At 66.3% G+C, this 54,847-nt stretch carries 55 protein-coding genes (2 of these 55 only partly in view); 33 read left to right on the forward strand and 22 right to left on the reverse strand.

Annotated features, from left to right (window positions below):
* The 8 genes from AC3WLC_RS23355 to AC3WLC_RS23390 all read left to right on the forward strand — a co-directional run.
* Positions 1–651 carry the 3' end of an ABC transporter substrate-binding protein gene (locus AC3WLC_RS23355; protein WP_493686306.1) on the forward strand. 954 nt of this gene lie to the left of the window's left edge, so 651 of the gene's 1,605 nt are visible here — the last part of the coding sequence; the start codon falls outside the window, past its left edge; its stop codon occupies positions 649–651.
* A gap of 152 nt (positions 652–803) precedes the next feature.
* Positions 804–1,751, forward strand: coding sequence for an isoaspartyl peptidase/L-asparaginase family protein (locus AC3WLC_RS23360; RefSeq protein WP_493686307.1), 948 nt, complete (start codon positions 804–806; stop codon positions 1,749–1,751).
* A complete protein-coding gene (locus AC3WLC_RS23365) occupies positions 1,748–2,788 on the forward strand; it encodes a ketopantoate reductase family protein (RefSeq protein WP_493686308.1) in 1,041 nt (346 codons plus the stop codon). Before AC3WLC_RS23360 ends, AC3WLC_RS23365 begins: the two co-directional genes overlap by 4 nt.
* Positions 2,761–3,516 (forward strand): SDR family NAD(P)-dependent oxidoreductase, encoded by a 756-nt coding sequence (locus tag AC3WLC_RS23370; protein WP_493686309.1) that lies wholly within the window; start codon positions 2,761–2,763, stop codon positions 3,514–3,516. Before AC3WLC_RS23365 ends, AC3WLC_RS23370 begins: the two co-directional genes overlap by 28 nt.
* Positions 3,517–3,730: 214 nt before the next feature.
* On the forward strand, positions 3,731–4,939 hold the full coding sequence (locus AC3WLC_RS23375; protein ID WP_493686310.1) for an ABC transporter substrate-binding protein: 1,209 nt from the start codon (positions 3,731–3,733) through the stop codon (positions 4,937–4,939).
* Between the two features lie 107 nt (positions 4,940–5,046).
* Positions 5,047–6,939 carry an ABC transporter permease gene (locus AC3WLC_RS23380; protein WP_493686311.1) on the forward strand — a complete coding sequence of 631 codons (1,893 nt, stop codon included), beginning with the start codon at positions 5,047–5,049 and terminating at the stop codon, positions 6,937–6,939.
* A complete protein-coding gene (locus AC3WLC_RS23385; protein WP_493686312.1) occupies positions 6,936–7,697 on the forward strand; it encodes an ABC transporter ATP-binding protein in 762 nt (253 codons plus the stop codon). The genes AC3WLC_RS23380 and AC3WLC_RS23385 overlap by 4 nt, the downstream gene beginning before the upstream one ends.
* Positions 7,694–8,398 carry an ABC transporter ATP-binding protein gene (locus AC3WLC_RS23390; RefSeq protein ID WP_493686647.1) on the forward strand — a complete coding sequence of 235 codons (705 nt, stop codon included), beginning with the start codon at positions 7,694–7,696 and terminating at the stop codon, positions 8,396–8,398. The genes AC3WLC_RS23385 and AC3WLC_RS23390 overlap by 4 nt, the downstream gene beginning before the upstream one ends.
* A gap of 313 nt (positions 8,399–8,711) precedes the next feature.
* Here the strand turns inward: AC3WLC_RS23390 and AC3WLC_RS23395 are convergent, their stop codons facing one another.
* The 6 genes from AC3WLC_RS23395 to AC3WLC_RS23420 are packed head-to-tail and all read right to left on the reverse strand — an operon-like array spanning position 8,712 to position 12,604.
* The gene (locus tag AC3WLC_RS23395; RefSeq protein WP_152016060.1) at positions 8,712–9,503 is read right to left on the reverse strand and encodes a MetQ/NlpA family ABC transporter substrate-binding protein; all 792 of its coding nucleotides are present in this window, start codon (positions 9,501–9,503) and stop codon (positions 8,712–8,714) included.
* A gap of 44 nt (positions 9,504–9,547) precedes the next feature.
* Positions 9,548–10,348 carry a MetQ/NlpA family ABC transporter substrate-binding protein gene (locus AC3WLC_RS23400; RefSeq protein WP_493686313.1) on the reverse strand — a complete coding sequence of 267 codons (801 nt, stop codon included), beginning with the start codon at positions 10,346–10,348 and terminating at the stop codon, positions 9,548–9,550.
* A gap of 38 nt (positions 10,349–10,386) precedes the next feature.
* Positions 10,387–11,052, reverse strand: coding sequence for a methionine ABC transporter permease (locus AC3WLC_RS23405; RefSeq protein ID WP_092158128.1), 666 nt, complete (start codon positions 11,050–11,052; stop codon positions 10,387–10,389).
* On the reverse strand, positions 11,042–12,151 hold the full coding sequence (locus tag AC3WLC_RS23410; protein WP_493686314.1) for a methionine ABC transporter ATP-binding protein: 1,110 nt from the start codon (positions 12,149–12,151) through the stop codon (positions 11,042–11,044). Before AC3WLC_RS23410 ends, AC3WLC_RS23405 begins: the two co-directional genes overlap by 11 nt.
* A 7-nt stretch (positions 12,152–12,158) precedes the next feature.
* Positions 12,159–12,353 (reverse strand): hypothetical protein, encoded by a 195-nt coding sequence (locus tag AC3WLC_RS23415; RefSeq protein ID WP_493686315.1) that lies wholly within the window; start codon positions 12,351–12,353, stop codon positions 12,159–12,161.
* An 11-nt stretch (positions 12,354–12,364) separates the two neighbouring features.
* Complete coding sequence (locus AC3WLC_RS23420; RefSeq protein WP_493686316.1) at positions 12,365–12,604, reverse strand: hypothetical protein; 240 nt, start codon at positions 12,602–12,604, stop codon at positions 12,365–12,367.
* Between the two features lie 468 nt (positions 12,605–13,072).
* Between AC3WLC_RS23420 and AC3WLC_RS23425 the strand changes: the two genes are divergently transcribed.
* Positions 13,073–13,789, forward strand: a complete 717-nt coding sequence (locus AC3WLC_RS23425) for a hypothetical protein (protein ID WP_493686317.1) — start codon at positions 13,073–13,075, stop codon at positions 13,787–13,789.
* A 3-nt stretch (positions 13,790–13,792) separates the two neighbouring features.
* On the opposite strand, the gene AC3WLC_RS23430 is transcribed toward AC3WLC_RS23425, so the two are convergent.
* Complete coding sequence (locus tag AC3WLC_RS23430; RefSeq protein ID WP_493686318.1) at positions 13,793–14,008, reverse strand: hypothetical protein; 216 nt, start codon at positions 14,006–14,008, stop codon at positions 13,793–13,795.
* Between the two features lie 121 nt (positions 14,009–14,129).
* On the opposite strand from AC3WLC_RS23430, the gene AC3WLC_RS23435 reads away from it, so the two are divergent.
* Positions 14,130–14,516: a SpoIIAA family protein gene (locus tag AC3WLC_RS23435; protein WP_493686319.1), complete on the forward strand. Its 387-nt coding sequence runs from the start codon at positions 14,130–14,132 to the stop codon at positions 14,514–14,516.
* A gap of 3 nt (positions 14,517–14,519) precedes the next feature.
* Here AC3WLC_RS23435 and AC3WLC_RS23440 read toward each other — a convergent pair whose 3' ends face one another.
* A complete protein-coding gene (locus tag AC3WLC_RS23440) occupies positions 14,520–14,942 on the reverse strand; it encodes a DUF2267 domain-containing protein (RefSeq protein WP_493686320.1) in 423 nt (140 codons plus the stop codon).
* A gap of 125 nt (positions 14,943–15,067) precedes the next feature.
* Here AC3WLC_RS23440 and AC3WLC_RS23445 point away from each other — a divergent pair, with 125 nt between their 5' ends.
* Together AC3WLC_RS23445 and AC3WLC_RS23450 are read left to right on the forward strand one after the other, a co-directional pair.
* Complete coding sequence (locus AC3WLC_RS23445) at positions 15,068–15,364, forward strand: hypothetical protein (protein WP_493686321.1); 297 nt, start codon at positions 15,068–15,070, stop codon at positions 15,362–15,364.
* 253 nt (positions 15,365–15,617) lie between these two features.
* Entirely contained in the window at positions 15,618–15,956 is a 339-nt protein-coding gene (locus tag AC3WLC_RS23450; protein ID WP_493686322.1) for an endonuclease domain-containing protein, read from the forward strand.
* A 1,240-nt stretch (positions 15,957–17,196) separates the two neighbouring features.
* Here the strand turns inward: AC3WLC_RS23450 and AC3WLC_RS23455 are convergent.
* From AC3WLC_RS23455 to uvrB, 3 genes are all read right to left on the reverse strand, one after another.
* Complete coding sequence (locus tag AC3WLC_RS23455) at positions 17,197–18,294, reverse strand: ATP-binding protein (RefSeq protein WP_493686323.1); 1,098 nt, start codon at positions 18,292–18,294, stop codon at positions 17,197–17,199.
* 90 nt (positions 18,295–18,384) lie between these two features.
* Entirely contained in the window at positions 18,385–18,579 is a 195-nt protein-coding gene (locus AC3WLC_RS23460) for an AlbA family DNA-binding domain-containing protein (protein WP_493686324.1), read from the reverse strand.
* Positions 18,580–18,657: 78 nt separating this feature from the next.
* Positions 18,658–21,333 (reverse strand): excinuclease ABC subunit UvrB, encoded by a 2,676-nt coding sequence (gene uvrB / locus AC3WLC_RS23465; RefSeq protein ID WP_493686325.1) that lies wholly within the window; start codon positions 21,331–21,333, stop codon positions 18,658–18,660.
* Between the two features lie 140 nt (positions 21,334–21,473).
* Here uvrB and AC3WLC_RS23470 point away from each other — a divergent pair, with 140 nt between their 5' ends.
* Positions 21,474–24,914: a class I SAM-dependent DNA methyltransferase gene (locus tag AC3WLC_RS23470; RefSeq protein ID WP_493686326.1), complete on the forward strand. Its 3,441-nt coding sequence runs from the start codon at positions 21,474–21,476 to the stop codon at positions 24,912–24,914.
* Between the two features lie 80 nt (positions 24,915–24,994).
* On the opposite strand, the gene AC3WLC_RS23475 is transcribed toward AC3WLC_RS23470, so the two are convergent.
* Positions 24,995–25,216, reverse strand: coding sequence for a hypervirulence associated TUDOR domain-containing protein (locus AC3WLC_RS23475; protein WP_493686327.1), 222 nt, complete (start codon positions 25,214–25,216; stop codon positions 24,995–24,997).
* A 74-nt stretch (positions 25,217–25,290) separates the two neighbouring features.
* Here AC3WLC_RS23475 and AC3WLC_RS23480 point away from each other — a divergent pair, with 74 nt between their 5' ends.
* From AC3WLC_RS23480 to AC3WLC_RS23490, 3 genes are all read left to right on the forward strand, one after another.
* The gene (locus tag AC3WLC_RS23480) at positions 25,291–25,737 is read left to right on the forward strand and encodes a tetratricopeptide repeat protein (RefSeq protein ID WP_493686328.1); all 447 of its coding nucleotides are present in this window, start codon (positions 25,291–25,293) and stop codon (positions 25,735–25,737) included.
* A 94-nt stretch (positions 25,738–25,831) separates the two neighbouring features.
* Positions 25,832–27,190, forward strand: a complete 1,359-nt coding sequence (locus AC3WLC_RS23485; RefSeq protein ID WP_493686329.1) for an esterase-like activity of phytase family protein — start codon at positions 25,832–25,834, stop codon at positions 27,188–27,190.
* Between the two features lie 202 nt (positions 27,191–27,392).
* Positions 27,393–27,755 carry an SPW repeat protein gene (locus AC3WLC_RS23490; RefSeq protein ID WP_493686330.1) on the forward strand — a complete coding sequence of 121 codons (363 nt, stop codon included), beginning with the start codon at positions 27,393–27,395 and terminating at the stop codon, positions 27,753–27,755.
* A gap of 62 nt (positions 27,756–27,817) precedes the next feature.
* Here AC3WLC_RS23490 and AC3WLC_RS23495 read toward each other — a convergent pair whose 3' ends face one another.
* The 3 genes from AC3WLC_RS23495 to AC3WLC_RS23505 all read right to left on the reverse strand — a co-directional run bounded on the left by AC3WLC_RS23495 (position 27,818) and on the right by AC3WLC_RS23505 (position 33,276).
* The gene (locus AC3WLC_RS23495; protein ID WP_493686331.1) at positions 27,818–31,339 is read right to left on the reverse strand and encodes a molybdopterin cofactor-binding domain-containing protein; all 3,522 of its coding nucleotides are present in this window, start codon (positions 31,337–31,339) and stop codon (positions 27,818–27,820) included.
* Positions 31,336–31,827, reverse strand: a complete 492-nt coding sequence (locus AC3WLC_RS23500; protein WP_493686332.1) for a (2Fe-2S)-binding protein — start codon at positions 31,825–31,827, stop codon at positions 31,336–31,338. The genes AC3WLC_RS23495 and AC3WLC_RS23500 overlap by 4 nt, the downstream gene beginning before the upstream one ends.
* A gap of 252 nt (positions 31,828–32,079) precedes the next feature.
* Positions 32,080–33,276 carry an amidohydrolase family protein gene (locus AC3WLC_RS23505; RefSeq protein WP_493686333.1) on the reverse strand — a complete coding sequence of 399 codons (1,197 nt, stop codon included), beginning with the start codon at positions 33,274–33,276 and terminating at the stop codon, positions 32,080–32,082.
* A 151-nt stretch (positions 33,277–33,427) separates the two neighbouring features.
* Between AC3WLC_RS23505 and fdxA the strand changes: the two genes are divergently transcribed.
* The 3 genes from fdxA to AC3WLC_RS23520 all read left to right on the forward strand — a co-directional run bounded on the left by fdxA (position 33,428) and on the right by AC3WLC_RS23520 (position 34,975).
* Positions 33,428–33,757 carry a ferredoxin FdxA gene (fdxA, locus tag AC3WLC_RS23510; RefSeq protein WP_091835349.1) on the forward strand — a complete coding sequence of 110 codons (330 nt, stop codon included), beginning with the start codon at positions 33,428–33,430 and terminating at the stop codon, positions 33,755–33,757.
* A 60-nt stretch (positions 33,758–33,817) separates the two neighbouring features.
* Positions 33,818–34,591 carry a ferredoxin--NADP reductase gene (locus AC3WLC_RS23515; RefSeq protein ID WP_493686334.1) on the forward strand — a complete coding sequence of 258 codons (774 nt, stop codon included), beginning with the start codon at positions 33,818–33,820 and terminating at the stop codon, positions 34,589–34,591.
* A 141-nt stretch (positions 34,592–34,732) separates the two neighbouring features.
* Positions 34,733–34,975: a DUF3297 family protein gene (locus tag AC3WLC_RS23520; RefSeq protein WP_091836060.1), complete on the forward strand. Its 243-nt coding sequence runs from the start codon at positions 34,733–34,735 to the stop codon at positions 34,973–34,975.
* On the opposite strand, the gene AC3WLC_RS23525 is transcribed toward AC3WLC_RS23520, so the two are convergent.
* On the reverse strand, positions 34,954–35,457 hold the full coding sequence (locus AC3WLC_RS23525; RefSeq protein WP_493686335.1) for an anthrone oxygenase family protein: 504 nt from the start codon (positions 35,455–35,457) through the stop codon (positions 34,954–34,956). The genes AC3WLC_RS23520 and AC3WLC_RS23525 overlap by 22 nt on opposite strands.
* Positions 35,458–35,541: 84 nt before the next feature.
* On the opposite strand from AC3WLC_RS23525, the gene AC3WLC_RS23530 reads away from it, so the two are divergent.
* The gene (locus AC3WLC_RS23530) at positions 35,542–35,985 is read left to right on the forward strand and encodes a MarR family winged helix-turn-helix transcriptional regulator (protein WP_493686336.1); all 444 of its coding nucleotides are present in this window, start codon (positions 35,542–35,544) and stop codon (positions 35,983–35,985) included.
* On the opposite strand, the gene AC3WLC_RS23535 is transcribed toward AC3WLC_RS23530, so the two are convergent.
* The gene (locus AC3WLC_RS23535) at positions 35,982–36,515 is read right to left on the reverse strand and encodes a GNAT family N-acetyltransferase (protein WP_493686337.1); all 534 of its coding nucleotides are present in this window, start codon (positions 36,513–36,515) and stop codon (positions 35,982–35,984) included. The genes AC3WLC_RS23530 and AC3WLC_RS23535 overlap by 4 nt on opposite strands.
* 243 nt (positions 36,516–36,758) lie before the next feature.
* On the opposite strand from AC3WLC_RS23535, the gene AC3WLC_RS23540 reads away from it, so the two are divergent.
* The 3 genes from AC3WLC_RS23540 to AC3WLC_RS23550 all read left to right on the forward strand — a co-directional run bounded on the left by AC3WLC_RS23540 (position 36,759) and on the right by AC3WLC_RS23550 (position 39,811).
* The gene (locus tag AC3WLC_RS23540; protein WP_493686338.1) at positions 36,759–37,526 is read left to right on the forward strand and encodes a YiiX/YebB-like N1pC/P60 family cysteine hydrolase; all 768 of its coding nucleotides are present in this window, start codon (positions 36,759–36,761) and stop codon (positions 37,524–37,526) included.
* Positions 37,527–37,598: 72 nt separating this feature from the next.
* Positions 37,599–39,404: a translation elongation factor 4 gene (gene lepA, locus AC3WLC_RS23545; protein WP_493686339.1), complete on the forward strand. Its 1,806-nt coding sequence runs from the start codon at positions 37,599–37,601 to the stop codon at positions 39,402–39,404.
* A 95-nt stretch (positions 39,405–39,499) separates the two neighbouring features.
* Entirely contained in the window at positions 39,500–39,811 is a 312-nt protein-coding gene (locus tag AC3WLC_RS23550; protein WP_493686340.1) for a hypothetical protein, read from the forward strand.
* A 52-nt stretch (positions 39,812–39,863) separates the two neighbouring features.
* Here the strand turns inward: AC3WLC_RS23550 and AC3WLC_RS23555 are convergent, their stop codons facing one another.
* Positions 39,864–40,475: an HAD family hydrolase gene (locus tag AC3WLC_RS23555; protein WP_493686341.1), complete on the reverse strand. Its 612-nt coding sequence runs from the start codon at positions 40,473–40,475 to the stop codon at positions 39,864–39,866.
* A 226-nt stretch (positions 40,476–40,701) separates the two neighbouring features.
* Here AC3WLC_RS23555 and msrQ point away from each other — a divergent pair, with 226 nt between their 5' ends.
* Positions 40,702–41,589: a protein-methionine-sulfoxide reductase heme-binding subunit MsrQ gene (msrQ, locus tag AC3WLC_RS23560; RefSeq protein ID WP_493686342.1), complete on the forward strand. Its 888-nt coding sequence runs from the start codon at positions 40,702–40,704 to the stop codon at positions 41,587–41,589.
* A gap of 81 nt (positions 41,590–41,670) precedes the next feature.
* Here the strand turns inward: msrQ and AC3WLC_RS23565 are convergent, their stop codons facing one another.
* The 3 genes from AC3WLC_RS23565 to AC3WLC_RS23575 all read right to left on the reverse strand — a co-directional run bounded on the left by AC3WLC_RS23565 (position 41,671) and on the right by AC3WLC_RS23575 (position 45,296).
* Positions 41,671–42,930: an allantoate amidohydrolase gene (locus AC3WLC_RS23565; protein WP_493686343.1), complete on the reverse strand. Its 1,260-nt coding sequence runs from the start codon at positions 42,928–42,930 to the stop codon at positions 41,671–41,673.
* Positions 42,931–42,999: 69 nt separating this feature from the next.
* Positions 43,000–43,746: an SDR family NAD(P)-dependent oxidoreductase gene (locus tag AC3WLC_RS23570; RefSeq protein WP_493686344.1), complete on the reverse strand. Its 747-nt coding sequence runs from the start codon at positions 43,744–43,746 to the stop codon at positions 43,000–43,002.
* A 95-nt stretch (positions 43,747–43,841) separates the two neighbouring features.
* On the reverse strand, positions 43,842–45,296 hold the full coding sequence (locus AC3WLC_RS23575; RefSeq protein WP_493686345.1) for an undecaprenyl-phosphate glucose phosphotransferase: 1,455 nt from the start codon (positions 45,294–45,296) through the stop codon (positions 43,842–43,844).
* 356 nt (positions 45,297–45,652) lie between these two features.
* Between AC3WLC_RS23575 and AC3WLC_RS23580 the strand changes: the two genes are divergently transcribed.
* Complete coding sequence (locus tag AC3WLC_RS23580) at positions 45,653–46,453, forward strand: WecB/TagA/CpsF family glycosyltransferase (protein WP_493686346.1); 801 nt, start codon at positions 45,653–45,655, stop codon at positions 46,451–46,453.
* Positions 46,454–46,456: 3 nt separating this feature from the next.
* On the opposite strand, the gene AC3WLC_RS23585 is transcribed toward AC3WLC_RS23580, so the two are convergent.
* Positions 46,457–47,551: an AbrB family transcriptional regulator gene (locus AC3WLC_RS23585; protein WP_493686348.1), complete on the reverse strand. Its 1,095-nt coding sequence runs from the start codon at positions 47,549–47,551 to the stop codon at positions 46,457–46,459.
* Between the two features lie 257 nt (positions 47,552–47,808).
* Here AC3WLC_RS23585 and AC3WLC_RS23590 point away from each other — a divergent pair, with 257 nt between their 5' ends.
* From AC3WLC_RS23590 to AC3WLC_RS23625, 8 genes are all read left to right on the forward strand, one after another.
* Positions 47,809–48,903, forward strand: a complete 1,095-nt coding sequence (locus AC3WLC_RS23590; RefSeq protein ID WP_493686349.1) for a DMT family transporter — start codon at positions 47,809–47,811, stop codon at positions 48,901–48,903.
* A 20-nt stretch (positions 48,904–48,923) separates the two neighbouring features.
* Positions 48,924–49,859, forward strand: a complete 936-nt coding sequence (locus AC3WLC_RS23595; protein WP_493686350.1) for an acetamidase/formamidase family protein — start codon at positions 48,924–48,926, stop codon at positions 49,857–49,859.
* Positions 49,860–49,933: 74 nt separating this feature from the next.
* Positions 49,934–50,617, forward strand: coding sequence for a winged helix-turn-helix transcriptional regulator (locus tag AC3WLC_RS23600; RefSeq protein ID WP_493686351.1), 684 nt, complete (start codon positions 49,934–49,936; stop codon positions 50,615–50,617).
* Positions 50,614–51,000, forward strand: coding sequence for a DUF488 domain-containing protein (locus AC3WLC_RS23605; RefSeq protein WP_493686352.1), 387 nt, complete (start codon positions 50,614–50,616; stop codon positions 50,998–51,000). The genes AC3WLC_RS23600 and AC3WLC_RS23605 overlap by 4 nt, the downstream gene beginning before the upstream one ends.
* A gap of 82 nt (positions 51,001–51,082) precedes the next feature.
* Positions 51,083–52,024 carry a PLP-dependent cysteine synthase family protein gene (locus AC3WLC_RS23610; protein ID WP_493686353.1) on the forward strand — a complete coding sequence of 314 codons (942 nt, stop codon included), beginning with the start codon at positions 51,083–51,085 and terminating at the stop codon, positions 52,022–52,024.
* 47 nt (positions 52,025–52,071) lie between these two features.
* Positions 52,072–52,938, forward strand: a complete 867-nt coding sequence (gene trpA, locus AC3WLC_RS23615; protein ID WP_493686354.1) for a tryptophan synthase subunit alpha — start codon at positions 52,072–52,074, stop codon at positions 52,936–52,938.
* A gap of 128 nt (positions 52,939–53,066) precedes the next feature.
* Positions 53,067–53,963: an acetyl-CoA carboxylase, carboxyltransferase subunit beta gene (accD, locus tag AC3WLC_RS23620; protein WP_493686355.1), complete on the forward strand. Its 897-nt coding sequence runs from the start codon at positions 53,067–53,069 to the stop codon at positions 53,961–53,963.
* Between the two features lie 34 nt (positions 53,964–53,997).
* Positions 53,998–54,847, forward strand: partial view of a bifunctional folylpolyglutamate synthase/dihydrofolate synthase gene (locus tag AC3WLC_RS23625; protein WP_493686356.1) — the 5' portion only. The gene runs 473 nt beyond the window's last position; only the first 850 of its 1,323 coding nucleotides appear in the window; it begins with the start codon at positions 53,998–54,000; its stop codon lies off the right edge, out of view.

Below are 54,847 nucleotides of genomic sequence, written 5' to 3' on the forward strand. Positions count from 1 at the left end.
GCGCTGGCCGAGATCGCGATGGAGGGCCTGGGCGCCCCGGTCAACCAGCTGGTGACGCCGGATATCGCCGGCTACAACAAGAGCCTGCCGCCGCTGAAGCCGGATCTCGCCAAGGCGAAGAAGCTGATGGAGGAGGCCGGCTATCCCAACGGCTTCAAGGTCTCGTTCTCCTTCACCAATGACCGCCTGCCGGGCGACCGCCAAGTCGGCACCTCGATCGCGCAGATGCTGGCGCGCATCGGCATCGACGTGAATGCCAACGCCCAGCCCGGCGCCGTCTTCTTCCCGGCGCGCCTGCGCGGTGAGTTCTCGATGTCGATGTCGGGCTGGGGCACGCTGACGGGCGAGGCGAACTACACCCTCTCCTCGGTGGTGCATTCGAACGACCCGGCCAAGAAGTTAGGGGCCTTCAACGTGCTCAACTACAAGAACGCCGAGCTCGACAAGCTGATCGAGGATGCCGCCGTCGAGATGGACGAGGCCAAGCGAAACGACCTGCTCTCGCAGGCCAACGCTATCGTCGCCAAGGACCGCCCGCGCCTGCCGATCGTCGCCGTCGGCTCGGCCTGGGCCATGCAGAAGTCCAAGGTCACGATCCGCCCGCGCGTCGACGAGGATACGCTGGCGATGGACATCAAGCCGGCGAAGTGAGCCGATCTGAGGCCGTCATGCTCGCCCTTGTGGCGAGCATCCACGTCTTGAACATCGAACTGCCCAGACTAAGACGTGGATGGTCGGGACAAGCCCGACCATGACGGTGCAGCGCACGCTCGCGACAGCCCAATGAAGTCAGGATAACAGACATGACCATCGCCCTCGCCATCCATGGCGGCTGCGGCACCTTGCCCAAGGCCGAGATGACCGACGCCGAATGGGCCGAGGCCAAGGCCCATCTCGCCAAGTCGCTGCGTGCCGGCTGGGCGATCCTCGCCAAAGGCGGTAGCGCCGTCGACGCGGTCGAGGCCGCCGTGCTGGTGATGGAGGATTCCGTCCATTTCAACGCCGGCCATGGCGCCGCCTTTAATGCCGATGGCGAGCATGAGCTCGACGCCTCGATCATGGACGGCTCGACGCTGGCCGCCGGAGCGCTTTGCGCGGTCAAGCGCATCCGCAACCCCGTCAGCGCCGCCAAGGCGCTGATGCATCGCGGCGACCCGCTCTTGCTGACCGGCCCGGCCGGCGATGCCTTCGCCCAGACCGAAGGTCTCGACATGGTCGAGAACGAGTATTTCTCGACCGAAAGGCGGCGCAAGAACCTGGCCTCGATGAAGATCCGCGAGCTCGTCGGCACCGCCGGCGAAGCGAGCGAGGCCGAGAAACACGGCACGGTTGGCGCCGTCGCGCTCGATTCTTACGGCCACCTCGCCGCAGCGACCTCGACCGGCGGCTACACCAACAAGCCGCCGGGCCGCGTCGGCGATTCCCCGATCATCGGCGCCGGCACCTATGCCCGCGACGGCCGCTGCGCGGTGTCGGGCACCGGCAAGGGTGAGTTCTTCATCCGCTACTGCATCGGCCACGAGATCGCGTCGCTGATCGGCTATGCGGGCTTGCCCCTGAAGGAAGCCGCCGACCGTGCCATCGCCGAGCTCACCGCCCACAAGATCGGCGCCGGGCTCGTCGCCGTCGGCGCCGATGGCACGATCGTCGCACCCTATAATTCCGAGGGCATGTATCGCGGCTGGGTGACGCCGGACGGGCTCCTCCATGTCGGAACCCATGCCGATGTCGAGGTGATGGGCCAGGCATGAGCAGCGAACCCATCCTGATCTGGGGCGCCGGCGCGATCGGCGGCACGCTCGGCGCCTATTGGGCGCGTGCCGGGGTGCCGGTGCTGCTGGTCGATATCGTACCCGAGCATGTCGAAGCCTGCCGGACTTCGGGCCTATCGATCACCGGACCGGTCGAGGAGTTCCGGCAGGTCGTGCCGGCGGTGACGCCGCAGGAATTGACCGGCAGCTATTCGCGCATCGTCCTGGCCGTGAAGGCCGGCGCCACCGAGGCTGCGCTCACGGCGCTGAAGCCGCATCTCGCTGGCGACGGGTATGTGCTCTCGGCCCAGAACGGGCTCAACGAGATCACCATCGCCAAGGCGGTCGGCGAACAGCGGACCATGGGCTGCTTCGTCAATTTCGGCGCCGACTGGCATGGGCCGGGCGAGATCCTCTACGGCAACCGCGGCGCCGTTGTCGTCGGCGAGCTCGATGGGGCGATGACCGACCGGGTGCGCGAGATGCACCGACTGCTCGCTCTGTTCGAGCCGGATGCGATCCTGACCGACAACATCTACGGCTATCTCTGGGGCAAGCTCGCCTATGGCGCGATGCTGTTCGGTACCGCCCTGACCAATGATTCGATGTCGGCGAATTTCGCCGATCCGCAGCGGCTGCCGGTCTGGCTGGCGCTCGGGCGCGAGGTCGGTGCGGTCGCAGCGGCGCGCGGCGTCACCTCGCTCGGCTTCGGCGATTTCGACCCCAGCGTGTTCGCGCCGGGTGCGCCGGAAGGTCCGCAGATCGAGACGATCGCCTGGCTCGCCGACTACACTTCGAAGACGGCCAAGACCCATTCCGGCATCTGGCGCGATCTCGCCGTGCGCAAGCGCAAGACCGAGGGCCAGCCGCAGATCGGCATCATCTCGGAACTCGGCCGCGAGGTCGGCGTCGCCACGCCGGCGCTGGAGCTGCTGGTCTCCCTGATCCGGGACATCGAGGATGGCCGCCGCCCGATGTCGTTCGAGACGCTGAAGGTATTGATCGAGCAATGCAGATCCGCTTCGACGGCCGCGTAGCCCTCGTCACCGGCGCCGCCCAGGGCATCGGCCGCGCCATCGCGGCCGCGCTTGTCGAGGCCGGCGCGAAGGTCCACCTCGCCGATCTCGATACCGAAGGTGTCGCCGCCAGTGCAAAGGCGCTCGGCGCGACTGCTCATGTCGCCGATCTCGGCAGCCCGGAGGCTGCACAGGAGCTGGTCGGTACGATACTCAAAGCCGAGGGCCGGCTCGACCTCCTAGTCAACGCGGCCGGCGGCGTGCGCGGCCAGGTCGGCCGGCCGATCGAGGAGATCTCCGAGAGCGACTGGCGCGCCGTCTTCGCCGCCAATGTCGATGCCGCCTTCTTCCTGTCGCAAGCGGCCGCGCCGGCGATGAAGCAGGCGGGATACGGCCGCATCGTCAACATCTCATCCGGCGCCGGCCTGCGACCGAGCCTGACCGGCATCCAGGCCTATGCCAGCGCCAAGCATGCGCTGGTCGGGCTGACCAAGCAGCTCGCCTGGGAATTCGGCCCGCATGGCATCACCGTGAACTCGGTCGCGCCCGGCTTCGTCCGCTCCAACCCGGCGACCGAGCGGCAATGGGAGTCCTACGGTCCGGACGGCCAGAAGCGGCTGATCGAAGGCATCCACACCCGCCGGCTCGGCACGGCCGAGGATATCGCACATGCCAGCCTGTTCTTCCTTTCCGAGCAGGCGGGCTGGGTGACCGGCCAAATCCTCTCGGTCGATGGCGGGCGGTCGTAGGAGATCGAGAGCTCGCGAAGCCCTGCGCGGCACCCCAGCGACGGAGCCTGTTTTTCGACGATTGACAAACTGCGAAACGCAGTCGAAATTTCATACGCATACAAACGAATTTCCACCCTGGCTTGTTGCAGCGCACTGCACTGGCCTAGGGTAGGACATCGCGCAGCGAGGGGCTGTGGTGCGTAAGGCCAGCGATCAACGGGAGAGTCACCGAATGGACCGTCGCCAATTCGTCAGCGGAGCGGCGCTCGGCGCCGTCGCGCTGGCCACGCCGTCGCTGCTGCGCGCGCAAAGCGCGCCGATCAAGATCGGCGAGATCAACAGCTACACCTCGCAGCCAGCCTTCCTGAAGCCCTATCGCCAGGGCTGGGAGCTGGCGCTGGAGCAGGTCAACGCCGCCGGCGGCGTGCTCGGCCGCAAGGTCGAGACGCTGTTCCGCGACGATGCCGGCAAGCCGGAAGATTCAGTGCGCCTCGCCGGCGAGCTGATCAACGCCGAGAAGGTCGACCTGCTCTCGGGCGGCTTTCTCTCCAATGTCGGCCTCGCCATCGCCGACTACGCCCTGCAGAACAAGCGGCTCTATGTCGCCTCCGAGCCGCTCTCGGACGCGATCGTCTGGGCCAAGGGCAACCGCTACACCTTCCGCCTGCGCCCCTCGACCTACATGCAGGCGGCGATGCTGGTCGAGGAAGCGGCCAAGCTCCCGGCGAAGAAATGGGCGATCGTGGCGCCCAACTACGAATACGGCCAGTCGGCCGCCAAATGGTTCAAGGAGCTGTTGAAGAAGGCCAAGCCGGACGTCGAGTTCGTCGCCGAGCAGTTCCCGGCGCTCGGGCGCATCGACGCCGGCGCGACCGTGCAGGCAATCGAGGCGGCCAAGCCCGATGCGATCTTCAACGTCACTTTCGCCGCCGACCTCTCGAACTTCGTCCGCCAGGGCAATACCCGCGGCCTGTTCGAAGGCCGTACGGTCGTCTCGATGCTGACCGGCGAGCCGGAATATCTCGACCCGCTCGGCGCGGAGACGCCGGTCGGCTGGATCGTCACCGGCTATCCGCATGCCGACATCCAGACGCCGGACCACGTCAAGTTCCGCGATGCCTACAAGGCGAAGTACAACGACTATCCGCGCCTCGGCTCGGTGGTCGGCTTCGACACCATGAACGCCATCGCTGCCGGTATCGCCAAGGCGGGCACGACCGAGAACGAAAAGCTCATCGACGCCATGAAGGGGTTGAAGTTCACCTCGGCCTTCGGCCCGGTCGAGTTCCGCGCCTCCGACCACCAGGCGACGCTCGGCGCCTATGTCGGCAAGACCGCGGTCAAGGACGGCAAGGGCGTCATGGTCGACTGGCGCTATGCCGACGGCGCCAAATACCTGCCTTCGGATGCAGAGGTGAAGACGCTTCGCCCGGCGGGCTGAGCGCCAGGCTTCGACCTGATCTAGACTATGGCTGACCCGGCCGCGGCTCTGCGCTGCGGCCGCGGGAGAATTGCGCCCTTTTTTCGGTTGCTTCGACGGGACCTCGCATGATCGACCTGATCTTCGCGCAGACGCTCAACGGCCTGGCCTCGGCCTCGTCGCTCTTCCTCGTCGCCTGCGGGCTGTCGATCATTTTCGGCGTGACGCGGATCGTGAACTTCGCGCACGGCTCCTTCTACATGCTCGGCGCCTATCTCGCCTTCACACTGGTCTCCCGCTTCGGCCCGGCCGATGCGCTCGGCTTCTGGGGCGGCGTGCTGCTGGCGGCTGTTATCGTCGCGGCACTCGGCGCCATCGTCGAGATCGTGATCCTGCGCCGGATCTACCAGGCGCCGGAGCTGTTCCAGCTGCTCGCCACCTTCGGCCTCGTACTGATGGTGCAGGACATTGCGCTCGGCATCTGGGGACCGGAGGACAAGCTCGGCCCGCGCGCGCCCGGTTTCAAGAGCTTCGTCGTGCTGATGGGCAGCCGCTTCCCGAGCTACGAACTCTTCCTGATCGTGGTCGGGCCGATCATGCTCGGCCTGCTCTGGTTCCTGTTCCAGAAGACGCGCTGGGGCACGCTGGTGCGGGCTGCGACGCAGGATCGCGAGATGGTCGGTGCGCTCGGCGTCAACCAGCGCTTGCTCTTCACCTCGGTCTTCGCCTTCGGCGCCGGCCTTGCCGCACTCGGCGGCGCGCTGCAGCTCCCGCGCGAGGCGGTGAACCTGCACATGGACCTCTCGATGATCTCGGAGGCCTTCGTCGTCGTGGTCGTCGGTGGGCTCGGCAGCGTCACCGGCGCCTATCTCGCCGCGGTGTTGATCGGCATCATCCACGCCTTCGGCATCCTGATCTTCCCGAAGATCACGCTGGTGCTGGTCTTCCTGGTGATGGCCGTCGTGCTGGTGATCAAGCCCTACGGCCTGATGGGCAAGCGCCCGGTCGGCAGCGCCCATGCCCATGGCCCGGTCGAACCGCTGCTCCTGCCCGCCAGTGCCAACGTCAAGCTGATCGGCCTCGCGGCACTCGCGGTGCTGCTGCTCGCCCCCTTCATCGTCGCCGATCATTGGCTGCTGACGCTGACCGAGCTCTCGATCTTCGCGCTCTTCGCAGCGTCGCTGCACTTCATGATGGGCCCGGGCGGCATGGCCTCCTTCGGCCACGCCGCCTATTTCGGCCTCGGCGCCTATGGCGCGGCACTGGCGGTGAAATGGCTGGGCATGCCGATGGTGCCGGCGCTCGCCTTCGCGCCATTCCTCGCCGGCATCGCCGGGGTCGTCTTCGGCTGGTTCTGCGTCCGGCTCTCCGGCGTCTACCTGGCCATGCTGACGCTCGCCTTCGCCCAGATCGCCTGGGCGACGGCCTTCCAATGGGTCGACGTCACCGGCGGCGACAACGGCATTCTGGGTGTCTGGCCGGCGGCCTGGGCGAGCTCGAAGCTGGTCTATTACTACCTCGCCCTGGCGGTCTGCGTCGTCGCGATCCTGGCCCTGCGTGTCATCGTCTTCGCGCCCTTCGGCTATGCCTTGCGGGCCGGCCGCGACAGCCCGCTCCGGGCCGAGGCGATCGGCCTGCCGGTGATGCGGATCCAGTGGATCGCCTTCATCATCGCCGCGGTCGCGGCCGGCATCGCGGGCGCCCTGTTTGCCTTCTTCAAGGGCTCGGTCTTCCCGACCTATATGGCGATCCCGCGCTCGGTCGACGGGCTGCTGATGGTGCTGCTCGGCGGCGTCCAGACCGTCTCGGGCCCGATCGTCGGTGCCTTCGCCTTCATGGGCCTGCAGGAGCAGCTGATGAAGGCGACGATGTACTGGCGCTTCGTCATGGGCGCCTCGATCGTCCTGCTCGTCATCCTGTTCCCGCGCGGGCTCGTCGGCACGGCGCTCGCTTTGTCGGAACGACGCCGCGAGGCCGAACCCGCCACGCCCGTTGCCGCCACGCCGGAGCCTGCCCGATGAGCCCGGTCCTGGAAGTCCGCAATCTCGGCAAGTCATTCGGCGGCGTGCGCGCCGTCGACGATGTCAGCTTCGAGGTCGAGGCCGGCAAGCTGCTCGCGCTGATCGGTCCGAACGGCGCCGGCAAGACGACCTGCTTCAACATGCTGAACGGCCAGCTCCCGTCCGACCGCGGCGAGGTGATCTTCGACGGCAAGAAGATCACCGGCCTCAAGCCGCGCGAGGTCTGGCGGCTCGGGGTCGGTCGCACCTTTCAGATCACCGCGACCTTCGCCTCGATGAGCGTGCGCGAGAACGTGCAGATGGCGCTGATCTCGCATGCTGGCGAGACCTGGACACTGTTCGGCCGCGCCAAGGACCGCCATGTCGCCGAGGCGGACGCCTTGCTGAAGCAGGTCGGCATGCTCGACCAGGCGCAGCGCGCCTGCGGCGTCCTCGCCTATGGCGACCTGAAGCGGGTCGAGCTCGCGGTCGCGATCGCCAACAAGCCGAAGCTCTTGCTGATGGACGAGCCGACCGCCGGCATGGCGCCGCGCGAGCGCATCGCTCTGATGGCGCTGACCGCCGAGATCGCCAGGGAGCGCGGCATCGCCGTATTGTTCACCGAGCACGACATGGACGTGGTCTTCGCCCATTCCGACGCGATCCTGGTGCTCGACCGCGGCAAGCTGATCGCCAAGGGCCGGGCCGAGGAGGTCCGCAACGATCCGGCCGTGCGCGCGGTCTATCTCGGCTCCGGCGCGACCTCGGGAGGCCACTGATGCTCGAGATCGAAGGCCTCAACGCCTATTACGGCCGCGCCCACATCCTGCACGGCGTCGGCTTCTCGATGGGGCGCGGTGAGGTGCTGGCGCTGATGGGCCGCAACGGCGCCGGCAAGTCGACGACGATGAAGGCGGTGATGGGGCTGGTACCACCGCAAGCCGGCCGCATCACCTTCGAGGGACACACGATCGTCGGCCGCGAGCCGTTCGAGATCGCCCGCCTCGGCATCGGCTATGTGCCGGAGGAGCGCCGCGTCTTCTCAGAGCTCAGCGTGATGGAGAACCTCTCCGTCGCGCAGCGGCCGAAGCGCGAGGGTGCGCCGCACTGGACGCCGGAGCGGCTGTTCCAGCTCTTCCCCAATCTCGGGCGCATGCGCGACCGGCCGGGCGGGGCGATGTCGGGCGGCGAGCAGCAGATGCTGACCATCGCCCGCACGCTGATGGGCAATCCCAAGCTCGTCCTGCTCGACGAGCCCTCGGAAGGCCTCGCGCCGGTGATCGTCGAGGAGATGGCCAAGACCATCCTGGCGCTGAAGGGCGAAGGGCTCTCGGTGCTGATCTCCGAGCAGAACCTGCATTTTGCCGGCTCGGTCGCCGACCGCGCCACCATCATCGAGAAGGGCCTGATCCGCTTCACCGGCACGATGGACCAGCTCAAGGCCGACGAGGCGGTGCGAGCGCAGTACCTGTCGGTGTGACGACGAGCTGGCGGCGGCCGGCACTGGCTCCTCCCTTCCCCCTTGTGGGGAAGGGTTGGGGATGGGGGGTGGCGCCGCTTGGCGAGCGGCGGCAGGCAGCGAGCTGGCAGTAGCGACAGCGTTATCAGCTTCGACCGATCGCACCTGCTTTGCCACCCCCACCCCTGCCCCTCCCCACAAGGGGGAAGGGTTCTCGCGCCCATCAAGCCCTCGGCCTGCCCTCCGGAAAGACGGCGAGTTCGAACGAAAAACCCCGGAAGCTGTCGCTTCCGGGGCAGGTGCCCGGCTGTGACCACGGCCAGGGGGAGGAGCCTTACCAGCCGGCGAGGACCGAGCCCTTGAAGCGCTCGGCGACGAAGGCCTTGATCTCGGGGGTGTGGTACGAAGCCAGCAGCGCCTTGACCCAGGGCTTGTCCTTGTCGGCCTCGCGCACGGCGATCAGGTTGACATAGGGGCCCTTCGGGTCCTCGCGCAGGATCGCCGAGGTCGGCTCGATCTTGGCGTCGACGGCGTAGTTGGTGTTGATCGCCGCGGCCGCGACATCGGCGAGCGAACGCGGCGTCTGGGCAGCCTCAATCTCGATGATCTTCAGCTTCTTCGGGTTGCTGACGATATCGGCGACGGTCGGCTTGAAGCCGACGCCGTCCTTGAGCTTGATCGCGCCCTTGTCCTGGAGCAGCAGCAGCGAGCGGCCGCCATTGGTCGGGTCGTTCTGGATCGCGACGGTCGCGCCATCCGGCACCTCGGCCCAGCTCTTGTACTTCGAGGAGTAGATGCCGAGCGGGAAGTTCACGGTCAGGCCGACGCTGACCAGCTTGAAGCCGCGATCCTTCACCTGATTGTCGAGATAGGGCTGGTTCTGGAAGGAGTTCGCCTCGAGCTCGCCGGCGGCCAGCGCCTGGTTCGGCACGACATAGTCGGAGAACTCGATGATCTTGAGGTCGAGGCCGTTCTTGGCGGCGATCGGCTTCACCTTCTCGAGGATCTCGGCATGCGGGCCGGGCGAGGCGCCGATACGGACGACCTGGTTCTGCTGTGCGAGCGCCGGGGCGGTGAAGGCGACGGCGGCCAGCGCGGTCGCGAGGATGATCCTGCGGGTGGTCATAAGAGATGCTCCGTTACGAAGAGGGAATTCGGGAAAGCGGCGCTTCACCAGCTCGGAAGAATCGAGCCTTTGAAGCGCTCAGTGACGAAGGTCTTGATCTCGGGCGAGCGATAGCTCTCGACCAGCGCCTGGACGAAAAGCTTGTCCTTGTCGGCGGCGCGCACCGCGATCAGGTTGGTATAGGGGCCCTTCGGCTCTTCGCGCAGGATCGCCGAATTCGGGTCGATCTTGGCGTCGACGGCATAGCTGGTGTTGATCGCGGCGGCGGCGACATCGGCGAGCGAGCGGACGGTCTGCCCGGCCTCGATCTCGATGATCTTCAACTTCCTGGGGTTCTCGGTGATGTCGAGCACCGTCGGCTTGAAGCCGGTCCCCTGCTTCAGCTTGATCACGCCCTTGTCCTGCAACAGCAGGAGCGCGCGGCCACCATTGGTCGGGTCGTTCTGGATCGAGACGGTTGCACCATCAGGCAGCTCGGCCCAGCTTTTGTATTTCTGGGAGTAGATGCCCATCGGGAAGTTCACGGTCGTCGCGGCGCTGACGATCTTGAAGCCGCGATCCTTCACCTGGTTGTCGAGATAGGGCTGGTGCTGGAAGGCGTTGGCCTCGAGGTCGCCGGTGTCGAGCGCCTGGTTCGGGATGACGAAATCCGAGAACTCGAAGATCTTGAGATCGTAGCCCTTCTTCGCGAGGAGCGGCTTGATCTGCTCGGCGATCTCGGCATGCGGGCCCGGCGTGACGCCGATGCGGATCACCTGGTTCTGCTGGGCGAAGGCGCCACCAGCGGACAAGGAGAGGGCGGCAGCCGCAGCGAGCAGGCTGCGACGGGAGAGGAACTTAGGCATCTTCTGTTTCCAGTAATCGGTCGTGGGTAAGCGGTTGCTCAGGCGTGGCGCAGGCGCTTGTTGAGGCGGCGCGAAAGACGGTCGCCGACGCTCTGCACGGTCTGGACGAGGACGATCAGCACGGCGACAACGATCGCCATCACATCCGGCATGAAGCGCTGATAGCCGTAGCGGATGCCGAGATCGCCCAAGCCCCCGCCACCGACCGCGCCGACCATGGCCGAGAAGCCGAGCAGGCTGACCAGCGCCAGCGTCAGGCCGAGCACGATCGCCGGCAGCGCCTCGGGCACCAGCACCTTGCGGACGATCTGCAGCGGGGTTGCGCCCATCGAGCGGGCCGCCTCGACCAGGCCCTGGTCGACCTCGCGGATCGCGCCCTCGATCAGGCGGGCGATGAAGGGCGTCGCCGCCACGGTCAGCGGCACGGTCGCGGCGAAGGTGCCAATCGAGGTGCCGGCGATCAGCCGGGTGAAGGGGATGATCGCGACGACCAGGATGATGAAGGGCGTCGAGCGCGTCGCGTTGACCAGCGCGCCGAGCACAGCGTTGACCGCGGGCGCCGCGAAGAGCTCGCCCTTCTTGCTTGTGGCGAGGAAGACGCCGAGCGGCAGGCCGAGCGCGGTGCCGAGGCCGGCCGCGATCGCGACCATCAATAGCGTGTCGCCGGTCGCCTCGACAATCAGACGGATGAGTTCAGGAGACATGGCCGACCAGCTCCGCCTTGAGGTCGAGGGATTTCAGCGCGCCGAAGACGGCGGCGAGCTCGGGCTCGCTCGCCGGCACCGAAACCAGCAGGCTGCCGAAAGGCTTGTCGCCGATCGCGTCGATGCGGCCGGCGAGGATATTGACGTCGACGCCGATCACGGCGCTGAGGCGGCTGATCACCGGCGTCGTCGCGTTCTCGCCGGTGAAGGCGATACGCAGCACGGCGCTGTCGCCGGCCAGAGCCTGCTCATGGATGCGGCCAGCGAGATAGTCGGGCACCTCGACGCCGGTCACCGCCTCGACGAAGCTCGCCGTGGTCGGGTGGCGCGGCCGGGTCATCACCTCGAAGGTCTCGCCCTCCTCGACGATATGGCCGCCTTCGATCACCGCGACCCGGTCGCAGATCTCCTTGATCACCGGAATCTCGTGGGTGATCAAAAGGATGGTGATGCCGAGCTCGCGATTGACCTGCTTGAGCAGCGCCAGGATGGCGCGGGTCGTCTCGGGATCGAGCGCCGAGGTCGCCTCGTCGCAGAGCAGCACCTTCGGCTCGGTCGCCAGCGCCCGGGCAATGCCGACGCGCTGCTTCTGGCCGCCGGAGAGCTCGGCCGGATAGCGCTCGCGCTTATCGGCGAGCCCGACCAGATCGAGCAGGCGGCTGACCTGGGTCTCGATCTTCGCCTTGGGCACGCCGGCGATCTCCAGCGGCAGCGCGACATTGTCGAACACCGTGCGCGAGGACAGCAGGTTGAAGTGCTGGAAGATCATGCCGGTGGCACGCCGGCGCTCGCGCCAGCCGGCCTCGGTCAGGTTGGTGACGTCCTCGCCCTCGATCAGGATGCGGCCGGAGGTGGCGCGCTCCAGCCCGTTGACGAGGCGGATCAGCGTCGACTTGCCGGCGCCGGAGCGACCGATCACGCCGACGATGCTGCCGCGCGGCACGACAAGGTCGATGCCGGCGAGCGCCGTCACCGGCTCCTGGCTGTCACGGCCGGCAAAGGTCTTGCCGACCGCCTCGAAGCGAATGATCGCGTCGGCTGGCGGCTGCGGAAGGAGAGCCTCGACGCGCAAGGCGCCGGGCTTCACGGGGGCGTTCATCATGACCTCAGAAATGCGTGTGGCACGACCAGTGCGCAATGCCCAATTGTTCGAGCGTGACCTCGCGGATCGAGCGGCGGCGCTCCTCGGCGCCGAGCTCGGCGAGGGAACGCTCCTGCCAGCGCGGCTCGCTCGGTTCGGCGGGCGCCGCCCGCTCGAACCAGGCGGCGAACACCGCGCGCAAGGCGTTGAACAGCGTCACCGGCGCGCTCCTCAAGCCGCCAGCCGCAGGCCGGGACGCGAGCGAACGAGCTGGCGCGCCGCGAGCTCGGCCGCGACCGGCGTGGCGAAGCGCTGGCCCTCGAGCCGGTCGAACGCCGCCGAAGCGGAGATGAAGGTGTAGAAGCGCTCATCGGCGCCGCGGGCGACGAGGCCGGCCTGGGTCTCGCCGATCTCGATGACATAAGCCTGGCGGGCCGGTGGACTGGAATTGACCTGGGACTGGAACGACATGACGATCTTCGCCGCGTTGCGACGCCCTCTGTGCGGTGATGTCGGAAATGATGCCGGGAAACGGCGTCAGCGCTGGATCAGCGGCGACAACAGCACATCCTCGAACGGCGGAGCGGTTCGACAGGGCGGAGAACGGAGCCGGTCATGTTCATCTCCTCAAGCTGGGGAGCCCACGACCACGTCGTGGCGCTTTAGCGTTTGGTGACGCGGCGCAAGCTGCTCGCTCAAATCTCCGCGGCCATCGGTGCCCCGACGACACCGGCAATCTAGGAAATCCCGTTCTGCATGTCAATCCAAACGTTCTTTTAAAGGTACGAACTGATCGGGAAGAGCTTTTCATCGAACGAGCGGAGAAGGAAATTTTCTTTTCCGGCGCAGCCCATTCCTTCCTCGGCGTAGAACAGTTTGCCATTCTGGCATCGCCCGGCCGACCTGCTATCGTCCGCACCGACTCAACGCGGGGACGGGATGAACGACAGGACGGACAGCGCCAGCATCGTGGACGGGCGGATGACGCTGCCGGGGGTGGCCGGTGCCTTCGTGCAGGACGCCGCCAGACCGCTCGCCTTCGCGGCGGATGGCCTTGTCGCGATCTCCGGGCATGAGTGGCGCGACGGCGTGCTGCACGACGCCGCCCGGATCGAGGGGCATGCGCGCCCGGATGGCGCGACGCTCGCCCGGATCGGCCAGGCGGGACCAGCGCAAGAGTTGTCGCTGACCATCCGCTCCTTCCCCGGCGAGAGCGCGCCATTGCTGCGGCTCAGCCTTCCCGCCGGGGCACCGGGCGATCTCGACGCCCGGCTCGCCGCCGAGCTCTTCCTGCCGCAACCCTTGTTCGCAGGCCTGCGGCAGGACCTTGCCGAGGGCCGCGCCAGCAGCCTCTCCTTCACTGCAACGACCAATCTCTGGCTGCGCGAGGGAGCCGGGGACGACGAGCCCCCGGTCTTCCATTTCACACCCGAGGCCGATGGCCGCCCGGTCCAGGCGCATGGCCGGGTGCAGAGCATCAGTTGGCGCTCGCTGGAACCGGCTGCCGACCCGGCCTTCCTCGTGGCCGGGCAGGCGGATCAGGAGGCCGAAGAGCCGGAAGACCCGGTCGCCGAGCAGCTTCGGCGGATCAACTGGAGCCTGAAGCAGGTCCTGATCGTCCTCGCCTTCCTGATGCTGATCATCGCGATCAAATAGGGCTCACTCGCCCTGCGAGCGCTGGTTCGCGTGCGTCTCGTAGACCTGCTCGTTCTCGATCCATTTGCCGTCGAGGCCGCGGCCGCGGTTGAGCTGCGTCTTGTCGCGATTGGAGAGTACCTTGTGATCCTGAAGCGCAACCGGCCGCGTGCTCGTCGCGCCGGTGCCGTCACCCTTGCCCTTGATGCTCGGACCGAGCTTCCCGCCTGCATTGGCCATCATCGTCTCCTTTGCGTGCGTTGAGCCCCCATGCTTTGCCAACGCCTCGGCCGGAGGATGGTTCGGCAGCGAACTTCGCCCGCAGGCCTGCGTTGTCCCTGGTGCAGACCAGGAGCCCGCCATGCTCGACATCCTCCCCGCGCCCGACCATGTCGCGGCTTTCCGCATCACCGGCACGCTCGACGAGCCGGATTTCGACCGGCTGATCGCCGAGATCGAGGCCAAGCTCGAACGCCATGAGAAGCTCGGCATCCTCGCCGACCTCACCGGCTTCGAGGACATGACCTTCCGCGCCGGCTTGAAGGATGCGCGCTACGGCTTCGGCAAGATCCTGCAATGGCACCGCTTCCCGCGCGAGGCCGTGGTCACCGACAAGGGCTGGATCGAGACGCTGGTCGCGATCACGAGCCCACTGGTGCCCTTCGTCGAGGTCAAGTGCTTCAAGCCGGATGCCTTCGAGGCGGCGCTTGCCTGGGCGAGCGAGATCGAAGGCGGGCCGAACGCCTGAGCTTCAGGGCACGGCCCAGAATTCGCGCGCTTCCGGCGGCAGCGTCTCCAGCATGCGCGCGAAGGCGCGCCGATCGACATTGCGCCAGAGCGCGGCGGCGACATCGGCGATGCCGCTCTCCGGCAGGATGCTGTGATCGCCGCGAAAGGCCATCGCCTCCCTGACCAGTTCGGCTCGCGGCGCGAAGGGTTTCGACTCGGCGGCCGGGTCCCAGTCGAGCAGGACCATCGCGCCGAGCAGCGGCGGCAGCGCCTGGGCGAAGGCGATCACCTGCGGCGCGCTCAGGCGCTCCCGGAAGGTGACGATCACGGCGAATACCGACTGCCAGGTCTGGTGCGTGGTCTGATGGCTGAGCTGGTCGCGGGCATCGAGCAGGAAGCGTTCGAGCTCGCGCGAGGCGTGGACGAAGTCGGGCGGCACGGTCATGGCGGCATCCTAGCCTCACAGGCGCGCGGCTGGAACACAGCGAAGATGAACGCCAGCGAACTATTCCGTTCAGGCGAAGTTCCGGACAGACCCGCTTTGATCGCGGCAACCAAAGGAGATGCCCCATGCGACACCTTCTCATCGCCGCGGCGATCGCGCTCGGCGCCGCCGTGACCCCGGCCGCCGCCAGCGAAACCTTCAGCGGCGCTGCCGCGCTCGACAAGGTCGAGGCGACCTATGTCCGCCACAACCGCGAACACCGGATGTGGGAGATCCAGCGCAACATGGAACGCCAGCAGCGCTACGGCTATCGCGATCGCGGCTATGACCGCGGCTACGGCTATCGCCGCCACCATGGCGGCCCGCCGCCCTGGGCCCCGGCCCATGGCCGCCGCCATCACGACCGTTACGACCGCTGGTAAGCGGCGTACCCCGCGCCCTTCGCCCCCTGTCCCCCAGGGCGAAGGGCGCGGGAGTTTTTCATGAAGCCGCGAGAACCTCGACCGAGACCCCTCTCCTGTAAGGAGAGGGGCAGGGGTGAGGTGTACGCCGTTGGACCCGTTGAGCGAGCCCTGACCGTGCGGTTGGGTTCAGGCTAGCGTTTCCACTCCGAACACCTCACCCTACCCTCTCCTTCCAGGAGAGGGTTCCCCGCGCCTCGACATTGAGGGCATCATGGCCGATGAGCACCGACAGTTCGCCAGAAGGCTACGGCGGCAGGCGACCGAACCGGAGGACATTCTCTGGGAGCTCCTTCGCAGCCGCCGCCTCGACGGCATGAAGTTCCGTCGGCAGGAGCCGCTCCTCGGCTACACCGTCGATTTCTTCTGCCCCGAACGCAAGCTCGTCATCGAGATCGATGGCCGCCAACATGGCTGGGAGCGTGACTATGACGCGGCCCGCACGCAGGAAATCGAGCGGCATGGCTTCATGCTGGTCCGCTTCTGCAACGAGGAGGTTCTGAACGACCGCGACGCCGTCATCGCGCGGATCAGGGCCACTTGCGCGACATAGAACCCTCTCCGCTAGTGCCGAGGAACCTCGACGCAGAACCCTCTCCTGTAAGGAGAGGGCAGGGTGAGGTGTGGGCCGCCTGACCAGTTCCGCGCGCGCTCACCGCGCGGTCGGGTTCAGGCCAACGTTTCAGGTCCGAACACCTCACCCCTGCCCCTCTCCTTACAGGAGAGGGGTTCCCCGCGCTCTTCGCCGCAGCGCCTCGTCCGGTGCGAATGGCAAGAGGAGATCGAGGTCGCGATGCGCTGCGGCGCCTCGATGAAACGCTGGAGCCTCGACCTAGAACCCTCTCCTGTAAGGAGAGGGCAGGGTGAGGTGTGGGCCGCTTGACCAGTTCCGCGCGCGCTCACCGCGCGGTCGGGTTCAGGCCAACGTTTCCGGTCCGAACACCTCACCCCTGCCCCTCTCCTTACAGGAGAGGGGTTCCCCGCGCGCTTCGCCGCCGGGGCTCGTCCGGTGCGAATGGCAAGAGGAGATCGAGGTCGTGATGCGCTGCGGCACCTCGATGAAACGCTGGAGCCTCGACGCAGAACCCTCTCCTGTAAGGAGAGGGCAGGTGAGGTGTGGGCCGCTTGACCAGTTCCGCGAGCGCTCACCGCTCGGTCGGGTTCAGGCCAACGTTTCCGGTCCGAACACCTCACCCCTACCCCCTCTCCTTTCAGGAGAGTGGTTCCCCGTGCGCATCGTCGCCGGGGCTCGTCTGGTACGAATGGCAAGAGGCGATCGAGGTCGCGATGCGCTGCGGCGCCTTGATAAAACGCTGGAGCCTCGACCTAGAACCCTCTCCTGTAAGGAGAGGGCAGGGTGAGGTGCGGGCCGCTTGACCAGTTCCGCGAGCGCTCACCGCGCGGTCGGGTTCAGGCCAACGTTTCCGGTCCGAACACCTCACCCCTGCCCCTCTCCTTCCAGGAGAGGGGTTCCCCGCGCTCTTCGCTGCAGTAGCGTGTCTGACATGAGGCTGCATTGAACCGCCGAAACCTCACCCCTCCCTTCTCCCGGATGGGAGAAGGTGGCGCGGAGCGCCGGATGTGGGCCTGCCCTTGCCGATTGGGGCCACAGGCCGTTGTGTTCAGACAATCAGCGGCGGTCCTTCACCCCTGCCCCTCTCCCATCCGGGAGAGGGGGTTTTCCCGCGCTCTTCGCCGCAACAGTTCATCTGATACGAACGGCACGCATTCGGCCGGTAATGCTCGAAATCACGGAAGGCGTTGATGAAGCTGGAATGGACAGCCACGTGGATCTAATTTGGGAAATTAGTGCCCTTCTTGTAGGCGGCGCGAGATTGCGACCGCCCAGGTATCCTTTCGATCAAGTTCGATTTGATCATCTCCTTGAATATGTTCTTAATTTTATTCTCGGAACCAATAAAACAAATACTTCGGGCTATACTGTTATTTATTTCGGCATTAGATCTTAGATACTCAATTATCAATTGCTGAGGAGCTGCCAATTTTTCGTGTCTCAATGAGACTAGAACACTAGTTTCTCTCTGCTCAACAATAGGGTCCTTCAATTTCAGTTTTCGCATCGCTTCAAAAGCGGTGTTTAGACCCTCTCCCACGTCCTTATTGGGAGGATTCCTAAATTTATTCAAAAGTCTCACGATCTTCGGGTTTCTCGCAAATCGCTCGTCAAGAATATTCTGCGTCGTGACATGTCCCGCCAGAACGCCTGGGCTCTGCACTTCAATTCTATTGTCAAATATCCTAACATGGATATCATCATTAATACTATAATCTCGATGAATAACTGCATTAGTAATGATCTCGTGAACAGCCTCAGTGGGATATTCAAGCTTAGACAAACCTGACGATTCTGCGACAGGTATCTTCTCGATAATGTCTCTAACCTTTGATACAGACGCGTATATCATGTTATAAGCGTTCCCCTCAATGGATAGAGGGTCGAATGCAAGTGTATCACGTGATCCTGCTGAATCGTTTGTGTTATATCTATAAATCTTAATAGCTGCTTTCGGCAGATCGATTTGAGGCTCGTCAGAAAATAACACAACCCCTGCCACTGTTGGTCTATCACCAATAATTAGCTTCTGTTTTTTTAGCCAATCTTCGGGCGCGGAAGACGGGACAATATCAGATGTAAAATCAATTGCTGCGTTCGATTCATAAATTATATCTGAATTGCTGTTAATAATATGGTCTTCAAATGAAATAATTCCTTTATTTAATTTCAATCTATTTATCTGATCGTTTGTTTTTTGAGGAATAGATTGAGCACCTCGCCTCAAATAAGGAATGCCATCAGACGCAATTCTTACATCAGGCGTCTTGTCGATCTCGACAGAAAGGACTAACCCTACAGCTCCAGTGCATCGCAAGAACCCCGCCCTGAAATGTGCTCCTAAAGGAAAAAACTGCTCAATAGTCTGAATAAGACCGTTGGCTTCCTCTTCGTTCTGAAAGCCAAGCTACTTAAAGACCCCGCCGATCTCTTCGATGCCTATAAAAAGCTCTCCCCCATCAGCATTGGCAAATGCCGATAGTGTTTTAGTTATCTTGGCAGGGGAGATGTCCTTCGATTTGAAGTCACAGAACTGCCCTTCAGTTCTTGAAGCAATTTTTCTAACGGCATCAGCCGAAATGTCTTGAATGATAACAGCCATAGAAAGCCCACATCTTAAACTTCAATATACACTAATCGAGCAATCCTTGGGACGCAACGTGGAAACTGAGTAGTCAACCTACCTCCCCCGCCGCCGTCTCTCCCCCGCTCCCTTCGGCCGCGCCTCCGGCACCGGCCCCATCTCGTCCAGCGTCGGCTTGCGCGGGCGTGCGACGCTCGCTTTCGGCCGGCCTTCACCCCCACCCCAGTTGTGCGGGCCCATATCGGCGTCGGTCGGCTTGCGGGCGCGGGTCGGCAGGTTGGCCGAGGCGCCGTAGCTGCGTTCGCCCCGGTACTTGCCGGCCGAGGACTCGACGTCGCTCTGGCGGGCGAGCGGGTCGTCGGCGATGGCGAGCTCGGTCGCCTGCAGGCGCTTGATCTCGTCGCGCAGGCGGGCGGCGGTCTCGAATTCGAGGTCGGCGGCGGCCTCGCGCATGCGCTTTTCGAGATCGGCGATCGCGGCCTTGAGGTTGTGGCCGGCGACCGGCCCCTCGACCAGGCCCTTGTCGACGGTGACATGGTCGCGCTCATAGACCGAGCCGAGGATGTCGCCGATGGCGCGCTTGATCGTCTGCGGCGTGATGCCGTTGGCGGCGTTGTAGGCCTCCTGCTTCTCGCGCCGGCGATTGGTCTCGGCCATCGCCCGCTCCATCGAGCCGGTAATGTGATCGGCATAGAGCACGACCTTGCCGTCGACATTGCGGGCGGCGCGGCCGATGGTCTGGATCAGCGAGGTCTCGGAGCGCAGGAAGCCCTCCTTGTCGGCGTCGAGGATGGCGACGAAGCCGCATTCGGGGATGTCGAGACCCTCGCGCAGCAGGTTGATGCCGACCAGCACGTCGAAGGCGCCGAGGCGCAGATCGCGCAGGATCTCGATGCGCTCGATCGTGTCGATGTCCGAGTGCATATAGCGCACGCGCACGCCGTTCTCGTGCAGGTATTCGGTCAAATCCTCGGCCATGCGCTTGGTCAGCACGGTGACGAGGGTGCGGTAGCCCTTGTCGGTGACCTCCTTGACCTCGTCGAGGAGGTCGGCGACCTGATGCTTGGCCGGGCGGATCTCGACCGGCGGATCGATCAGCCCGGTCGGGCGGATGACCTGCTCGGTGAAGACGCCGCCGGTCTGGTCCATCTCCCAGCCGCCGGGCGTGGCCGAGACATGGATCGAGGACGGGCGCATCGCGTCCCATTCCTCGAAGCGCAGCGGCCGGTTGTCCATGCAGGAAGGCAGGCGGAAGCCGTATTCGGCGAGCGTCGCCTTGCGGCGGAAGTCGCCTTTGTACATCGCGCCGATCTGCGGCACCGTGACATGGCTCTCATCGGTGAAGACGAGGGCGTTGTCGGGCAGATACTCGAACAGGGTCGGCGGCGGCTCGCCCGGCTTGCGGCCGGTGAGATAGCGAGAATAGTTCTCGATGCCGTTGCAGGAGCCGGTCGCCTCGATCATCTCGATGTCGAAAGTGCAGCGCTGGTCGAGCCGCTGCGCCTCGAGATAGCGGCCCATGCGGTTGAGCTCATCGAGGCGGGCCTTGAGCTCCTCCTTGATCGACTTGACCGCCTGGTTCAGCGTCGGGCGCGGCGTGGTGTAGTGCGAATTGCCGTAGACCTTGATGAATTCGAGCTCGCCGGTCTTCTGGCCGGTCAGCGGGTCGAACTCGGAGATGCTCTCGACCTCGTCGCCGAACAGGCCGATGCGCCAGGCGCGGTCCTCATAGTGGGCCGGGAAGAGCTCGACCGTATCGCCCCTCACGCGGAAGGTGCCGCGCGAAAAGTCGTGCTGGGTGCGCTTGTATTGCAGCGCGACAAGGTCGGCGATCAATTGGCGCTGCTCGATGCGCTCGCCGAGCTTCAGCGAGAAGGTCATCGCCGTATAGGTCTCGACCGAGCCGATACCGTAGATGCAGGAGACCGAGGCGACGATGATGACGTCGTCGCGCTCCAGCAGCGAGCGCGTCGCCGAATGGCGCATGCGGTCGATCTGCTCGTTGATCGAGGATTCCTTCTCGATATAGGTGTCCGAGCGCGGGACGTAGGCCTCCGGCTGATAATAGTCGTAATAGGAGACGAAGTACTCGACCGCGTTGTCGGGGAAGAAGCTTTTGAACTCGCCGTACAGCTGGGCGGCCAATGTCTTGTTCGGGGCGAGAATCAGCGCCGGGCGCTGCGTCTCCTCGATCACCTTGGCCATGGTAAAGGTTTTTCCGGAGCCGGTGACGCCGAGCAGCACCTGGTCGCGCTCCTGCCGGCGGACGCCGTCGACGAGATCGCCGATCGCGGTCGGCTGGTCGCCCGACGGGGAGAACTCGCTCTTCATCTGAAAACGAACGCCGCCTTCCGACTTCTCGGGGCGCTCGGGCCGGTGCGGCGTCCAGGGCTTGCCGGGCTCGATGAACGGGCTGCCGGTCTCCAACAGCGCCTGCAGCGACTTCGCCGTCAGCGATGCCGCGCTGTCGCTGTCGGGGTCGAAGGCGGAATCGGCCTTCTTCGAGAGCTTGCGCGGCTTCTTCTCATCGGCATCACCCGGCCGCGCCTCATAGCCGGCCTGCGGCGCATCGCTGAAGCCGGCCGCGCCGCCCGGCACCGCCTTGCCGCGATTGATCGCCGGGTTGAGCAGATCGGCGAGATAGCCGTCGAGCGGCTTGAGCTCGGGCTTGCTCGCCTTCGAGTTCGGCGTGCGCGTCGCGGCGGACTTCTTCGCCGCGGATTTGGTCGCAGCCTTGGGCTTGGCTGCGGTCGTGTCGGTGCTCTTTGGCATGGCCGCAATATGGGCGCGATTTGCGACGGATGCGAGGGGGCACGGCGCAGGTGGCAGCGCGTTGGTGACAGGAGTTGACAGGAGAAATGATTTCAACTTTAACGTGAGTCTACCATAAAATACACTCGAAAGAAGTGGGCATGGTGGGGGACGGGAGCTCGCCCGATGCGACGGAGGTCGAGGCCTTCATCGTGCGCTGGCGCATGTCGGAAGGGGCGGAACGAGCATCGTTCCCGTCCTTCATCAGCGAATTCTGCGAGCTGCTGCGGATGGAGCGCCCGCAGCCGCCAACCAGCGACGTCGAGGCGGTGGCTTACCGCTTCGAATATCCGGTGAGGCTGTCAGGACCGGACGGCTCAGGAACGACCGGACGGATCGACCTCTACCGGAAGCGCTGCTTCGTGGCCGAAGCCAAGCAGAGCCGGCAGAGGGGCCAGCCGAAGGAGATCCTGCCCGTCGGCGATACCGACGACGACGCCATCGGCGCGCCACGTGGACGCCGCGGAGCCGATCGCGGCCTCGACGTGATGATGCTCAACGCCAAGCGCCAGGCCGAACAGTATTGCCGGGCCTTGCCCGCCTCGCATGGCTGGCCGCCCTTCATCATCCTCTGCGATGTCGGCCATTGCTTCGAGTTCTATGCGGACTTCTCCGGGCAGGGGAAGAACTACGCCCAGTTCCCGGACCGGCACCGCTTCCGGGTCTATCTCGAAGACCTGCGCGATCCCGCGATCCGGAGCTGGATCGCGCGCATCTGGAGCGATCCGCTCGCGCTCGATCCCTCCCGTCAGGCGGCGCTGGCGACGCGTCAGATCGCCCAGCGCCTCGCTTTGGTCTCGAAGGCGCTGGAGCGCCGGCACGATCCGGAGGACGTGGCGCTCTTTCTGATGCGGTGCGTCTTCACCATGTTCGCCGAGGATGTCCGCCTGATCCCGGCCGACAGCTTCAAGCGGCTGCTGCGCGAATGCCTGGAGGCGCCGAAGAGCTTCAAGCCGCTGGTCGAGGACCTCTGGCGCGCCATGGATCTCGGCCGCTATTCCTCTGCCGTCCGCGCCGAGCTGAAGCGCTTCAACGGCCGCATGTTCGCCGAGCCGCAGGTGTTCGCGCTGGGCAGGGACGGCATCGCCGAGTTGCTCGCGGCGGCCGAGCATGACTGGAGCCTGGTCGACCCTGCCATCTTCGGCACCTTGCTCGAACAGGCGCTGGAGCCAGCCGAGCGAGCCCGGCTGGGCGCGCACTACACACCGCGCGCCTATGTCGAGCGCCTGGTCGTGGAGACGGTCATCGCTCCGCTACGCGACGACTGGCGCAATGTCCTGGCGGCAGCGCAGCAGGCACGCGATGGCGGCAATGCCAAGGCTGCGCTCGCGCTCGTCGACGACTTCCATGGCCAGCTCAGCAGGACACGCGTGCTCGACCCGGCCTGCGGAACCGGCAATTTCCTGCATGTCGCCCAGGATCTGATGAAGCGCCTGGAGGGCGAGGTGCTGGAGGTCGCGGCCGAGCTCGGGGCGGCGGAGCAGCTCGGCGGCTTCGGCGCGCGCGGGGTCGGGCCCTGGCAGTTCTTCGGCATCGACGCCAATCGTCGCGCCGTCGCGATCGCCGATCTGATGCTCTGGATCGGCTATCTGCAATGGCATTTGCGCACCCGCGCCTTCGCGCCGAGCGAGCCGATCCTGGAAGAGCTGATCCAGATCGTGCCGAGCGACGCATTGCTCGTCTGGGATGGCTGGCCGGTTCCGCTGGTCGAGGGCGGGCGCGAGGTCACGCCGCGCAATCCGCGCCGGCCGGACTGGCCGCAGGTCGAGTTCATCGTCGGCAACCCGCCCTTCATCGGCGGCAAGGACCTGCGTGGCCGGCTGGGGGACGGCTATCTCGGGGCGCTGCGCGCCACCTATCCGCAGATGAACGAGAGTGCAGACCTCGTCATGTACTGGTGGGATCGGGCCGCCGAGTTGCTCGTCGCACCGGCGACGACGCTGCGGCGCTTCGGCTTCGTCACCACCAACTCGATCACGCAAGTGTTCCAGCGCCGCGTGGTCGAGCGGCATCTGAACGCGAAGAAGCCGATCTCGCTGCTGCTCGCCATCGCCGATCATCCCTGGACCAAGGCGGGCAAGGATGCCGCGGCAGTACGGATCGCGATGACGGTCGCGGCAGCCGGCCGGCATGAAGGGCGCCTGCTCGAGGTGATCGCGGAGTCGGGGCTCGATACCGACCAGCCGCGCGTGGATGTGCGCGAGCGGCTGGGGGTGATCAACTCCGATCTCAGCATCGGCGCCGACGTGACCCGGACCACGCGCCTGCTCGCGAACGAGGGGATGTGCTCGCCGGGCGTGAAGCTGCACGGCGCCGGCTTCATCGTCACGCCTGCCGAGGCCGAGGCGCTTGGGCTCGGCAGGCGGCCAGGGCTCGACGATCATATCCGCCGCTACCGCAATGGCCGCGACCTGACAGCGCATTCGCGCGACGTCATGGCGATCGACCTGTTCGGGCTCTCCGCCGCCGAAGTGCGCGAGCGCTTTCCGGAGGTCTATCAGCACGTCAAGCTGCGGGTGAAGGAAGAGAAGGATGCAAGCGGGCAACTCATCGGGCGCGACGCCAACAACCGGGCGAGCTATCGCGAGCTGTGGTGGCTGTTCGGCGAATCGCGCAAGGACTTGCGCCCCGCTCTCTTGGGTCTCCAGCGCTACATCGCCACCGTCGAGACGACCAAGCACCGGGTCTTCCAATTCCTCGACGCCGGCATCCTGCCCGACAACATGCTGGTCGCCGTCGCCTTGTCGGACGCCTTCCATCTCGGCGTGCTGTCGTCGCGCGTACACCTCGCCTGGAGTCTCCAGCAAGGCGGGACGCTCGAAGATCGGCCCCGCTATTCGAAGTCGCTTTGCTTCGACCCATTCCCCTTCCCCGAGGTCGCGGAAGTGCAGAAGCAGGCGATCCGCGAGCCGGCCGAGGCGCTCGACGCCCTGCGCAAGGACGTGCTGGCGCGGCATCCGGACCTGACTTTGACCGGGCTCTATAATGTCCGCGAGGCGATCCTCGCCGGCCGACCCCTTTCCGCCGCGGAGGCGGAAATCCGCGATCGCGGCCTGGTGCTGATCCTGAACGAGCATCACGAGGCGATCGATGCGGCTGTCGCGGCTGCCTACGGTCTGCCGGCCAATGCCGACGACGAGACGATCCTGGCGATGCTGGTCGGGCTCAATCGCGGCCGGGCCCGGGAGGAAGAGCGCGGGACGGTGCGCTGGCTCCGGCCGGACTATCAGCGCCCGCGCCTCGGGCGCGAGACTGCGGTCGGCGAGCAGATCGAGGCTGCCGAACTGCTGTCGCTGCCGGCTCGAGACAACAGCCGACCAATCTTTCCGACATCGCCCGTCGAGCGGGTCGCGGCCGTGCTCGCGGTCCTCGCGGCTTCCAACGCGCCGCTCGATGCCGATGCGATCGCGCGGCGCTTTAGCCAAGGTCTCAAGGTCAGGCCGGCGGTGCGTGGAATTCTGGTCTCTCTCGCCCGCGTCGGCGAGGTCTCGACCGGGGATGGTGGCACAAGTTTCGCGCGGCGGTTCCGCGCGACGGGCTGATTCTTACGTCCGCGTGCGCTCACCCTGTCCGGCGTTCTCGGCGACGCGTTGCAGCGGCGTCAGGTCGACATGGGCGATGCTCATCTGTCTTCCTCGAGTTCGCTGTGCGATTTCAGGGCGTAGCCGCCGCGCGGCTGCGTCACCAGATAGGCCGGATTCTCCGGCGAGGCGTTGCGCCGGACTTCTGTGCCCTTGATGGTGCGGGTCACCGGTTCGGTGAAGACCTGCTCGACGCGGCCCCTGGCTGTGTGGGCGCCCCAGCGCCAGGTCACCTTGGTGTCCGGCTTGAATGTCGTCGTCACGTTGCAGCTCCGTGCTCTGCTGGTGGAAACGCCGGGGCCGTGCTTTGGTTTCGGCTGGCAGCAGGGAGGATGGGATGCGCAGCGGTTTTGTCGGCAGCGCGCTGGCGCTGCTTGTCTCGGCCGGGATCGCCCATGCGGTCGGCCCCGACTGGACCTATCTCGACGAGGATCCCGATTATCGCCAGGCGCGGCGCTGGATCGAGGAGAAGAACTATGCACCGGCGATCGACAAGCTGATGACCCTGCTGAAGCACCAACCGGATTCGCCGGTGCTGCTCAACTGGATCGCCTTCTCGCAACGCAAATTGAAGAACTACCCGGTGTCCAAGCAGTTCTACGACGCCGCGCTGCTGCGCGATCCGACCTATCTGCCGGCGCTGGAATATCAGGGCGAATGGTTCATCGAGACCGGCGACATGGCCTCGGCCAAGGCCAATCTCGACAAGCTCGCCAAGCTCTGTGGCCGTTGCCACGAATGGCAGGATCTCGACGAAGCGATCCGCAAGGCGGAGAGCAAGTAGCCCCGTCACGCAAGCGTCACGCCGCTGTCGCGCGACTGCAAACTCCGGACGCGAAGCGGGAACCGTCCCGCTTTTCCTTAAATCGGAGTGTCCCATGCGTCTGCGCCTCGCCGCCGCCTTGCTTCTGTCGTCCACCATGCTCGCCGGCGCGCAGGATGCGCCCAAGGAATTCCCGGCCAAGCTGGTCGGCCATGCCTTGCTGCCGGCCAACACCATCATCCCGGCCCCAGCCGATGCGCCGGCCGATCTCAAGGTCTCCGGCAAGTTCGTCACGCCGGGCAAGCGCGTCGAGCAGGTCGGCTCGGTGATGGGCACCTCGGGCGGCCGCCCGACCGGGCTTTCCACCCCGTTCGCCGGTCAGCCGGTGCAGGGCTTCTCCGGCATCCGCTCGCTGGGCAATGGCGAGTTCCTGGTGCTGACCGACAACGGCTTCGGCGCCAAGGTGAACTCGCCGGACGCGATGCTGTTCTTCCACAAGCTCAAGGCCGACTTCAACACCGGCGCGGTCGAGCGCCTGTCGACCACCTTCCTGCACGATCCCGACAAGAAGGTGCCGTTCCGCATCGTCCATGAAGGCACCGAGAAGCGCTATCTGACCGGCGCGGATTTCGATCCGGAGTCGATCCAGCCGATCGGCGGCAAGTACTGGATCGGCGAGGAGTTCGGCCCCTACCTGATCCGCGTCGACGCCAACGGCAAGGTCGAGGCCGTGTTCGAGACCACCGTCGACGGCAAGCCGGCCCGCTCGCCCGACCATTACGCCGTGACCACGCCGGCGGCGCCGAACCTGCCGGTCGAGTTCAATGTCCGCCGCTCCAAGGGCTATGAGGGCATGGCCCAGTCGCCGGACGGACGCTTCCTCTATCCGCTGCTGGAAGGCCCGCTCTGGAACGCCGAGACAAAGGGCAATGAAGAGGTCGACGGCAAGGAAGTGCTGCGCATCCTCGAGTTCGACGTGCAGAACGAGAAGTGGACCGGCCGCTCCTGGTTCTTCCCGCTCGAGCAGAAGGGCCTCGCCATCGGCGACTTCAACATGATCGACGCCACGACCGCGCTGATCATCGAGCGCGATAACGGCGAAGGCACCGCCGACCGCGCCTGCGCCGCCGGCCAGAAGGGCCCGGACTGCTTCCACGACCTCGCCAAGTTCAAGCGCATCGTCAAGATCGAGATGACCGACGCCAATGTCGGCAAGCCCGTGCGCAAGGTCGGCTATATCGACCTGATGAAGATCGCCGATCCCGACAAGAAGGCGAAGCAGGGCGCGATCGACGGCGTGCTGCCCTTCCCGTTCTTCACCATCGAGAACGTCGACGTCGTCGATCTCGCCAACGGCATCATCGTCGTCGGCAACGACAACAATCTGCCGTTCTCGTCGTCGCGCGATCCGAAGAAGGCTGACGACAACGAGTTGGTGCTGCTCCAGGTCAAGGAGCTGCTCACCGCCAAGTGAGCCGCGCAGCTCGCCAAGTTACGGCGAAGTCGAACACCGCCTGCACCAAGTTGTCAGGCGTCGTCATGGCCGGCTCGCGCCGGCCATGATCGTTTTTCGGCCAGTTCTTGAGCCGCTTCGACAACAGGCGTATAATGTTCTGGACCAAGCGCCTCGTGCGCGAGGCGCCGTGGTTGGATGATCTTCACCGATGGAGGTGATCATGTTGACCGCGAATATGAGTGGAAAACGGCCGCAGGACTGGCTCAACCTGATCCTCGGCGCACTCCTGTTCATCTCGCCCTGGATGATGGGCTTCCTGGCCGACACCATGCCGACCCGCAACGCCTGGCTCGTCGGCGCCGTGCTTGCCCTGATCGCAATCGCGGCGCTCACCGCCTTCGCCGAATGGGAGGAATGGGTGAATCTGGCGCTCGGCCTCTGGCTGATCGCCGCGCCCTGGGTGCTCGGCTTCACCGGCAATACCAGCGCCTTCCGGACACATCTGGTGCTCGGCCTGCTGACGGCGTTCGTCTCGGCCTGGGCGGTCTGGAACTATCGGCACGAGCCGCATGCCACGGCGTGAACGGCGGGCCGGGCTCGCCAACCAGCGGGCCCGGCTTCCGCTGTCTGGAGCCGCGAAAGCGCTCAGTGACCGCTGCGCGCCCTCGCGATCGCATCCTCGATGCCGCTCCAGGCCGGTTTCTCGGGCGCGAAACGCCCGCGGAGATAGGCCGCGAGATCAGCAATCTGCCGATCGTCGAGCGCGGTGGCGAAGGACGGCATCGAGCCGATGCCGTGCTGGCCGCCTTCGAGCAGCATATTGAACAGGTTGGTCGGCGTTCCCGCATGCAGCTTCGACGACAGGCCGAGCGCCGGCCCGGCATTGACGAGCGGCGCGGCGCGGCCGGTCTCGTGGCAGGCGGCGCAGGCACCCTCATAGAGGCGCGCGATTGGCGAGGTCGCGGGATTGGCGGCCCGCGCGGTCTGCTGCTCGATACGCGCCACGAGCACTTCGGCTTCAGCAGCGGGTAGCGGTTCGTTCAGGGACGCAAGATAGGTCGCCATCGCCCGGATATCGGCGTCCGGCAGCTCTTTCAGCTCGGCGATCACAGGCGCCATCGGACCAGCGGCCGCGCCATGCTGCTGCGAGGTGCCGGTCTTCAGATAGGCGTAGAGCTCCGCCTCGCTCCACGGGATCGGCCCGGCCGAAAGCCTGGTCAGCGCCGGCGCCTCCCAGCCTTCCGCCTCGCCGCCGGCGAGATAGGCGCTGCCGCCCTTCTCGGCCCCGAGCGCATTGCGCGGCGTGTGGCAGGCGCTGCAATGGCCGAGCCCGTCGACGAGATAGCGCCCACGATTCCATTCGGCCGAGCGCGCCGGATCAAGCTTCAGCTCGCCGCCACGGTTGAACAGCAGGTTCCAGCCGGCCATGAGCGGCCGCAGGTTGAACGGGAAAGTGAGCCGGCTCGGCTCATTGTCCTGCCGCACCGCCGGCTGCGACATCAGGAAGGCATAGAGCGCCTGCAGGTCGGCCTCGCTCGCCTTGGCAAAGCTTGGATAGGGGAAGGCCGGGTAGAGCTGGCGGCCGTCGCGATGCAGGCCGGCGCGCATCGCCCGCTCGAAGGCGGCATAGGACCAGTTGCCGATGCCGGTCTCGACATCGGGCGTGATGTTGGTGGTCATCACTGTGCCAAACGGCGTCGGCAGAGCGAAGCCACCGGCATAGGGCACGCCATCCTTGCCAGTGTGGCAGACGGCGCAAGCGCCGAGCGCGGCGAGCTGGCGGCCGCGCTCGATCGTCGCCGCCGACCAGGTCGACGGGTCCGGCCGGGCGATCGGAGCGATCGCCGGTGCGAGGGCGAGCGAGACCGCGGCGAAGGTTGCGGCGCCCGCCACGGCGGCACCGAGCTTGCTCCACCAGGGCAGGCGCCTGCTCGGCTCGCGCGGCGGGGCTTTGAGCAGCGTCGTGCCGTTGAGGCCGGCGAGCACGCGCTCCGGCGTCAGCGGCAATTCGCGGAAGCGCACGCCGGTCGCATCGAAGACGGCGTTGACGATCGCCGCCGCGCTCGGGACGGAGGCCGACTCGCCCGCGCCCATCGGTGGCAGATGCTGGCGATCCATCAACATGACGTCGATCGCCGGCAATTCCGGGAAGGTCAGCACCGGGTAGGAACCCCAGTCGCGGCTGGCGACGGCGGTGGTCTGCGAGAACGTCACTTCCTCGCGCAGCACCCGGCTGGTCGATTGCAGGACATTGCCGTGGATCTGGTGCGTCACCCCGGCGGGGTTGACCATCATGCCGGTGTCCTGGCCGACGGTGACGCGATTGACCGTGACCTCGCCGGTCGTCCGGTTGACCGCGACATCGGCGACCCAGGCGGCCCAGGCGGCGCCGACGCCCGGCCAGCTGCCATGGACATAGCGCGCCTGGGCGAAGCCGCGCCCGCGCAGGACGTCGCCGTCGGCTTGCATGCGCGGACCGACATGCGGCTGCCAGTTCGCCCGCTCGGCCGTGGCGCGCGTCAGCTCGGCAGCACGCTCGTCATTGATGTGGCGCAGGCGGAATTCGACCGGATCGACGCCGGCCTCATGCGCCAGCTCGTCGATATAGCTCTCATGGGCGAAGACGTTCGGCATGGCCGAGACGCCGCGCAGCCAGGATGCCCGCACGATCGGCGGCATGTCATAGGCCGTCAGCCGCATGGTCTCGTAATTATACGAGGGCACCGCGGTGCGATCGCCCATCCGGAGCGCCGCCGGCTGGTTCGGGATGCGGCCGGTCAGCAGCAGCGCCAGGGTCGGCGCGGCGTTCGACGGGTACCAGGTGTGGAAGTCATAGGCCTTGAGCGATCCGCCTGGTCCGAGCCCGCCCTTGATGTCGATCAGCTGGGCCGCGCCCTTCGGCTCCCAGAGGTGTTCCTGCTCGCGGGTGAGCTGGACGCGGACGGGGGCACCGACCGCGCGCGAGAGCAGCACGGCGTCGGCGACGACGTCGTCGGCACAGTTGCGGCCATAGCAGCCGGCGGCCTCGAAGCGGATGACGTCGATCCGCTCCTTCGGCAGGCCGGTCAGCAGAGCAAGGTCGTGCTGCAGTGGGTAGGGATTCTGGCTGCCGGTCCAGACGGTGATCCCGTCCTCGCGCACATCGGCGACGGCGCAGGACGGGCCGATCGAGCCGTGCATGTGGTAGGGCCAGACATAGGTCCGGTCGAGCCGCGTCTCCAGGCTCTCCAACGCAGCGTCGACATCGCCCTCCTCGGCGAGGAGGCGTGGCGTCGAGGGATGGGTGCGCAGCGCCTGGCCGAGATCGGAGAGATCCGGCGGGGTGAACTCGCGCCATTCCGTCCGGAGCTTTGACGCGGCTTCCGCTGCCTGTTCCTCGCGCTCGGCAACAATACCGATGAAATCGCCCTCGACCACCACAGCGCGGATGCCGGGCACATCGGCGATCGAATCGCGATCGACCGAGATCAGACTCTTGCCGACGAAGTCGCCGGCATCCATGCCGGCATAGGGCGGGCGCACCACCCGGCCATGCAGCATGCCGGCGACGCGGACATCGTGGACGTAGGCGAAGCTGCCGGTGACCTTGGCCGGGATGTCGACGCGGGCGACCGAGCGGCCGACGAGCTTGTGCTGGTCGACCTGCTTGAACTCAGCGCTTTCAGCCAACGGCAGCAGGATGCGCTCATTGGCGAGCAGTGTGTCGAGCGCGATCGCCGGCGCGGTCTCGCCCTTGCGCGAGATCACGCCATCGCTGAGCGAGATCTCGTCCTCGCCGCAGCTCAGCGCGGCGGCGGCGAGGGTGATCAACCTGGCGCGGATTTGCGTCGCCGCGATCCTGATCGCCAGCGAGGTGACCTGGATCGTCTCGCTGGCGATGGTCGGACCCTGATCGGGCGTCTCGGTGGTGTCGCCCAGCACCATCTCGACTGCGGCGAACGGAAAATCGAGCTCTTCCGCGACCATCTGGGCCAGCGCAGTGCGGATGCCGGTGCCGAGGTCGACATGGCCGTTGAAGGCGAGGATGCGGCCTTCCGCCGTCAGGCAGACATGCAGGTCGAGCCCGTCCTCGGGCGCGGCGTCGGCCGGAGCGCCCTTGCGCGGCGCGACCACGCCGATGATGCCGGCGCGCTTCAGCAGCGTCTTGCGGGAGAGGGGGTCGCTCATGGTGCCGCCACATCCTGCCGGCCGCGCTCGGCGGCGAGCAGCACCGCCCTGACGATCTCGACATGGGTGCCGCAGCGGCAAAGATTATGGCGCAGCGCCTCGCGCACCTCCGCCTCGCTCGGATCGGGCTGGACGTCGAGAAAGGCCTTCGCCGTCATCACCATGCCGGAGATGCAGTAGCCGCATTGCGCCGCCTGCGCGTCGATGAAGGCCTGCTGGATCGGATGCGGCGCCTCGACGCTGCCCAGCCCTTCGAGCGTGACGATCTCGCGGCCCTCAGCCAGCCTGACCGGTAAGGCGCAGGCGCGCGCCGCCTGGCCGTCGACCAGCACGGTGCAGGCACCGCATTCGCCGAGGCCGCAGCCGAATTTCGGGCTGTTGAGGCAAAGGTCGTTGCGCAGGAAGAACAGCAGCGGCGTCTGGGCTTCGCCCTCGATCTCATGGCTCGCGCCGTTGACGCGAAGCGTGAAGCGCTTCCTCGTCCTCATGGCTCGCCCAGGCGGGGCGAGGCGCGCCTGATCGTCCTGATCGTCACGGCCACCGAGATCGTTCGTATACGAATGAGAATAATGACAAATTGAAGGAGGCTGCAAGCGGGATCTTGGTGGGAAGGCCCACTCCGTCATGCTCGGGCTTGACCCGAGCATCTCAGGCCGGAGGAGGTTCCGGTCAGCGCCTTCTCGTCATGAGATTCCCGGGTCTGCGCTTCGCTTCGCCCGGGAATGACGGCCAGATAGCACTCAATGCCGGACCGACGGGATCTTCTCAGCCGGCGGGGTGTTGCGGCTGATGCCGCTGCGGACGATGCCGTCGATCACGATCATGCCGATGCCGGGCAGGTCGCCGAGCTGGATCGAGTCGAGGAAGTTCTTGCCGGCCGAATGCTGGGCCTTGTCCATGAAGACGAAATCGGCGGCGCGGCCGACCTCGATCAGCCCGCAATCCAGGCTGCGCATCCGAGCGGTGTTGCCGGTGGCGAAGCAGAAGGCGACCTCGGCCGGGACATCGCCGAGCGAGGACAGCATCGAGACCATTCTGATGATACCGAGCGGCTGCACGCCCGAGCCCGCCGGCCCGTCGGTGCCGAGGATGACGCGCTTGAGATCGCCCATCTCGCGGGCGACGCGCAGCGTATAGAGCGCGGCACGCTCATTGCCGTTATGCACCAGTTCGAGGCCGCGCTTGCAGCCCTCGCAGATGCAGCGGATCTCCTTGTCCGGCAAAGCGGTATGGCCGCCATTGATGTGCCCGACCACATCGGTATCGGCTTCCAGCACGACATCGGCGCCGATCAGCCCGGAGCCGGGGATCGAGGGACCGCCGGTGTGGATGGTCGACTGGATCCCGTATTTGCGGGCCCAAGCCACCATTTCCCTGGCGCGCGCCCCGTCCTTGACACCGCCGAGGCCGACCTCGCCGAGTAGCTTCACCCCGGCATCGGCCAGGTCCTTGAAGTCCTGCTCGACCATGCCGGGCTCGATCACCGGCGCGCCGGCATGGACCTTGACGCCGCCGGGGCGGAAGGCGGTGAAGGCGCGCTGGGCGTAGATCGCCATCGCCTTCAGGCCGACAATGTCCTTGGGCCGTCCGGGGGTGTGGACTTCGCCAGCCGAGATCATGGTGGTGACGCCGCCATGCATGGTCGAGTCGATCCAGCCGAGCTGGTTCTGGCGCGGCGTCCAGTCGCCGGCGACCGGGTGGACATGGCTGTCGATCAGGCCGGGCGAGAGCACCGTGCCGTGGGCGTCGATGACGGTGTCGGCTCCTTCTGTGTCGAGATCCTTGAAGCGGCCGACCGCGGCGATCCGGCCGCCGATGGCGACGAGTGTATCGGCTTCGAGGATCGGGCGCTCGATGTCGCCGGAGAGCATCAGGCCGATATTCTTCACCACGAGCTTGTGGGTGCTGCTGACTGTCGTCGCCTGCTGTTCAGCCATCGTATCCGCCCTGTCGTCCGTTGCCCAAATCCGCCGCCATCCTCATCGCCACAAGCCCGATTGACAAGCACGGTAGGATGCGAGATATTGTTTGTGTACGAATGAATTTCTGCCCCGTTCGAACCCGGCTGTCAAGCAGCAAGGATCGCGCATGCCTTACGCCGTCACCAGCGCCTGCATCCGTTGCAAGTACATGGATTGCGTCGAGGTCTGTCCGGTCGACTGCTTCTACGAGGGCGAGAACATGCTCGTCATCCACCCGGACGAATGCATTGACTGCGGCGTCTGCGAGCCGGAATGCCCGGCCGAGGCGATCGTCGCCGACAGCGCCGACGGCGCCGAGCAATGGCTGGCCTTGAACGCGAGGCTGGCGCCGCTCTGGCCGAACATCACGCAGAAGAGCGAGCCGCCGGCCGATGCCGACGACTGGAAGGGAATACCGGACAAGATCGACCTGCTTTCCGAACGTCCGGCAATGTGATATTGGGTGGCCTGCATCCGATAATCTGCTAAATCGCTAGACTATCTAAGGATCGACGAGATGAGCAATTTCTACGAGGAGCGCGTCCTCTCCGTCCATCACTGGACCGATACGCTCTTCAGCTTCACGACGACCCGCGACACGACCTTCCGCTTCAAGAACGGCCAGTTCACGATGATCGGGCTCAAGGTCGGTGAGAAGCCGCTGCTGCGCGCCTACAGCGTCGCCAGCACCAATTACGACGAGAACCTCGAGTTCTTCTCGATCAAGGTGCCGGACGGCCCGCTGACCTCGCGCCTGCAGAACCTGCAGGTCGGCGACCCCATCATCATCGGCAAGAAGGCGACGGGCACGCTGGTGCTCGACAACCTCAAGGACGGCAAGCGCCTGTTCCTGCTCGGCACCGGCACGGGCCTCGCGCCGTTCCTCTCACTGATCCGCGATCCCGAGACCTATGAGCGCTATGAGAAGGTCGTGCTCGTGCATGGCTGCCGCCAGGTCTCGGAGCTGGCCTATGGCGAGCGCATCCAGCAGGAACTGCCGAACGACGAGTTCCTGGGCGAGATGATCCGCGAGCAGCTCGTCTATTATCCGACCGTGACGCGCGAGCCCTTCCGCAATCGCGGCCGCATCACCGACCTGCTGACCTCCGGCCAGCTCTTCAGCGATACCGGCATGGGCCCGTTCGATCCGGCCGGCGACCGCTTCATGCTCTGCGGCAGCCCGCAGATGCTGGTCGACCTCAAGCAGATCTTCGACGAGCGCGGCCTCGAGGAAGGTAATCACGGCGAGGCCGGCGACTACGTCATCGAGAAGGCTTTCGCCGAGCGCTGAGACCCGGCGCAGATCATTCAGGACGGCCGGCCTGTTCCCGCAGGCCGGCCGTTCTGCATTTGCAGTCCGCCTTGCGCTTTTGCCGAATGCGCCCTGGCCTGCTACCTGTCCGGCAAATCACTTCCGCAGACGAGCAGCACCATGACCGATACCCTCCCCGACCGCCTGTCCTCCAACCCCAACAGCCCCTTCTACAACGAAGAGCTGCTGGCGAAGGATATCGGCGTCCGCTTCAAGGGCGTCGAGAAGACCAATGTCGAGGAATATTGCATCAGCGAGGGCTGGGTGCGCCTCACCGCCGGCAATGCCAAGGACCGCCACGGCAACCCGATGACGGTCAAGCTCAAGGGCACGGTCGAGCCCTATTTCCGCAACGCCGAGTGAGAACTGCCGCGGGCGATCGCCAGCGCGAAAGCGGCGGTCGCCAGCACCGATAGTCCGGCACGCATGGTATGGAGTGCCCCCCAGCGCTCGATCAGTGCCCGGCTGGCCGCGCCGGCCTGCTCGGCGCCGAGCGCAAGAAGCGCGTCGTTCACCGGGGCGATCACGATCAGCGTGAACGGCAGGTTGGCGAGCATCAGCGCCGCGCCGACCAGCCAGAGCGGATTCCGCGCCCACCAGAAGGCGAGCACGCCGACAAGGCTCGCCAGCACGGCGAGCCCGGCCTGCATCCGCGCCGCGCGCGGATAGCTCTCCTGCCAGTGCCGCAGCAGCGGAGCATCAGCGAGTGTGAGCCGCGCCGGCTGCTCGGCGACGAGGATGTAGATCGCAGCGCCGGCGAATAAGGTCGCCAGGATCAGGGCGACGAGGCCCGTGGCGGAGGCGCCGCTTTTCCGCGCGATCGCTTCGAGATGAGTGTCAGGCATGGCCATCTCCTCGAAATGAACAGCATGCTATATATCATTGCATAGTATGCTGTTCAACCGCAATCTCGTCGGATCGAGCCTTGCATGACCAGCTTCAAGACCAGTTCCGCCGGCTATCTCGCCAACCATGTCGCCCGCCTGTTCGCCCGCGAGCTCGCCGAGGCGGTGCGCCCGCTCGGCCTCGCCCCGGCGCAATTCATGGTGCTGCTCGAGCTCTGGCGCGACGAAGGGTTGACGCAGAAGGACCTGGTCGGACGGCTCGATGTCGAGCAGGCGACCATGGCGGCGACGCTGGCCCGGATGGAGCGCGATGGCTTGATCGAGCGCCGGCCGGATCAGGCCGATGCCCGCGCCCGCCGCATCCAGCTCACCGCGCGGGCCAGGGCATTGCAGGAATCAGCGCTCGCCGCCGCCAAGGGCGTCAATGCGCGCGCTCTTGCGGACTTCTCCGAAGACGAGCGTGAGGTGCTGCTATTGGGCCTGCGCCGGATCGTCGGCGCTCTCTCGCGCAGCGCCGAGCTGGGTTAGCCCAGCTGCTTGTAGAAGAAGGTCGAGCCGCAATCTCGCCCGTCCGGCATCAGCGCATAGCGCGGGATGGTGCCGACCTCCCTCCAGCCCAGCCGGGTGTAGAGGCGGCGCGCCGCGCCGGCCTCGTCGGTGTCGAGCACCAGGAGGTCGCGCCCGAGCGCCAGCGCGCCCGCCTCGGCCGCCCGCATCAGGGCCTCGCCGATGCCACGGCGGCGGGCGCGCGAATGCACCAGCACCTTGGCGATCTCGGCGCGGTGCGGCTGGTTCGGCTTCCCGACGGGATGGAGCTGCGCTGTGCCGACGATGCCGCCGCCGTCGCGCGCAGCGAAGAGCAGGATGCGGCCGGCGGCGACCTCGGCCGCGATGCCGCGCCAGAAGCTCTCGAAATCGGCGGATGTGTTCCAGTCCATGAAGCCGACCGAGGCGCCGTTCGCCACGGAATCGCGCAGTACCTCCGCCAGAGCCGGCACGGCCGCCAGCGCTCCATCGCCGTCGAGCTGTTCGATGGTCGTCGTGTCTGGCGCCGTCATGATCCGTCTCCTCGCGCCGCCAATCAGCGGCGCAATCCATTATGCAAGATTAATTCCAACATAATGGATTATACCAAAGCAAGATCACCGCAGCCCGCCGTCAACCCGGATTTTACGACGTTCGGCGAATCCTCGTCTCGCCGGCGCAAATCCAGCAGGTGATTTCCGAAAAAGTCACGGGCTCGCGTTCTACTCGGAAAGTGGGAGACGCCGGAGACGGCGCCGGCGCGACGGGAGGCGTCGATGAACAGGGGGCTGGAATTCATCGGTCGCTCGGTGGTCCGCTTCATCACGCGCAGCAAGGCCCAGAGCGATCCTGTCGATCGCAAGGCCATGGCCCGGCTGGAAGCTGCGCTGCGCCCCGGCGACGTGCTCCTGGTCGAAGGCCGCATGAAGGTCTCGGCCGCGATCAAGTACCTGACGCAGTCGACCTGGTCGCATGCCGCCCTCTATGTCGGCGATACCGGCAAGGTCAGCCCGGAGGGCGAGCCGCTGGTGCTGGCCGAGGTCGAGATGGATGTCGGCTGCGTGCTCTCGCCTTTGTCGAAATACGGCGCCTTCGGCACCCGGATCTGCCGGCCACAAGCGCTCGACCGCGAAGGTCGCCAGACCGCCGTCGACTATGTGCTGGAACGGCTCGGCACCCAATACGACCTGAAGAACATCCTCGACCTGGCGCGCTGGCTAATTCCGGTGCCGTGGGCTCCCGCCAGCCTGCGCCGGCGGATGATCGCGCTCGGCTCCGGCGATCCGACGCGGGCAATCTGCTCGACCCTGATCGCCCAGGCCTTCGAGGCGGCGCGCTATCCCGTTCTGCCGACGGTCGAATACGCGCAGGCGATGGGCGAGGAGACCATCCGGGAAATCCTGCACATCCGGCATCACTCGCTCTACATGCCGCGCGACTTCGACATCTCGCCCTATTTCTCGGTGGTGAAGCCGACGCTGGAGGCTGGTTTCGACTATCGGGCGCTGAACTGGGCCAAGGAAAGGCTGCTCGCGGCGGAGTGAAACGGCCGGCGATCGCCGCAAACCGGTGGCGCGACCCTTGGCGCAACCCGCGCGCACTGCTATGGCGCGCGCATGAGCACCCGCAGCTTCGACAATATCCGCAACTTCTCGATCGTGGCCCATATCGACCACGGCAAGTCGACCCTCGCCGACCGGCTGATCCAGCAGACCGGCACGGTCGCCGCGCGCGACATGAGCGAGCAGATCCTCGACTCGATGGACATCGAGAAGGAGCGCGGCATCACCATCAAGGCGCAGACCGTCCGGCTGGACTACCAGGCCGAGGACGGCAAGACCTACATCCTCAACCTGATGGACACGCCCGGGCACGTCGACTTCGCCTATGAGGTCTCGCGCTCGCTGGCCGCCTGCGAAGGCTCGCTGCTGGTCGTCGACGCCTCGCAAGGCGTCGAGGCGCAGACGCTCGCCAATGTCTACCAGGCGCTCGACGCCGGGCACGAGATCGTCACCGTCCTCAACAAGATCGACCTGCCGGCCGCCGAGCCGGAGCGGATCAAGCAGCAGATCGAGGACGTGATCGGCCTCGACGCCTCCGAGGCCGTGCCGATCTCGGCCAAGACCGGCCTCAACATCGAGGGCGTGCTCGAAGCGATCGTCCAGAAGCTGCCGGCGCCGAAGGGCGATGCCGAAGCCCCGCTGAAATGCCTGCTGGTCGACTCCTGGTATGACGCTTATCTCGGCGTCGTCGTGCTGGTGCGCGTCATCGACGGCGTGCTGAAGAAGGGCATGACCATCCGGATGATGCGCGCCAACGCCAGCTACGGCGTCGACCGCGTTGGCGTGTTCAAGCCGAAGATGCTCGAAGTGAAGGAGCTCGGTCCCGGCGAGGTCGGCTTCTTCACCGCCTCGATCAAGGAAGTCGCCGACACCGCCGTCGGCGACACCATTACCGACGACCGCAAGCCGATCGCCGAGCCGCTGCCGGGCTTCAAGCCGGTGCAGCCGGTGGTGTTCTGCGGCATCTTCCCGGTCGACGCCGCCGATTTCGAGGTGCTGCGCAGCGCCATGTCGCGGCTGCGCCTGAACGATGCCTCGTTCTCCTATGAAATGGAGACCTCGGCGGCGCTCGGCTTCGGCTTCCGCTGCGGTTTCCTCGGGCTGCTCCATCTGGAGATCATCCAGGAGCGGCTGGAGCGCGAGTTCAACCTCAACCTGATCTCGACCGCGCCCTCGGTCGTCTATCATCTCAAGCTGCGCGACGGCTCGACGCTGGAGCTTCACAACCCGGCCGACATGCCGGACGTGATGAAGATCGAGTTCATCGAGGAGCCGTGGATCCGCGCCACGATCTTCACTCCGGACGAGTATCTCGGCTCGGTGCTGAAGCTCTGCCAGGACCGGCGCGGCCTGCAGATCGACCTCAACTATGTCGGCTCGCGCGCCAAGGTCGTCTACGACCTGCCGCTGAACGAGGTGGTGTTCGACTTCTACGACCGGCTGAAGTCGATATCGAAGGGCTATGCCTCCTTCGACTACAACATCACCGACTATCGCGAGGGCGACCTCGTGCGCATGTCGATCCTGGTCAATGCCGAGCCGGTCGATGCGCTCTCCATGCTGGTCCACCGCTCGCGCGCCGACGCCCGCGGCCGGGCGATGTGCGAGAAGCTCAAGGAGCTGATCCCGCCGCATATGTTCCAGATTCCCGTCCAGGCCGCCATCGGGGGCAAGATCATCGCCCGCGAGACCATCCGGGCGCTGCGCAAGGACGTGACCGCCAAGTGCTATGGCGGCGACGCCTCGCGCAAGCGCAAGCTCCTGGACAAGCAGAAGGAAGGCAAGAAGAAGATGCGGCAGTTCGGCCGCGTCGAGATTCCGCAGGAAGCCTTCATCGCCGCGCTGAAGATGGACGACTGAGCGACCTCGCTCAGCCGCCTCGTCTGCGGTTCAGGGAACCATCCCTTCAGCCACGGTGTTGATCCAAAGCCTTCAACCGAAGGGAGGACTGCATCGTGGACAGACGCTCTTTCCTCGCAAGCCTGATCGGCGGCTTGGCCGCCGCCGCCAGCCTCGGCACGGCCGCGCTCGCAGCGCCGCAGCCGAAACCGGCGGTAGAGCCTCACCGGCCCGACGAAACGCCCCAAGTCGATCCGGAAGCGCTCGACAAGACCGAGACCGACTACGCCCGATATCATTATCACCGCCACCGCCGGCGGCATTGGCGCAGGCGGTATTGGCGCCATCGCCATTATCGGCGACGCTATTATTATCGCCGACGCTGGCGGCCGCATCGCCGCTACTACTACCGCCGCCGCTACTGGTAGGCACTCCGTCCACCCCGCGCAGGCCTGGGCCGCACAGGGTGGTCAGCGCAATTCAGAGATTGGCGCCGAGCCCGCGGAGCTCAGCCTTGAGGTCGATCGGCTCGACGAAATGCACGGCCTGCATGCCGACCGAGCGGGCGGCGTCGATATTTTTGGCGCTGTCGTCGACGAAGATGCACTCGCCGGCGCTCAGCCCGTAGCGCTCCAGCAGCACATTGTAGATCGCCGGATCGGGCTTGAGCAGCCGCTCATGCGCCGAGACGATCACACCGTCGAAGCTCTGCAGAAAGGGAAAGCGGATCAGGCACTCCGCCCATTTCTCGCGCGAGAAATTGGTGATGGCATAAACCGCTTCGCCCTTCGCCTTCAGCTCCGCCAGGGTCGCGACGCTGTCCTCGATCGTCGAGGGCACCGTCTCGTGCCAACGCTCGTCATAGGCGCGGATCTCGGCCTCCCATTCCGGATGCTCCGCCACCAGCAGCGCGACCGCCTCGGGCCAGGGCCGGCCGCGGTCCTGCTCGATGTTCCAGGCAGCTGTGCAGACGTTCTTCAGGAACCAGTCGCGCTTGGCATCGTCCGGGATCAGGTTGCGGTAGAGGTGGAACGGATCCCAGCGCAGCAGGACATTGCCGACATCGAACACGACCTTGCGATTCTCAGGCACGACAGGCTTCTCCATTCCAGTTCGCGGCGATGGGATCGCGCGGCTCACGTCCTTGTGCGCGAGCGGGCGTAACTTTCACACCGATTCTGGCGTATTCGCGGTGGAGCATTTTCGCGTGAAGTGGATACCGGTTCGCGTAAAGAAAATGCGACCAGCCAGGAGCCAGAGCATTTTCGCGATCCGCAGGAACGCGAAAATGCTTCGGGATCGACAGTCAAGGTGATGAATGGCTTTCGCAGCGACAGCTAGCTACTGGCCGTGGAACGATCGGCAGGGGCGCTTCTCCGCCTTGCGCGCCGCCTGCTTTGCGCTGGTGCTCGTTCCGGCGCTGATTCTGGTCTGGCAGGCCTGGGCGCATCAGCTCGGCTCCAAGCCCTGGACGCAGGCCGTGCACGACACCGGCACCTGGGCCCTGCGCATTCTCGTCATCACCCTCGCGGTCACGCCGCTGCGCCGCATCCTCGACTGGAACAAGCTGATCGGCATCCGCCGCATGCTCGGCCTCTCGGCCATGGCGTATGCGCTCGGCCATCTCGCGCTTTACTGCATCGACCTCGCCTTCGATTGGGGGCTGATCCTCTCCGAGATCGTCAAGCGCTTCTATCTCGTCGTCGGCATCACCGCGCTGATCGGCCTGGTCGTGCTCGGCATCACCTCGACCGACGGCATGATCCGCCGGCTGGGTTCCGGCCGCTGGCAGCGCCTGCACAACATCGTCTACCTGATCGCCTGCCTCGGCCTGTTCCATTTCGCGCTGCAGTCAAAGATCGACGTCACCCAGCCGGTGCTGCTGACCGGGCTGTTTGCGCTGCTGATGGCCTATCGCGGGCTCAACCGGCTCAAGATTCCGCTGAGCTTTACCTCGCTCGCGCTGACCGCGCTGGCGACCGGCCTCGCCACCGCGCTGGCCGAGACGGCCTGGTATGCCTTTGCCACTGGTGCCTCGGCCTGGCTGATCTTCCAGGCCAATGCCGACATCGTCGTCTACCAAGACTGGACGGCGCTGCGGCCCGGCCATTGGGTCGCAGCCGTCGGGCTCGCGCTCGCGGCCCTGCACCTCTTCCGCAAGCCTGCAGCGCGGCCGGAAGGAATGCGCCGTCATGCTCGGGCTTGACCCGAGCATCTCGTAAGCCAGTGCGAACTGGTCCTGAGATTCTCGGGTCTGCGCTTCGCTTCGTCCGAGAATGACGCCCTGTCAGCCCTCGCGCCGCGCCAGTTCCAAGATCGTCTCGATCATGACGCGGATGGCGATGCCGGCGTCCAGCTCGGTCATGTTCTCCAGCGGCGAGTGGCTGATGCCCTTCTCGCAGCGCACGAATAGCATGGCTGAGGGACAGAGCCGCGCCATCGCCATGGCGTCGTGCCCGGCGCCGGACGGCAGGCGACGGGCCGAAAGGTTCGAGCCTGTGCGGGCGATGCCGGTGGCGAGCGCTTCCTGCAACTCGGCCGCCATCGGCGTCGCATCCTCGCGCGAATAGGGTGTGATGGTCAGGCCGACGCCACGCCGGGCCGCGATCTCGCCGAAGCGCTGCTGGATCTGCCGCTCCATGCTGGCGACGGTCGCACCGATGGGCGCGCGATAGTCGATGGTGAAGTCGACCGCGCCGGGCACGACATTGGTCGCGCCCGGATCGGGCCGGAAGACGCCGACCGTGCCGACCGCCTGGTCATGGCTGCCTGCGATCTCCTCCAGAGCCAGCGCCATCTCGGCGGCGGCGGTGAGAGCATCCCTGCGAAATTTCATCGGCACGGTGCCGGCATGGCCGGCCTCGCCGCTGACACGCACGGCGGCGCGGCTCTGGGCGTTGATTGCGGTGACGATGCCGACGGCCTCGCCCTCGACCTCCAGCACCGGGCCCTGCTCGATATGGACTTCGAGATAGGCCTTGACCGAGCCCGGCTTGCGGGCGAGCGCCGCGATCCCCGCCGGGTCGCCGCCGAAAGCGACGAGCGCGTCGCGCAATACGACGCCGTCCGCATCGCGCGACTCGAGCCAGGCCGGATCGTAATGACCGACCAGCGCCGAGGAGGTCGAAAGCGAGGTCGGGAAGCGCACCGTCTCCTCGTCGCCGAAAGCGATGACCTCAAGCGCGAAGGGCAAGGTGATGCCGGCATCGCGGATCGCCTGCGCCGCCAGGATGCCGGCGACGACGCCAAGATTGCCGTCGAAGCGCCCGCCATCGCGAACCGTGTCGATGTGGGAGCCGATCAGCACCGCCGGCAGGCCGAGGCTCGCGCCTTCGCGCCGTCCCTGCACCGAGCCGGCGGCGTCGATGAAGGCGGTCAGTCCCGCGACCTCCATCGCGCCCTTGACGTATTCCGCCGCCTGCCGGTGCGAGGGCGAGAGATAGAGCCGGGTGATCTTGCCCGTTTCGTCGCTGAAGCGGTTGATGCCGGCGAGGGTGGCGAAGGCGCGGGCGCCGAGGACGGCGGGAGAAGGCAGGGTCGTGGTCATGGGATCAACCTAGCGGGCCGGCCGTGGACGTGGCCAGCCCGCTTTAGCGCGGTGGGATCGATTTGCGTGTCAGTAGGTCGCCCGCCCGCCGGACAGGTCGAAGACCGAACCGGTGGTGAAGCTGTTTTCAGCCGAGGCGAGGAAAGCGACCATCGCGGCAACCTCTTCCGGCAGCAGGAAGCGCCCGCGCGGGATCTTGGCCAGCATGTAGCCGATATGCTCGTCGCTCATCTGGTCGAAGATGCGGGTGCGGGCGGCGGCCGGGGTGATGCAGTTCACCGCGATGTCCTGCTGCGCCAGCTCCTTGCCGAGCGACTTGGTCAGGGCGATCACCGCCGCCTTCGAGGCCGAATAGGCCGAGGCGTTGGGATTGCCCTCCTTGCCGGCGATCGAGGCGACCAGCACGAGCCGGCCGTAATTGCGCTTGATCATGCCGGGGATCACCGCCTGGCAGCAATGCAGGGTGCCGTCGACATTGAGGCGCATGATCTTGGCCCATTCGTCGAGCGGGTATTCCCAGGTCTTCAGATTGGGCCCGGCGATGCCGGCGCTGGTGACGAGGATATCGACGCTGCCATGGCGCTGCTCCAGCTCGGCGGCGGCGGCATTCACCGCCTTGGCATCGGTCACATCGATCGCAAGCCCGCTCGCGGCCGGTCCGATCGCAGCGGCCGCCTCGTTGGCGAGCTTGCCGTCGAGGTCCCAGATCGCAACCTTGGCGCCGCTGGCGGCGAGACGTTCGGCGACAGCGCGACCGATCCCCTGCGCCCCGCCGGTGATGATCGCGACCCGGCCCTTTAAATCGATTTGGTTCATTGAAACGGTATTCCTCCCTGGATCTTGCTTGCGAACTCTAGCGCAAAGCCGGCCAACGCAAAGCCGCGATGGCCTGAGGGGAGGGTTGCGTCAGCTTAACGGGCGTTCCGGAAGGCGCTCGGGCTGAAGACGGTGCGCAAGAGGATGCCGATATCGAGCCAGAACGACCAGTTGTCGATGTACCAGTGATCATAGGCGATGCGGCGGGCCATCTTGTCGTCGGTGTCGGTTTCGCCGCGCAGGCCATTGACCTGGGCCCAGCCGGTGATCCCCGGCTTGACGTTGTGGCGCCTCGCATAGAGCGCGATCTTGCGCTGGAACTCGCGGTCATGGGCGAGCGCATGCGGGCGCGGGCCGACCAGCGACATCTGCCCGGCGATGACATTGAGCAGCTGCGGCAATTCGTCGAGATTGTAGCGCCGCAGGAAGCCGCCGATCCTGGTGATGCGCGGATCGTTGCGCGTCGCCTGCTTGACCACCTCGCCGTCATCCGTTGTCGTCATCGTGCGGAACTTGAAAATCCGGAACGGCTCCTGGTTGAAGCCGTAGCGACGCTGCAGGAACAGCACTGGTCCCTTCGAATCCAGCTTGATCGCGAGCGCGACCAGCAGCAGCACCGGCAGGCTGGCGATCAGGATCGTGCTGGCGGCGAGGACGTCGAAGACGCGCTTGAACAGGATCTGGGCGAAGGAGAGCGCCGGACGCGTCAGCCTGAGCGAGGCGAGCGAGCCGATCCGCACGATATGGGGATTGTCGAAGCGGTCCATGACGCGCTCCGGCGTCAGGTGGATCGCGACCGGCAGGTTCATGAAGGCGTCGATGCAGGCGTCGATCGTCTCCTGGTCCGACCAGGGCAAGGCGATGAAGACGGCGTCCGGCTTGAGGTCGCGAGCACGAGCCGAGGCGGTGACGAGGTCGGCGGCGAGCGCCGCCTGCGGATCGTTGATGCGGCGCGGATCGTTGCTGCGCAGGAAGGCGACGTCGACGATCGAGAAGCCGATGTTCCAGGGCTGGTGACGGGAGACGAACGACATCACTTCGCTCTCGCGGCCGATCAGGAAGACCCGCTCGGAGGTGATCCGGCCGGTCTTCGAAGCCATCGAGATGGTGCGCACGATCGCCGAGCGGGCGAGCGCGATCAGCGGGGCGCCGGCGACATAGGTGGCGAGCACGACCGCACGCGAGTACTGGTCGTTGATCTTGGCCATGAAGACGATGGCGACGAAGGCGACCATCGTCAGATTCCAGACTCCGAACACCGAAGCGATCTGGCCCTTGGTCGAGAGGTAATTCTCGAGGCGGTAGCGGCCGCGCATCAGATTGGTGAAGACGAAGATCGCGGCGATCATCGAGGCGAGCTCGACCGTGACCTTGTCGTTGCCGAGATGGCGGTAGGCGACGAAGTGATAGGCGATCGAGGTGCCGGCGACCACGGTCGCCACGGTCACCGCATCGACCGCCGCCGTGATCAGCCCGATCCAGTGGCGCAGCGCATTGGCGCGCTGGTCTGCCGCTGTTGCGACTTCATAGTCCAGGTCGTTGACGCTCATCATGCCGCGCTCACTCGGTCGCAGGCAGTCCGGATTCGGCACAGGAGATGCGCCGGAGGCCGCCTCGTCGGTCGAAGTGGCAAGGGCGATGCCGCAGCGGCACGGCGGCGAAATCAGCGAAAACAAGCGGAAATCGACCCGCTTCATCTCCCTTCGACCAGGCCGCGATCGCAGAGCGTGCCATAACGGGACAACCGGCTGGGCAAGAGGTCACCGAGGCGCCGAGATCGGCTATGCGATCAGGGAAAGGCCGCATTCATCCTATGGTGGGGTTCCGCTTGACCCCGGCCGGGAACGCAACGAAGACAAAGCCCTACGCCGTCAGCATGGCGATGCGTGCGCCAGCAGCGATCGAGATGAACGTCGTTCTCTTCAAACCCTCGCAGCGACCGGCTGCCCTCGGCGTCCCGCCCGAACCGCCGCGCCGCGACATCGCCAGCGTCCCCGTCGCGGCCATGACGCGCGACGAGGCGCTCGCGCTGATCGAGCACGCCTTCGACGGCGGCCGCCATCTGCACCTGGCCTATTGCAACGCCAATCTCGTCAACATCGCCGCGCGCGATGCGGCCTTGCGCACGCGGCTCGCCGACTTCCTGATCCTGCCCGACGGGATCGGCGTCGACATCGCCTCGCGCCTGCTCTACGGCACACCCTTCCCCGCCAATCTCAACGGCACCGACTTCACGCCGGCCATCCTTTCCGCCCGCAAGCGTCCGCTGCGCGTGATGCTGCTCGGCGGTCGGCCGGGCATCGCCGAGCGCGCCGCGGCGCGGCTGCGGGCCGACCATCCGCAGCATCGCTTCTCGGTGCTGAGCCATGGCTATTTCGGACAGGACGAAGAAGCCGCCCTACTGGCGCGGCTCGCACATGAGCGGCCCGATCTCCTGCTGGTCGCCTTCGGCAATCCGCGGCAGGAGCAGTGGATCGCCGACCATATCGATGCCCGCCATTGCGCAGTCGCGGCCGGCATCGGCGCGCTGTTCGACTTCCTCGCCGGCGAGGTGGCGCGGGCGCCGGAAACCTTCCGAGCCCTCAGGATCGAGTGGACCTACCGCCTCTGGCTCGAGCCGCGCCGACTCTGGCGGCGCTATGTCGTCGGCAATCCCGCCTTCCTCCTGCGCGTGCTGCGCCAGAAGCTGGCAGGACGCGGCGCCTGAGGGTTAGGGCTTCTTCCCGACGATGGAGCCGAAGAGCGGGCCGGCGCCGATCATCACCAGGAAGACCCGGATGATGTGGTGCGCCGCGACGAAGGCGACCTCGGTGTGCAGCGCCAGCGCGATCAGGCTCATCTCGGCGAGTCCCCCCGGCGAATAGGCCAGGATCAGCGGCACCGGCTTGTAGCTGGAGACATGCGCGACCACGAAGGCGAAGACCAGCGTCAGCGCCACCAGGATCACCGTCGAGCCGACGGAGATCATGAGGATGCGCAGGATCGCCTGCGGCGGCGTGCCGACGAAGCGGCAGCCGATGGTGACGCCGAGGATGAGCTGGGCGACGTTGACGATCTCGTAGGGGGGCACGGAATCGCTGAAACCGACGAGGTGCACGATGGCCGAGACCAGCATCGGCCCGAGCAATTGCTTGGCCGGCATGCGCAGCGCATGGGCGAGCATCACGCCGGCGATCGCGCTGGCGACCAGCCAGAACCAGGCCAGCGCCGTGGTCTGGAACATGGAGGGACCGGTATTGCGGTTGATGCCGAGCGAGACGCCTTCGAGCCATTGCACGATGAAAGGCAGCGTCATCACCACCAAGAGGATGCGGGCGGAATGGATCAGCGCGATGGTGCGGGCATCGCCGCCCTTCTCCTCGCCGGTGATCACCATCTCGACGAGGCCGCCGGGCATGCCGGAGAAGAAGGCGGTCACCGGATCATAGCCGGCGACGCGGCGGAAATAGGTGACGCAGCACAGCCCGCAGGCGATCATGAACAGCACCAGGCCACCGATCGTCGGCAGCCAGTTCGGCATCTGCGCGATGATCTCCGGCTTGAAGCCAGAACCGAGCATCACCCCGATCACAGCCGACATGGGCGGGCGGATCACCGGTGGCGCGGCCACCGGTGCGCGGGCGATGGCGGCAATCGTGCAGAACACCATCGAGCCGAGCATCCAGGGCAATGGCAGGCGGTAATGCGCGAAGAGCCAGCCGCCGACGGTGCCGAGCGCCAATGCAAACAGGAAACGGCGCCAGGGAAAGCGTCGCGGCGACAATTCGCTGATGCCGTCAATCGCATCCCTCAGCAGATCCCGCATTGCCCCGATCACCTCCCCGGACGCATGCCAACGGCAAAGCTACGGCGCTGCTATACGCCATCCGCATGGCGATGACAGGGCCTTGTCGGCATGTCGCCCTTGCCCTCGCGGCGGAGCGAAGGAGCGTGGCGGCAAACTCGTCAGGCAACCCCGCCATGCTCGCAAGCCACTGACGAACGGTCGAAAAATCGACGACAGTTGCGGTCCTGCAGATATCTGATAGGCCGTCGGCGTCTTCCGCCCGGCTCGGGGCAGCCATGAGCGAAGACCGCCTTTCGGAAGCGACGGGTCGCGGCAGCGAGGCCATCGGCTTGGCCGAGGCGCTGCCCGCCGCCACAGACGAGGACGGCAGTCCACCGGAACCTCCGGAATCGCGCCCGCCTGAACGGCCGCTGCCGCCGGTCCTCTCCACCCCGTCCCGCGAGGGTTGGCTCGCTGCGCGCCGCAATCGCAGCCGCCTGTGGTGGCGCCGGGCGAGCCCGAACCTGCGCGGCACGGTCTACATGATCACCGCGCTGCTGGTCTACGCGGTGATGGTCGGCGCCTTCAAGCATCTGGGCACGGCGATCCCGCTGATCGAGACGCTGATGATCCGCCAGATCATCATGAGCACGGTGGTCCTTGTCATCGCCGGCCGCAGCCTGCCGCTCGCCCTGAAGACGGACCGGCCGGGCCTGCAGATCTTCCGCGGCCTGATCACGCTGGCCTCGATGCTGTGCGGCTTCAGCGCCCTGCTCTACATCCCGCTCGCCCAGGCGACGGCGATCAGCTTCAGCCAGGTGCTGTTCGTCACCGTCGCCGCCGTGCTGATCCTGAAGGAACGCGTCGATGCGGCGCGCTGGGTCGCGACCATCCTCGGCTTCGTCGGCGTGCTGATCATGCTCAATCCCTCCAGCGAGGGCTTGAACGTCTGGGCGCTGATGTCGCTCGGCGGCGCGCTGTTCGGCGCCGGCATCACCATCAGCGTGCGCATCCTCGGCACCAGCGAGCGCACCGAGACGATCCTGATCTATCAGGGCCTCGTCCTGATGGTCGTGCTCGCCTGGCCGGCCTGGGCTCTCTGGGTCTGGCCGACATCAGAACAATGGTTCTGGCTGCTGCTGCTCAGCCTGTTCGGCACGGCCGGGCAATGGCTGATCACCAAGGCCTATCAGGTCGGCGAGGCCGCTGCCCTCGCGCCGCTCGATTTCAGCCGCCTGATCCTGGCCGGTTTCACCGGTTTCGTCTTCTTCTCGGCAGTGCCGTCACTGACGACGCTCATCGGCGCCGCCATCGTCATCGGCGCGACGCTCTACACCATGCGCCGCAACGCCCGCGGCCGCCCCGGCTCCGACCTCTCATCTCCGCCCTGACCGACGAACGAGACCAGACCATGGCGCATCACCAGCTCGAAGCTTCCCTTGCCACCTGCCATTGGGGCTATTTCGACGCCGGGCTGAAGCCGGTGCTGGAGATCGAGAGCGGCGACAGCGTCACCATCCGCACCGTCACCGGCGGCGCTGCGCATCTGCCCGAGGGCAATGCGACGATCCCGCCGGAAATCCACGAGATCCATGAGAAAGCCGAGCGCATGGTGCCCGGCCATATCCTCACCGGTCCGATCGCGGTGAAGGGCGCCAGGCCCGGCCAGGTGCTGGAGGTGCAGATCCGGAGCGTCAGGCCGCGCACCGATTTCGGCTACACCATGTTCCGCCCGCTCGGCGGCACACTGCCGGACGAGTTCGACTATCACGCCTTCCGCTACATCCATCTCGACCGCGAGCGCAACGTCGCCAACCTGCCCTGGGGCATGGAGCTGCCGCTGGCGCCGTTCTTCGGGGTGATGGGCACCGCACCGCCGGCGCATTGGGGCCGGGTGACCTCGCTGATCCCGCGCGCCTTCGGCGGCAATATCGACAACAAGGAACTCGGCGCCGGCGCGACGCTCTATCTGCCTGTCTTCGTCGAGGGCGCGCTGTTCTCCTGCGGCGACGGCCATGGCGCGCAGGGCGATGGCGAGGTCTGCATCACCGCGATCGAGACGGCGCTGGAAGGCACCTTCGAATTCCATCTGCGCGAGGACCTCTCCTTCGCCATGCCGCGGGCGGAGACGAAGAGCCACCACATCACCATGGGCATCGACCCCGACCTCGACGTCTGTGCGCAGAACGCGCTGCGCGAGATGATCGACCTGATCACCTCCAGGACGAAGCTGACGCGGGACGAGGCCTATATGCTCTGCAGCCTCGCCGCCGACCTCAGGGTGACCCAGACGGTCAACGGCTCAAAGGGCATTCACTGCATGCTGCCGAAGAGCCTGGTGGCGTAACGCCTCGGCTCGAAGCGATCTTGCGGTCCGGATTTCGGACCGCTTTTGCCGCTGCGTCGTGCTAGGCTGGCGCCATGACCAGCTACGGCCAGTTCTGCGCGATGGCGCGCGCCCATGAGACGCTCGGCGGACGCTGGACGCTCCTGATCGTGCGCGAAATCCTCTGCGGCAGCGGCCGCTTTAACGACATCCGCCGCGGCATCCCCCGCATCTCCAAGACGATGCTGTCGGAGCGGCTGCAGGTGCTGGTCCAGGCCGGCGCCCTCCACCGCAGCGAGGGGACGGCCGGCCCGGAATACGCGCTGACCGAAGCGGGGCAGGAACTCGCCGAACTGGTCAAGGCGATGGGCGTCTGGGGCCAACGCTGGCTGCTGCGCCATGCCGAGCAGGAAGACCTCGACCTCGAGCCGCTGCTGGTCGACATGCAGCGGCGCGTGCGCTTCGCGGCGCTGCCGGACGAACCGCTCGTCATTCGCTTCGAGATCGTCGGCTACCCCGTTCGTTTCCTGCTCCTCAAGCGCACGGAAGCTTCGTTTTGCAGCCAGAACCCGGGCTTTCCGGAAGCGCTCACCCTGCGCGGCCCGCTCTCGGCACTGGTCGCCTGGTGGCGCGGCGATGTCAGCTTCGCCGGAAGCGGCCGGCTCGGCCTGTCGCTCTCCGGGCCGCGTGAGCTGATCCGGGCCTTTCCCGGCTGGTTCGAGCTCTATCTCTTCGCCGGCGTCGCGCCGGCCCATCGCGATGAAAGGGCAAGCGCATGAGCGTCCGCGTCGTCCGCCTCGGCACAGAGCGCGACCCTGACGAGGGCACGCGGATCGGCACGGTCCGGCGGGTGCCGCGCGGCGTGCCGAAGGAACGCTATGCCAGCGAGAACTGGTTCGATGTCTGGTTCCCGGTGCTGTCGCCGACCCCTGAATTGATGGCGCAGGCCAAGGCCGCCGAGAGCGAGAAGGACTGGGCCGGCTTCACCCGCGCCTTCAAGGCCGAGATGGCGGAGCCGGTGCCGCGTCATGCGCTCGACCTGCTGGCGACGCTGTCGCATGCGAGCGACTTCTCGGTCGGCTGCTATTGCGAGAACGAGGCCCATTGCCATCGCTCGGTGCTGCGAGCGCTGCTGGCCGAGCGCGGCGCCAAGTTCGCCTGAACACGGTCCGGATTCCGGACCTGACCGGATCGGGTTTTCAGGCGAGAAGGTGGAAAAGCCTCTCACCTGGAAGGACCGCGGCATGACCGAACAAACCGTTCTCGACAGCATCGGCAGGACCTCACTCGTCCCGCTGCGCCATGTCGTGCCGACCAACGGCGCCCGCATCCTGCTCAAGCTCGAAAGCGAGAACCCGACCGGCAGCATGAAGGATCGGATGGCGCTCGCCATGATCGAGGCGGCCGAGGCTGACGGGCGCCTGAAGCCCGGCGGGGCCGTGGTCGAGTATACCGGCGGCAGCACCGGGGTCTCGCTGGCGCTGGTCTGCGCAGTCAAGCGCCACCCGCTCCACATCGTCACCTCCGACGCTTTCGCCCGCGAGAAGCTGGACCATATGGCGATCCTCGGCGCGAAGATGACGGTCATCCCGAGCGAGAGCGGCAGGATGACGGAGAAACTGACCCGCGACATGATCGCGACGGCCGGCGTGATCGCCAGGGAGACCGGCGCCTTCTGGACCGACCAGATGAAGAACCGCGACCAGCTTTCCGCCTATGAGACGATGGCGGCGGAGATCTGGGAACAGACGGGCGGGCAGATCGATGGCTTCGTCCAGAGCGTCGGCACCGCCGCTTCGCTGGCCGGCATCGCCGCCGGCCTGCGGGACCGCAAGGACAGCATCCGCATCGCCGCGGTCGAGCCGGCGGAATCGCCGGTGCTGTCAGGCGGCGCGCCCGGCGCGCACAAGATCGACGGCATCGGCGCCGGCTTCGTCGTGCCGCTCTGGCAGGACGATGCCGCCGATGCGATCGAGCGGGTCTCGACCGAGGAAGCGCGGGCGATGGCGCTCCGGCTGGCGCGCGAGGAAGGCCTGTTCGCCGGACTCTCGACCAGCGCCAATGTCATCGCCGCCTTGCGGCTGGCCGAGCATCTCGGACCGGGAGCAACCGTGGTCAGCGTGATGTGCGACACCGGCATGAAGTATTTCGGCAGCTACCGCGCCGCCCTCGCCGCCACGGCCTGAACCGGCCCCTCTCGCCAGCCGAGCGCGGCCATGCTAACCGCTCCGGCATGACCGAGACTGGACAAGCCCGCATCCAAGCCCGCTTTGCCGCCTGCGCCGCGGCGGGCCGCGCCGCGCTGGTGACCTACGTCACCGCCGGCGACCCCGATTTCGACACCGGCAGCGCGATCCTGAACGCCTTGCCGGCGGCCGGTGCCGACATCATCGAGCTCGGCGTGCCCTTCACCGATCCGATGGCGGACGGGGTACCGGTCCAGCTCGCGGGCCAGCGCGCGCTCAAGGCCGGGCAGACGCTGCGCAAGACGCTCGCCATGGTCACCGCCTTCCGCAAGGCCGGCCACGACACGCCGATCGTGCTGATGGGCTATTACAACCCGATCTGGGCCTATGGCGTCGACGCCTTCCTTGGGGATGCCCGCGCCGCCGGCATCGACGGGCTGATCGTCGTCGACCTGCCGCCGGAAGAGGACGCGGAGCTCTGCCTGCCGGCGCTCGCCGCGGGCGTCAGCTTCATCCGTCTGGCGACGCCGACCACCGACGACAAGCGCCTGCCGCGCGTGCTGCAGAACACCTCGGGCTTCGTCTACTATGTCTCGATGACCGGCGTGACCGGCGGCGCGATCGCGAACTATGACGCGGTCGGTGCGGCGGTCGCCCGCATCAAGCAGCATACCGAGCTTCCCGTCGCGGTCGGTTTCGGCGTCAAGACGCCAGAGGATGCGATCGCGATCGCCAAGGGCGCAGACGGCGTCGTCGTCGGCTCGGCCCTGGTCGAGCGGGTCCGGCTCTCGCTCGACGCCGATGGCAAGGCCACGGAAAAGACGGTTTCGGCTGTCACCTCGCTGGTCGCCGAGCTCGCGGCCGGCGTCCGCTCGGTCGCGAGAGCCGGATCGCCTCAGGCTATTTCAGCCTGAGGCGTGAATCCGTCTCTCCAACTTTTGGTGAGAGCATGATGTCGTCCGAAAACCGCTTCGCACTTTTCGGCATCATGCTCGGCTGCGGCCTGAGCCGTTCGCGGCTTACGTAATTCAAGGATGATCCGATGAACTGGATTTCCGAAGTCGTCCGTCCGCGCATCAAGACGCTGTTCAAGCGCGAGACCCCGGAGAATCTCTGGATCAAGTGCCCGGATTCCGGGCAGATGGTCTTCCACAAGGATGTCGAGGCCAACGGCTTCGTCATTCCCGGCTCCGACCATCACATGCGCGTCGCCGCCCAGGATCGCCTGCGGCTGACCTTCGACGAAGGCAAGTGGATCGACGTCGCCCTGCCGGAGGCGGTGGCCGACCCGCTGAAGTTCCGCGACGAGAAGCGCTACACCGACCGGATCAAGGACGCCCGCGCCAAGACTGGCGCAACGGACTCGATCAAGGTCGGCTATGGCCGTGTCAAAGGCCTGCCGATGACGGTCGCGGTGCAGGACTTCCACTTCATGGCCGGCTCGCTCGGCATGGCCGCCGGCGAGGCCTTCATCAAGGCCGCCGAGACGGCGCTGGAGAAGAAGACGCCTCTGGTCGTGTTCGCCTGCGGCGGCGGCATGCGCATGCAGGAGGGCATCCTGTCGCTGATGCAGATGCCGCGCACGACCGTGGCCGTGCGGCGCCTGAAGGCAGCGAAACTGCCCTATTTCGTAGTGCTCACCGATCCGACGACCGGCGGCATCACCGCATCCTACGCCATGCTGGGCGACGTCCATATCGCCGAGCCCGGCGCCCTCATCGGCTTCGCCGGCCCGCGTGTGATCGAGCAGACGATCCGCGAGAAGCTGCCGGACGGCTTCCAGCGCGCCGAGTATCTCAAGGAGCACGGCATGGTCGACATGGTCGTGCATCGCCACGATATTCCGGCGACACTGGCGCGGCTCGGCCGTCTGCTGACCAAGCAGCCGCTCCCGGCCGTGAACGCACCGGAACCCGAGCCGCAGCCGGCCGCTGCCTGACCGCCTCCACCCCGGCCGGGAGGCCGGTGTCCGCATGAGCACATCCGACCTTTTGCTGGCGCGCTTCCTCGCGCTGCATCCCAAGCTGATCGACCTCTCGCTCGGGCGCATATTGCGCCTGCTGGAGCGGCTGGGTGACCCGCAGAAGAAGCTGCCGCCGGTGATCCATGTCGCCGGCACCAACGGCAAGGGCTCGACCATCGCCTTCATGCGGGCGATCCTCGAAGCGGCTGGCCTCTGCGTCCATGTCTATACTTCGCCGCATCTGGTGCGCTTCCATGAGCGCATCCGGCTGGGCCAGCCGGGGGGCGGGCGCTTCGTCGACGAAGCCCTGCTGGTCGATGCGCTGGAGCGCTGCGAGAAGGCCAATGCCGGCGATCCCATCACCTTCTTCGAGATCACCAACGCGGCCGCCTTCCTGCTCTTCTCCGAGCACAAGGCCGATGTCGTGCTGCTCGAGGTCGGGCTCGGCGGACGCTTCGACGCGACCAACGTCATCGACCACCCCGCCTGCACGGTGGTGACGCCGGTCTCGCTCGACCATTCCGAGTATCTCGGCGACACCGTCACCAAGATCGCCGGCGAGAAGGCCGGAATCTTCAAGCGCGGCGCCCCGGCGGTGATCGCGCCGCAGGAGCCGGAGCCGACAGCAGTGCTCGAAGCCGCGGCCGAGCGCGTCGGAGCCTCGAAGCTCCTGGTCGGCCTGCAGGACTTCAACGTCCATGAGGACGGCGGGCGGCTGGTCTATGAGGATGGCGACGGCCTGCTCGACCTGCCGCTACCGCGCCTCGCGGGGCGTCATCAGCACATCAATGCCGGCACCGCGATCGCGGCCCTGCGCGCCGCCGGCTATGGCCGCCTGCCGGCCTCCGCGTTCGAGCGCG

This window comes from Allobosea sp. GW821-FHT03A12 (genome assembly GCF_058986765.1).

Bases quoted from the DNA above. Each gene is read 5' to 3' on its own strand.
- AC3WLC_RS23430 (WP_493686318.1), bottom strand. From the start codon at position 14,008: ATGGCCAATGCAGGCGGGAAGCTCGGTCCGAGCATCAAGGGCAAGGGT.
- AC3WLC_RS23535 (WP_493686337.1), bottom strand. From the start codon at position 36,515: ATGACGGCGCCAGACACGACGACCATCGAACAGCTCGACGGCGATGGA.
- AC3WLC_RS23450 (WP_493686322.1), top strand. From the start codon at position 15,618: ATGGCCGATGAGCACCGACAGTTCGCCAGAAGGCTACGGCGGCAGGCG.
- AC3WLC_RS23525 (WP_493686335.1), bottom strand. From the start codon at position 35,457: ATGCCTGACACTCATCTCGAAGCGATCGCGCGGAAAAGCGGCGCCTCC.
- AC3WLC_RS23530 (WP_493686336.1), top strand. From the start codon at position 35,542: ATGACCAGCTTCAAGACCAGTTCCGCCGGCTATCTCGCCAACCATGTC.
- AC3WLC_RS23565 (WP_493686343.1), bottom strand. From the start codon at position 42,930: ATGACCACGACCCTGCCTTCTCCCGCCGTCCTCGGCGCCCGCGCCTTC.
- AC3WLC_RS23570 (WP_493686344.1), bottom strand. From the start codon at position 43,746: ATGAACCAAATCGATTTAAAGGGCCGGGTCGCGATCATCACCGGCGGG.
- AC3WLC_RS23360 (WP_493686307.1), top strand. From the start codon at position 804: ATGACCATCGCCCTCGCCATCCATGGCGGCTGCGGCACCTTGCCCAAG.
- uvrB (WP_493686325.1), bottom strand. From the start codon at position 21,333: ATGCCAAAGAGCACCGACACGACCGCAGCCAAGCCCAAGGCTGCGACC.
- AC3WLC_RS23605 (WP_493686352.1), top strand. From the start codon at position 50,614: ATGAGCGTCCGCGTCGTCCGCCTCGGCACAGAGCGCGACCCTGACGAG.
- AC3WLC_RS23600 (WP_493686351.1), top strand. From the start codon at position 49,934: ATGACCAGCTACGGCCAGTTCTGCGCGATGGCGCGCGCCCATGAGACG.
- AC3WLC_RS23370 (WP_493686309.1), top strand. From the start codon at position 2,761: ATGCAGATCCGCTTCGACGGCCGCGTAGCCCTCGTCACCGGCGCCGCC.
- AC3WLC_RS23515 (WP_493686334.1), top strand. From the start codon at position 33,818: ATGAGCAATTTCTACGAGGAGCGCGTCCTCTCCGTCCATCACTGGACC.
- AC3WLC_RS23470 (WP_493686326.1), top strand. From the start codon at position 21,474: ATGGTGGGGGACGGGAGCTCGCCCGATGCGACGGAGGTCGAGGCCTTC.
- trpA (WP_493686354.1), top strand. From the start codon at position 52,072: ATGACCGAGACTGGACAAGCCCGCATCCAAGCCCGCTTTGCCGCCTGC.
- AC3WLC_RS23460 (WP_493686324.1), bottom strand. From the start codon at position 18,579: ATGGCTGTTATCATTCAAGACATTTCGGCTGATGCCGTTAGAAAAATT.
- AC3WLC_RS23445 (WP_493686321.1), top strand. From the start codon at position 15,068: ATGCGACACCTTCTCATCGCCGCGGCGATCGCGCTCGGCGCCGCCGTG.
- AC3WLC_RS23480 (WP_493686328.1), top strand. From the start codon at position 25,291: ATGCGCAGCGGTTTTGTCGGCAGCGCGCTGGCGCTGCTTGTCTCGGCC.
- AC3WLC_RS23580 (WP_493686346.1), top strand. From the start codon at position 45,653: ATGAACGTCGTTCTCTTCAAACCCTCGCAGCGACCGGCTGCCCTCGGC.
- AC3WLC_RS23440 (WP_493686320.1), bottom strand. From the start codon at position 14,942: ATGACCGTGCCGCCCGACTTCGTCCACGCCTCGCGCGAGCTCGAACGC.
- AC3WLC_RS23485 (WP_493686329.1), top strand. From the start codon at position 25,832: ATGCGTCTGCGCCTCGCCGCCGCCTTGCTTCTGTCGTCCACCATGCTC.
- AC3WLC_RS23365 (WP_493686308.1), top strand. From the start codon at position 1,748: ATGAGCAGCGAACCCATCCTGATCTGGGGCGCCGGCGCGATCGGCGGC.
- fdxA (WP_091835349.1), top strand. From the start codon at position 33,428: ATGCCTTACGCCGTCACCAGCGCCTGCATCCGTTGCAAGTACATGGAT.
- AC3WLC_RS23425 (WP_493686317.1), top strand. From the start codon at position 13,073: ATGAACGACAGGACGGACAGCGCCAGCATCGTGGACGGGCGGATGACG.
- accD (WP_493686355.1), top strand. From the start codon at position 53,067: ATGAACTGGATTTCCGAAGTCGTCCGTCCGCGCATCAAGACGCTGTTC.
- AC3WLC_RS23595 (WP_493686350.1), top strand. From the start codon at position 48,924: ATGGCGCATCACCAGCTCGAAGCTTCCCTTGCCACCTGCCATTGGGGC.
- AC3WLC_RS23380 (WP_493686311.1), top strand. From the start codon at position 5,047: ATGATCGACCTGATCTTCGCGCAGACGCTCAACGGCCTGGCCTCGGCC.
- lepA (WP_493686339.1), top strand. From the start codon at position 37,599: ATGAGCACCCGCAGCTTCGACAATATCCGCAACTTCTCGATCGTGGCC.
- AC3WLC_RS23405 (WP_092158128.1), bottom strand. From the start codon at position 11,052: ATGTCTCCTGAACTCATCCGTCTGATTGTCGAGGCGACCGGCGACACG.
- AC3WLC_RS23590 (WP_493686349.1), top strand. From the start codon at position 47,809: ATGAGCGAAGACCGCCTTTCGGAAGCGACGGGTCGCGGCAGCGAGGCC.
- AC3WLC_RS23410 (WP_493686314.1), bottom strand. From the start codon at position 12,151: ATGAACGCCCCCGTGAAGCCCGGCGCCTTGCGCGTCGAGGCTCTCCTT.
- AC3WLC_RS23500 (WP_493686332.1), bottom strand. From the start codon at position 31,827: ATGAGGACGAGGAAGCGCTTCACGCTTCGCGTCAACGGCGCGAGCCAT.
- AC3WLC_RS23420 (WP_493686316.1), bottom strand. From the start codon at position 12,604: ATGTCGTTCCAGTCCCAGGTCAATTCCAGTCCACCGGCCCGCCAGGCT.
- AC3WLC_RS23495 (WP_493686331.1), bottom strand. From the start codon at position 31,339: ATGAGCGACCCCCTCTCCCGCAAGACGCTGCTGAAGCGCGCCGGCATC.
- AC3WLC_RS23375 (WP_493686310.1), top strand. From the start codon at position 3,731: ATGGACCGTCGCCAATTCGTCAGCGGAGCGGCGCTCGGCGCCGTCGCG.
- AC3WLC_RS23435 (WP_493686319.1), top strand. From the start codon at position 14,130: ATGCTCGACATCCTCCCCGCGCCCGACCATGTCGCGGCTTTCCGCATC.
- AC3WLC_RS23610 (WP_493686353.1), top strand. From the start codon at position 51,083: ATGACCGAACAAACCGTTCTCGACAGCATCGGCAGGACCTCACTCGTC.
- msrQ (WP_493686342.1), top strand. From the start codon at position 40,702: ATGGCTTTCGCAGCGACAGCTAGCTACTGGCCGTGGAACGATCGGCAG.
- AC3WLC_RS23385 (WP_493686312.1), top strand. From the start codon at position 6,936: ATGAGCCCGGTCCTGGAAGTCCGCAATCTCGGCAAGTCATTCGGCGGC.
- AC3WLC_RS23520 (WP_091836060.1), top strand. From the start codon at position 34,733: ATGACCGATACCCTCCCCGACCGCCTGTCCTCCAACCCCAACAGCCCC.
- AC3WLC_RS23490 (WP_493686330.1), top strand. From the start codon at position 27,393: ATGTTGACCGCGAATATGAGTGGAAAACGGCCGCAGGACTGGCTCAAC.
- AC3WLC_RS23395 (WP_152016060.1), bottom strand. From the start codon at position 9,503: ATGACCACCCGCAGGATCATCCTCGCGACCGCGCTGGCCGCCGTCGCC.
- AC3WLC_RS23585 (WP_493686348.1), bottom strand. From the start codon at position 47,551: ATGCGGGATCTGCTGAGGGATGCGATTGACGGCATCAGCGAATTGTCG.
- AC3WLC_RS23575 (WP_493686345.1), bottom strand. From the start codon at position 45,296: ATGAGCGTCAACGACCTGGACTATGAAGTCGCAACAGCGGCAGACCAG.
- AC3WLC_RS23505 (WP_493686333.1), bottom strand. From the start codon at position 33,276: ATGGCTGAACAGCAGGCGACGACAGTCAGCAGCACCCACAAGCTCGTG.
- AC3WLC_RS23400 (WP_493686313.1), bottom strand. From the start codon at position 10,348: ATGCCTAAGTTCCTCTCCCGTCGCAGCCTGCTCGCTGCGGCTGCCGCC.
- AC3WLC_RS23540 (WP_493686338.1), top strand. From the start codon at position 36,759: ATGAACAGGGGGCTGGAATTCATCGGTCGCTCGGTGGTCCGCTTCATC.